We start from the raw sequence: 46,782 nt of genomic DNA on the forward strand, positions 1-46,782 counted from the left end.
GCCACCCCAACCGCTCGGACCTGTGCCCGGACCTGGAGGTCTCTCTCTCCCAACCAGACGAGTGCCTGCACCGCCGCGTTCCGCACCCGCCAGAATGGGTCCTCCAAGGTCCGGATGAGCAGATCCAGCGCTCCCGCTCCCGCGACCGAGGCCGCCGCCCGGACCGCGGCTCGGCGCACCCACCAGACCGGCTCCTCACGAATGGCACGGGCCGCCGCAGGCACCACCTCTCGGGCGCCGAGCCGCGCCAATGCGCGCCAGGCTCGATCCCTGACCGAGGACAGCGGATCCCTGAGCGCCTCGAGCAGTGCTGGCGTGAAGCGTCGATCCCGCGCCTCGCCCAGCCGGCGTGCCGCGGTGGCACGGACCTCCGCGTCCTCATCTCCCAGCAGGGCCTGACGCAGCGCGTACCGGCCCGTGAGCGCCGCCGTGTCCACCGACTCCGCGGCCTCGCGCCGCACCTCGGCGGCCTCGTCGAACAGCCGCACGGCGGCCGGATCCAAAGGCTTCATGAACCTCAAACTCTACGCGCCCTGGTAGAATCCCGCTCATGCCTGACATGCTGGCCATCATCAGCAAAGCGGTCTTCGAGAAGGAGGCAGCGGGCCGAAAGCCGGGCGATGTCCTCCCGCTCGACCGGTACCGCAGCGCGAGCAAGCACCTCGATCCGCTGAAGTCGGGCGGACGGCTCTTCCTCGTCACCGTGCGCCCTCCCAAGGAGGAGCTGTGGCTGGTGGCGGTGCTTGAAGGGCTCAAGTTCAAGGACGACGAGTGGCAGGCCAGCCCCAACCGCGTCCCCATCACGAACCTCACCGCGCTGATCCCGCGCATCCGCTTCGAGTCGGGCAAGGGCATCAGCGCGGCCAAGGGCGCCCTGGGCATGTCGCTCCAGACGCCCCGAGCCCTGTCCGCCGAGGACGTCACGCTGCTGCTCCAGGCGAGCGGGGCCCCGGCGGGCGCAGCCACGGAGGCGCCAGTCGCAGCGGGCCCCATCAACCTCACCGCTCATGATCCCGACTCGCAGCTGCCGTGCCTGTGCAAGCGCTGCCTGCCCACGGCCCCCGAGCACGCCAAGACCGGAGGCATGGCGTTCACCCGCTCGAAGGTCGAGACCGAGGGCAAGTTCCTCTATTACTGGCTGCCCGACGAGCTGCTGCCCGACGCCCCCACGGTCTCCAAGTCCGTGCTGGGCGTCCTGCTCAATCGCGTCTGAGGGCGCCAGGGCCCGCACTCCGGGCTACTGGGTCATCAGGAACATGCCGAGGCACATCTCATCGCTCGTGCCCTCGCCCCACTCCACGTCCTTCGCGTTCGGCAGGCTGTTGTCCCAGTGGCACTCGACGGCGATCCGGTCCCCAGGCTTGACCACCTTGGGCTGCTCGAAGGAGTAGCCGCCCTGCCAGTGGAAGTTCCAGTGCGGGATGCGCAGCATGCACTCGGTGGCGCCCGTCTTGCGCTCGATCTCCATCTTCCCCCACGAGCCCAGCGTGTGCATGTGCAGCGCGGCCCCGTAAACGGTGACCGGCACGTTGTTCGGGAACGCGCCCCGCGTCACGTACGAGAGCGCCGACGACAGATCAAAGGAGAAGCGGTGGTGGGCGTCCTGCGCTCCGGCGGGGATGGGCATGCCTCCCGGCTGCAGCCAGGCCGGGTTGGTCCAGGGCTGCATGATGGCGAGCTTGTCCACCGACGAGGCCAGGCTCAGGGCGATCGAGGTGCGATCCGGCGCCGCGTTCGCGCTGCTCAGGTTGTAGTGCACCTGAAGGACAACCTTGGAGCCTGGAGGAACCTGGATGCCCGTGCCCGGCGGCAGCACCGTGCCCTGGCTGCCGGGAGCCCAGGAGCCAATCCACGCCACTTGACTGGCGTTGCCGCCCGGCCCCCCGAAGCAGGTGTAGCCCAGCTCGGGATCCTTGGCGTCCAGCGCCTGATAGTTCGCCACTTCGTCGGGGGGAATGAGGAAGGCGATGATGTGGTGGACGATCGACGGCCGGCCCGGTTTGGCGACGAAGCCCGTGACGTAGCTCATGTCCGTCTGGGGCCAGTCGAGCATGAAGCAGCGGTACTCGTCCGGGGACTGCCTGGGCGAGTACGCCTCGGGCATGGCCAGCTCCAGGTCCACCCGGGGCAGCCCTCCCGAAGATGGAGGGACGTCCGCGGGCGCGTCCGAGGCATCCCCCTCCGAGCCACCCTCGTCCACCCAGCGGGTGAGCAGATCAATCTGCTCGGAGGAGAGGGAGCGATCCTGCGCGTACGGCGTGCACTCCGAGTCCGGCATCCACGGAGGCATGATGTGCGCCTGGACGGCGGCCTTGATGGCCGCGCGCATCACGAAGGTCTGCGCGTAGGTCTGGAGCGGAAACGGCGCGATGCCTCCCTCGACGTGGCAGCTCCCACACTTCTCCTGGACCAGCGGAGCGACATCCCGGTGGTAGGTGATGGGGAGCGGAGCAGGCGGTGGCTTGGCGGACTCACCGCAGGCGGCCAGGAGGGTTACGGCCAGGATGGGACTCAAGCCCCAAAGTCGTTTCATGGGATACCCCTGATGATGTGGTTCCGCTCCGCACGGCGCGAGCCTTGCGTCGGCCCGGTGAGCTGGGGCGCATTCTCCCACAAGCTCACGTTGTGGGTACTCTCTCGGATATGAGGAGGCCCATGAACCTCGAAGGAGCACGAGCGGTCATCACCGGCGCCGGCAGCGGTCTGGGCCGCGCGCTGTGCCTGGAGCTGGCTCGGTACAAGGCCCAGGTGCTGGTCTCGGATTGGGATCTGTCCTCGGCGGAGCAGACGGCTCGGCAGGTCGAGCAGGCTGGCGGCAAGGCCCTCGTGCAGGCGTGCGACGTCACGAAGCCCGAGCAGGTGGAGGCCCTGGCGGAGGCGGCCTTCTCGCGGCTCGGAGGGGTGGACCTGCTCGTCAACAACGCGGGAGTGGCCTGCGGCGGCGAGGTGGGCGAGCTCCCGCTGGAGGAGTGGAAGCGGGTGCTGGACGTGAACCTGTGGGGCGTCATCCACGGCTGCCACGTCTTCGTGCCTCGGCTGCGGAAGCAGGGCTCGGGGCACATCCTCAACATCGCCTCGGCCGCGGGGTTGATGAGCGTGGGCTACCTGGCGCCGTACAGCGTGTCCAAGGCTGGCGTGGTGTCGCTCTCGGAGACGCTCTACCTGGAGCTGAAGCCCGCGGGCATCGGCGTCACGGTGGCCTGCCCCACGTTCTTCCGGACCAACATCGCGACGGCGGCGTCGCTCTACAACGATCCGAAGCTGACCCAGGCCGCGAACAAGCTGGTGAACGAGGCCCGCGTCGAGGCGGACACCGTGGCCCGCAAGTGCCTGCGAGCGGTGGTCCATGGGGCTCGCTATGCGCTGCCCATCGCCGACGGCCGGTGGGCGTGGCGGCTCAAGCGCCTGTCTCCGGATGCCTTCCTGTATGGGACGTACCTGTTCCAGAAGCGGTTCATGAAGGAGAAGTGATGGCCGTCTATTCCGCCGCCGATGCCGCGCCGCTCCTGCAGCAGGAGTACCGTGACAGGCGCCTCATCCCCTTCCTGGGAGCGGGGTTCTCCAAGCCGCTCCACCTGCCGGACTGGCGCGAGCTGATCGGCTGGATGGCCGAGCGCCTCAAGATCGAGCCCGAGCTGTTCCTGCTCCACGGCCGCTATGAGCAGCTCGCCGAGTACTTCCAGCTTGCCGGCCACGACCACTTGCACCAGCTGGTGTACGAGATGACGCGGCGGTTCGACTCGGAGGAAGCCGCCCGCACGCGGCAGAGCTCCCGAATGCACCAGGCGCTGGCGAGCCTGGACTGGCGCACCATCTATACGACGAACTACGACTCGCACGTGGAGGGCGCGCTCCAGGATGCGAAGAAGCAGGTGGCAGTACTGGCCTCGTTCGACGACTTCCAGCTGCGGCGCGAGCCCGGCACGTGCGAGGTGATCAAGTTCCACGGCACGCTGGCCAGACCCGACACGATCATCCTCACAGAGAGCTCGTTCTTCCAACGGATCGCGCTGGAGTCGCCCGTGGATCAGCGCCTGCGCGCGGATCTGCTCAGCCACAGCTTCCTGTTCATCGGCTACAGCTTCAACGATCTGAACATCCGGTATATCTGGTACCGCATGCACCAGCTGCGGCACCAGGGGCAGGCCAGCGCCCAGCGAGCCCCGGCGCGGCGGTGCTACTTCGCCACCTTCGGAGTGGGCCCGCTCCAGCCCAAGCTGCTGGACCAGTGGAACATCGATGTGATCCAGCTCGATCCCAATCCCAAGAACAGAGAGGCCAGCGTGGCCGGCCTGCTCGAGAGCATCCGCTGAGCCCCGGAGCCCAAGATGATGTCCGACTGGTACTTCAACACCTCGAACGACTCGAAGATCCGCGAGGTCCTCCACGTCTTCGGCGGCTCCGGGCGGCTGGGGATCCTCCGCCATCCCATCGTTGAGCTGCTCGAGACGGATCTGGACAAGGTGGTGCGCGCCAAGGCGGCCGCGGCCTACGAGGCCCTCCGGGTTCCGGTGATCGTCGAGCACGGCGCGCTCTGCATCGACTTCATGAACGGCCTGCCGGGCGCGCTGGTGAAGCCCACGTGGATGGCGCTCGGGGAGCGGCTCTGCCACATCGTCCCGGCGGGGGAGCCTCGCACGTGCAAGGCCATGAGCGCGCTCTGCTACTGCGACGGGCGCACGCGCACGGTCATCCGCCGGGAGATCGAGGGAGAGATTGCGCTGTGCCAGAAAGGCTCGGGAGGCTTCCACTGGGATCCCGTCTTCATCCCCAGAGGACACACCCGGACGCTCGCCGAGATGCCGCTCGATGAGAAGCTGACCCTCTCAGCGTCTGGACAGGCGTATGCGGAGCTGCGCAAGCAATTGAAGCTGTAGCCCGCGGGTGGCTTCTTTCGACTTCAGAGGCTCAGGCTGCGTACGGACAGAAGCACGTGCTGGAGGACATAGGCTTTCAGCCGCTGCCGCTCCTCGTCCTCGAGCGTGAGCGTGTATTGGGGATGCACTCGGGCGGCCATCTCGAACAGGATCAGCTCGTCCACCATGCCGTCCTGGATGACGGCCACCAGCCGGTCCAGGGTGGGATCCGACGGCCCCTGCTCCCCCTTCTCCTTCTGCGCCGCGTGAACCATGACGGCTGAAGCCAGGCACTCGGTCTCCTCGATCGAGGAGAAGTGAGGCTCGGCCGTGCCCGTCATCTCCTGCCGGTGCGAAGGCTCTCCGATCCACAGCGCCTTGCAGTTGGCGAACGCCAGCCAGGCCGGGCCGTAGTCCGGATCGAACTCGACCACCACGCCCTTGTCGTCCTGGTGCGCGAAGCCTCGGGGGACCAACACATCGTCCGTGACGACCATCCCCAACCCCGGGTTCTGCTGGAAGAACTGCCGGAGGATCGGATTGCGCGGGTTCAGGACCAGCGACGTGGCAAAGGCCTCGCGCGCCTCCTTCAACCGCCCCAGCCGCGTCAGCGCGCTGCCCTGGAAGTAGTAGAGCCGATAGTCATTCGGGTTCAGCTCCGTGGCCTTCTGGTAGTCCGCCAACGCCGCCTGCGCGTCCCCCGCGAAGAGCTTCGCGTCTCCCAGGTATGCCCTCGCCAGGTAGCAGTCCGGACACACCGCGACCGCCTTCTCGTAGAGCTTCGCCGCCTCCGCATAGCGCTGGGCCTGGTAGTGCTCCTCGGCCTGGCTGATCAGCTCCTGCGCCTGCGCATTCTCCGGCCACTCCTCGATGATCCGGTGCCCGTCCTTGACCACCACACGAGGAACCTCGACGGGCTCGACTCGCAGGGGCCAGAGCTCCTCCGCCCAGCCTCCCGGGGGCGAGTCCTTCGGATCCACGTGGTACTGCACCTTCGAGTCCTCCAGGCGCTTCATCACCTCCGCCGGAGACAGAATGCCGGGGCGCGCGGTGGGAGCCTGCGGCTTCGCCTCCGAGGCTGCTTCCGTGGCGGGAGTGGGAGCAGGCTTCGGCGCCGAGGCACAGCTGATTCCGAGGAAGCAGCCGACGACGAGGAGGGATCGGAGCAAGAGGCGACGCCTTTCCATGGAGGAAGCGCCGAGCATAAGACAGATGCACGCCTCCCGAAGGCCTCTCCTGGCTGCGAAGAGAGGCCCCGGGAAGACACCTCCGCCCCCTTGTCTCCAGGGGGCGGAGCGCCTTTGAAGCTCCCTCTCCCAGACCCGTGGGAGAGGGTTGGCCGCTTAGAGATCCGGCGGCGGGCGCACGCCCAGGTGACAGGCGCGCAGGGCGAGCTGGGTCCGATTCTCCGCTCCCAGCTTCCGGTAGAGCTGCGTCACGTGGCTCTTCACCGTGCGCTCGGCGATCTGCAGGTGCGCGGCGATCTTCAGGTTGTCCGCGCCTCCCGCCACGTAGGCCAGCACCTCACGCTCGCGCTGCGTGAGCGTGTTCAGCACACTGGCCGGCTGCGCCACCACCGCGGGCTGCTCGAAGTCATTGCGCAGCAGCTGAACGGGGAACAATCGCTCCCCCTTCACCAGCCCTTGGATGGCGGACACCACCGAGCCCACTCCCAGCCCGACTCTGAAGAGGTAGCCCGAGGCGCCCTCATCAAAGCACTGGGAGACGATCTCCGGGGTACTGACCGAGGACACCATCAGCATGCGGACCTCGAGGCGGCGCTTCCGGGCCTCGCGCAGAAGGCTGAGCCCTTCTGTTACCGAGCACCCTTCCGCCGTCTCTCCGTCCGCTTCCACATCCAGGATGGCCACCTGCGGAGGATCCGTCCCCAGGCTGTCCAGCAGCGCGCGCACATCGCGCTCCACGGACATGACTTGGAGACCCTCACCCCGAAGGCCCTCGGCCAGCCCCTTGTAGGCAGACCAGGGTCCTTCGAGAACGGACACACGTACAGCGAGCTGATTCATTGCCATGCTAAGCCCCCCAGCCGCCATGGCGTACTGCTTGGTTTTTTGTACTGCTACTTCAAATCACTGGCCTTGCTCCAGCCAGCTTGCAAATAAAATTACCACTAATGGCACCCGCTTCGCGAATGACTCTGAAGCGGAGTGTCAAGTAGGCGCGCACTGGTCCAAAGTCCAGGGGGTTCAGACGTTGGGGCTTGGTCGCTGTTGATTGAGGAACACGCCTTCTCCCCCCCAGACACGGGTCCCGTCCAGCGTATGCTGTGAGCAGAATGACTTCGGCCTCGTCCCCCAGTCTGGATGTCGCCACGCCCGAGCGTGTGGCCCTCACCCTGCCGGTAGCGGGCATCGGTTACCGGTGCCTGGCCTGGCTCGTCGACGCGACGATCCTGTTCTTCTTCTGGGTCACCGCCTACTTCGTCTTCTCGCTGCTCGTGTCGGATGTGCTCGTCGTCTTCCGGGGGCTGTCCGGGTTTGCGCAGACGTTGCTGGCCGTGGGGATCTTCGCCACGCAGTGGATGTACTGGACGCTCGCCGAGGTCTTCTTCCATGGGCAGACGCCCGGCAAGCGCCTGCTGCGCATCCGCGTGGTGCGCGTGGATGGCTCGCCCATTGGCGTCTACGAGAGCGCCGTGCGCAACCTGCTGCGCGCCGTGGACTTCCTCCCCCTGCTCTATGCCGTGGGCAGCCTCAGCATGCTCTTCACCCAGCAGCACCGCCGGCTGGGAGATCTGCTCGCGGGCACGGTGCTGGTGCGCGAGGAGCGCTTCGATCTCAGCAAGTACACCGCGCCCGCCCAGCCCTCGCCGGAGGCGCTGCCCGCGGTGGCTCCCACCGGCTCCGGGCGCCTGGAGTCCGAGGAGGTGGAGCTGATCCTCGCGTTCCTCGAGCGCGCCCCGTGGCTGGAGCCTGACGCCCGGCGGCACCTGGGCGCTCGCATGGTGGAGCGCCTGGGCGGGCTGACCGAGCAGGAGCGCGCCGCGGTGCTCGCCTCCACCCAGGCCACCGAGGACTTCCTCCGCGCCCGGGCCCAGGCGGTGCGCTGACATGGCCGCTCCCCTCCCCGTCTTCGTCGGCCGGCGGCGCCCGGATTGGGAGGCCCTCCAGGGGCTGCTCTCCCGCCAGCGCGCGGGCACCCTGCACCTGGAGGAGTTGCGCACGCTCGACACGCTCTACCGCCGCGCCGCCGCGGACCTGGCGCACGCGCAGACGTTCTACCCGGGCACGGACGCGCACCGCTTCCTCAACCAGCTCTGTGGCCAGGCGTATGCCGCCATCTACCAGCCTCCTCGGGAGCGCTGGCTCGCCGTGCGCGAGTTCTTCCGCCGCGAGTTCCCCTCCACCTTGCGCGCCGAGGGGCGCTTCGTCGCCCTGAGCGCCTCGCTCTTCATCCTGGGCCTGCTGCTGGGCGCCCTGGTGGTACTGCTGGAGCCTCGCGGCGCGGAGCTGCTCGTGCCCCAGGGGGTGAGAGATCACGTGGCGCAGGGGAGGATGTGGACCGATGACATCCTCTCGGTGGCCCCGCCCAACGCGGTGGCCTCGGGCATCGCCACCAACAACCTCACCGTCATCATCTTCACCTTCGCCTCGGGCATCCTCTTCGGCCTGGGCACGGTGTTCACCCTCGTCAACAACGGGGTGCAGATCGGCGCCATCACCGCGCTGTGCATGCGCGAGGGCATGGGGCTGAAGATGATCGATTTCATCTCCGCCCACGGCCCCGTGGAGCTGTCCATCATCGTCATCTCCGGCGGCGCGGGGCTGATCGTCGGTCAGGCACTGATCGATCCGGGAGAGTTGCCTCGTGGGCAGGCGCTGGCGCTTCGGGGGCGGGCGGCCGTGAAGCTGGTGCTCGGCTGCGCGCCCTTCCTGGCCTGCATCGCCCTCGTCGAGGGCTTCATCTCCCCCGGCAGCCTCTTCCCCACCGCGCTCAAGGCCGCGCTGGGGCTGACGCTCGGGGGGCTGTTCTGGACCTACCTGCTGCGCGCCGGCAGGGAGACCTCGCTGTCCTCCACCAGCTTGCGCTGAGCCATGGCCTCCTCGCGCTTGCGCTGACGGTGGCGGAGGATCCGCTCGTAGGCGTCATTCAGCTCGCGCATCTTCTCCACCGAGCCGCCGCGGTCCGGGTGCCGCTCCAGCGCCAGCTCGCGGTAGCGCGTGCGCACCACCTCCGGCGTGTCCAGCGGAGACACCCCGAGCACGTGGTACGGGTCCTGCTCCTCCAGCGCCGCCAGCCACCGCTCCAGCCGGCCCTTCACCTGGTCGAAGCTCGCATCCAGCGCCGTCGTGTCCTTGACCGGGTGCGTGCGCACCTTGGCATCCGTGCGGAAGATGTCCGTATAGGTGCTCGACACCCACCGGTGGCACGAGCCGCAGCGGAAGTACTTCACCCGCCGCCCGCTGCCCTCGTGAAGGGTCATCCGGACGCCGCAGTGGGTGCACTCCACCTCGACGTTCTCCAGGGTCTGCCAGCTCACTGCCACCGAACTCATGGCTGCTTCTCGCTCCTGTAGGCGCAACACGCCTGTAGCACCGACACAGTCCCACGATCGGAGGTTCCGTCAAGAAATCTACCGTATGAGCGCGCATGGCCCGTCCCAACCCGGCGGTTTTCCGGTAGAACCCTGCCTCCCCTGCTCCGAGGCATGCCATGCGTCATCTGCTGCTCGCCGGCCTTCTGCTCATGGCCCCCGCCGCGCTCGCCCAGAGAGCGCCCACGGTCGCCACTCCGGATCCGGAGCCCGCTCCAGCTCCGGCTCTGGCCTCGGCTCCGGCTTCGACGGAGTCCGCCGCCCCGGGGAGCACGGACCAGGCGCTCCTGCGCGGCATCCTCTGGGCCACCGATCCCGCCCCCGAGGAGATTCGCATCATCGCCATCGAGGATCTGGCGCTGCTGGGAGATCCCCGCGCCCTGGGCCCGCTCTCCGCGCTGCTGGGAGATCCCAACCCGCGCGTCCAGTCCGCCGCCGTGCGCGCCGTGGCCCTCTTCCAGCACCCTCGCGCCGAGGAGATCCTCGTCAGCGTGGTCCGCAGCACTCGCCTGCCGGATGCCCTGAAAGTCCAGGCGCTGGATGGGCTGCTCTACCAGCGCACGCCCTCTGCTCGAGCGACGTTGGAGTCCGCCTCGCGCGATCCCCACTTGCCCCTCGCCATCCAGTCGGCCGCGCTCAACGTCGCGGCGCGCTGGGGCGCGGCGAAGTAGCCCCCGAGTCTCCTGGAGCTCCCTGTCATGCTCGAACGCACCATCGCTTTCCTGGGCGCCGGCAACATGGCCGAGGCCATCATCAAGGGCCTGCTGCGCGCTGGCACCGCGCGCCCCGAGGGTATCATCGCCACTGGCCGCCGCCCCGAGCGCCTGGAGGAGCTCAAGCGCGCCTACGGCATCCGTACCAGCCAGGACAACCTGGCCTCGGCGCGCGAGGCGGAGATCGTCGTGCTCTCCGTCAAGCCGCAGGCCATGGACAAGCTGGTGGTGCAGGTGGCTCCCGCGCTGGATCACCGCAAGCTCGTCATCTCCGTGGCCGCCGGTGTGCCCATCGCGGCACTCGAGCGGCGGCTGGGCGCCGGGGCTCGCATCATCCGCACCATGCCCAACACACCCTCCCTGGTGGGCGCCGGGGCCTGCGCCTTGTCCCGGGGCGAGCACGCCAGCGAGGAGGATCTCGCCGTGGCCAGCCGCATCTTCCAGGCGGTGGGCACCACCACCGTGGTGGAGGAGAACCTGCTGGACGCCGTCACCGGGCTGTCCGGCAGTGGGCCCGCGTATGTGTTTCTTGTGATCGAGGCGCTCTCGGACGCGGGCGTGAAGGTGGGCCTGCCGCGCTACACCGCGCTCAAGCTCGCCGCGCAGACGGTGCTCGGCAGTGCGCAGCTGTTGATTGAGACCAACGCCCACCCCGGCCAGCTCAAGGATCAGGTGACGAGCCCCGGCGGCACCGCCATCGCCGGCCTGCACACGCTGGAGGCCGGTGGCCTGCGCACCACCTTGATCAACGCCGTGGAGGCCGCCACCCGCCGCGCTCGCGAGCTGGGTGAGCAGTTCCTCGAGAAGTCCGAGCGCTGAGCCGACGGGTGGGGCTCAAGGGGATGCGCGCCCGCCGATCTCCGGGAAGCGCTGGTAGGCGCGCATGAACGCGTCGAGGTGCGAAGGGTTGTCGAGATCGAGCGGCGCCTCCGTGAGCCGGACCACCCACCCACCCGTCGCAGTGCGCCGCGATCGAGTGAGCAGGTCCGCATCCCGAGCCGGATCCGGAAAGCCAAGGATCCGTGCGGACGCGGCGGACCAGTAGTTCAGCCACCCGAGGTAATACGGAATCTCCGGCGAGCGGATATCGTCAAAGAGCTTGAGCGCAGGTAGCCCCCGGGGCGGAACCACCGGTTTGCGCACCGGATCGCACGTCTGGTCCGCGATGTCCCCCGCCGCAGCATCCGGCGTCACCTCGCCCCAGAACGCTTGTGCGCCCTGGGCGATGCCCACCAGCACCTCTTCCGCCGCCGAGAGGCCCCCCACCTCCAACGGCCAATCGGCATGGATGTCCAGGAGTGCTTGGCGGCCCGGGGAGAGGCGTGCCGAGTTTCCATAGCCGGTCAGGGTTATCAGGCAGTTCTCATCGGCGTTGCAGAGGAGTGGAAATCCCCCGTCCGATTTCCCCTGGGCAACCCACGCATCGCGCTGTGGCAGAGGGATGAATTGGCCCTCGTCGGAGATCGTCCACCCCAGGCGCAAGCCGGGGAGAGCGTGTTCCATGGCATGTACAGTTGCTACAGGACGGCCATCATCGTCCTTGAGTGCGGGCGCATAAACGGTCAGGAGGAGGGGCGTTCGCGTGACAGCCATTTCAGCACCAGTTCATGATGACGATGTTGAGAGAGCGGTCTTCTTTACGCAGCGCCTCCGCGTGCGCTGCGCTCCGCACGCCGACCGAGAAGCTGAATCCGCAGGCCACGGCAAGATCGCGCTCGCGCTTCAACTCCACCACCTGTTTTTCGATCACAATCTTTCGAAGGGCGGCGGTGTACGTGTCGAAGTTGTCGGTCTTGACCTCCCACAGCGTGCTCCTTTCGAGTTGCAGCGCGTCGAAGCGCTTCCCGTTGACGAGCACGTCGAAGCCGATGAAGTCATTCAGCGGAACCTTGTCAGCGCACACGTTGTGCAGGGCATCTCCTCCCAGGTGCGGCACGATCTCGGGGGTGCACTCGGGACGGCGCTCGGACGTCCTTGAGGGCGGCGGCTCCACGCCCGAGCCCGAGGGTGGCTTCGGGTATGAACCGGGCTGGCCTTCAGGCGACACGATGAACGGAGTGGGCGGGTTCACCCCCACGGGCACCGGTAGGGTGGCGGTCTTGGGGGTGACAAGAGGCTCCAGCGGAAAGGCCGCTTGATCTTTCGCGCCCACCCCTGATGTGGCGCAGCCGGGAAGCAGGAACAACAACGCACTGAAAATTCGGAATCTCATCGCTCCGGCCCTGTGAATTTCACCGCGGCGGTAACATGTGACACCCAGGCGAGCAGCCGGGCAAGCGCCGGCCCCCGGCGCGCTGATCCACGGGTGGGAAACTGGGCGGGCACTTCCTGGAGAACTCCCAGCGCTGGCCTATACTCGGGGCCATGAAGATCACCCCGCTCGACATCCGGCAGAAGCGGTTCGACACCGGCCTCCGCGGCTTCTCTCGCCGCGAGGTGGAAGCCTACCTGGAGCTGCTCGCCGGAGAGTTCGAGGAAGTGGTCAAGGAGAACATCGCGCTCAAGGAGGAGTTCAAGCGCGCGCAGCTGCGCATCGAGCAGTACCAGGAGCGCGAGCGCACCCTCCAGGAGACCATGGTCACCGCGCAGAAGATCAGCGAGGACCTCAAGGCCGCCGCCAAGAAGGAGGCCGAGATCATCATCGCCGACGCCGAGCACCAGGCGGAGAAGATCGTCCACGGCGCCCACCAGAAGCTCGTCCAGGTGGTCGAGGACATCAACGAGCTCAAGCGCCAGCGCACCCAGTTCGAGTCCCAGGTGCGCTCCGTGGTCGAGGCCCACCGCAAGCTGCTGGAGACGTTCGCTGGCCCCGCCTTCGCTGACCGCGACTACGCCCGCATCGAGGACAATGTGGCCTTCCTGTCCCAGAAGAAGGCCAACGGCGGCGAGTAGTCCGTGGCACCTCCCTGGCTCAAGGCCCTGCCCGATGGCGTGGAGCTGGCGGTGCTCGTACAACCTCGCGCCTCCCGCACCCGCGTGGTGGGCGAGCACGACGGCCTCTTGAAGATCCAGCTCGCCGCGCCTCCCGTAGATGGAGAGGCCAACGCCGCCTTGGTGGAGTTCCTCGGCAAGCTGCTCGGCGTCCCAAGAAGGCAGGTGGAGCTGCTCGCAGGTGACGCGTCGCGTCGCAAGCGATTGATCGTCCACGGAGTTGATGCCGTGACGGCCGAGGCTGTTATCTCTCAGGCATTGTGAACCTCCACATGCGCTTGCTGCTGTTCCTGTCCCTGCTGCTGGCCGCGCCCCTGGCTGTCGCCCAGGAGGGAGCCCCGAGCACGCATGGCATGGGAGAGCCGGCGCTGGTGCCCACCGCGCGCCCGGCCCTCGTCGAGGACGAGCTCGTCACCCCGCGCTTCCGCATCCTCTACACCCACGGCTCCAAGGGCTCGGCCCTGGCGCTCGCGGAGCGGATCGAGGCGGTGCGGGACTCGTTCCAGCAGGTGCTTGGACGGGACTGGCAGGGCCGTACGGAGATCCGCATCGGAAGGGATCGCCAGGAGTACGAGGCGCTGGCGCTGCCCGGAGGGGCTCCGCCCAAGTGGGCCGTGGCGCTCGCCTACCCCGCCCACAACATCATCCTGCTGGACGCGCGCAGCCTGCTGGCGCCCGAGGGCGACATCACCCTGCGGCATGAGCTGGCGCACGTGGCGCTGGGCCAGTTCGCCAAGGACTGGCCGCGCTGGTTCCAGGAGGGGCTGGCCCAGCACCTCGCGGGCGAGCGCATTGTCCTCACCCACTACGCCGCGCTCTTCCGGGCGGTGACGCAGCAGAAGGTGCTCCACTTCGAGGATCTCTCCGAGGGCTGGCCGACCATGCCCTCGGACGTGGAGGTGGCCTACGCCCAGAGCGCGGACTTCGTGGCGTACCTCGCCGGCCAGCACGGCCCGGGCGCCATGAACGAGCTGATCGAAGGCATGGCCCGGGGCGAGCCCTTCCCGACGGCGTTCGGCAAGGCCTTCCACTCCTCGCTCGGAGTGGAGGAGGACCATTGGCGCGGAGGCCTGTCCACGCGCTTTGGCTGGCTGCCGCTGACCACGAGCATGCAGTTGGTGTGGTTGATGGCGCCCGGGCTGTGCGTGGTCGCCTATGTCCGCCGCCGCCGGCAGCAGGCCGCCCGCCTGGCGGAGATGTCCGCGGAGGAAGCCGCGGAGGAGGCCGCGATCCGGGTGCTGGCCGCCGAGGCCGCGGCGCAGGAGGGCCTGCCTCCGCCCCTTCCCGCCGACAGCGTCCCCCAGTGGGTGGAGCCGCCTCCCCCTCCTCCCGAGGAGCCACGAGAGTTCCTGGACGAGGACTCCGAGCACGGGCCCCGCCCTCCCAAGCCGACGCTCCACTGAGGGCTCCCAGGTCCGCTCCCCACTAGTGGGGAGCGCCGGCGGCAACCCGTGTGCCCCCGTTTCGCCCAGAGTCCTACATTGGAAGTGCCTCCCTGAGTTCCCATGGGCCAGGCAGTAGGAAACGGCGTACCCCGGGTGTTCCTTCCAGGGCCTCAACCGGAGAAATTACGGGGCCCACCCCTCCCCCAGGGATGAGGCCTCCGTCCAAACGATTGATCTTCCTGGCGTCCGCTGCCCCGTGAGCGTTGGCCAGCGCTTTGCTTTGTCCCCTGGCGTGACGCGGAGGACACCCGAGATGATAGAGCGTGCGAAGCGGACCGCTGGAGTGGCACGGGTCTTCACCCAGCAGCCGGATCGGCTCGCCGCAGCGTGGCGGCGGGTGCGGTGCACGGGCAACTCGCAGGTCCACCCGCCCCAGAGCCTGCTGGATGGACTGGTGGAGCCCTTCATCCGCGAAGTGGGTTTGAGCCTGGCCGGCAATCAGACGAGCCCCTGGAGCCGCACCCGCGCGGTGCTGCGCCTGTCCCTCGAGCGGGGCGCGCGGGGCCTCTATGACGAGTTCGCAGTGCTGCGGCGCTGCCTGGTGGACGCCGTGGAGGTGCTGGGCGGCGGGGATGCGGAGCGCGCGGTGATCAACCGCTGCCTGGACGAGGCGGTGGATGCCTCGGTGGCGCTGCTGCAGCGCATGAGGGACGCGAGCTCCGAGGAGCCTCGGGTGCCTTTCGGAGGATTGGTGGTGGAGTGGTTCGATCGGCCCTCGGACAGCCGGGTTCAGCAGCCGGGCACCGAGACGGAACGCATCGCGCTTCACTGAAGAGAGTGCCGACCCGTCCGGCTTGATGCTTCCGACAGGGAGCGTCCGAGGGCCGGCGGTGGATGGGGGCGTGTCGCGGGGCTTGGGGGTCTTCGTGACGCGAAACGGGGGGCGTGTTCCCAGCATGGGGGCTAGGTGAGCACGCCATATGGCCGCTTGGGACGCGTGGATGGGGGTCCGCGCGCCTCGTCGGTCGGACGGGTCGGCCGTGTTTTCGGGGAGGGAGAGGGGTCGCGGGGGGGAGTGCCGTCGGGGGTCGGCGCTCCTTCCCGCGATTTTTTTGCGGGCCTCAGTGCGCGTCGGCCCAGGTCTTCCCCGCGCCCACGTCCACCTTGAGCGGCACCTTGAGCGTGGTCACCTGCGACATGCAGCGGCGCGCCAGCTCCTTCACCTGCTCCACCTCGGCGTCCGGCGCCTCGAAGAGCAGTTCGTCGTGCACCTGCAGCAGCATCAGGGTGCGCAGCTGCTCCTTCTTGAGGGCCTCGTCCACCGCGAGCATCGCCTTCTTGATCAGGTCCGCGGCGGTGCCTTGGATGGGCATGTTGATGGCGGCGCGCTCGGCGGCCTGGGCCACCTGACGGTTGCGCGAGAGCAGATCCGCCATCAGCCGCCGCCGGCCGAACAGGGTCTCCACGTAGCCCGTCCTCCGGGCCGTGTTGACCGTCTCCTCCAGGTAGCGGCGGATGCCGGCGTAGCGGGTGAAGTAGCGCTCGATGATGTCGCGCGCCTCCTCCACGTGGATGCCCAGGCGCGTGGACAGGCCGTGCGGTGACAAGCCGTAGGCGATGCCGAAGTTCACCGTCTTGGCCACCCGGCGCTGCTCCCGGTCCACCTTGTCCGGCGTGGTGCCGAAGATCTCCGCCGCGGTGCGGCTGTGGATGTCCTCGTCATGCTGGAAGGCGTCGATGAGGACGGGATCCTCGGCGATGTGGGCCAGCAGCCGCAGCTCGATCTGGCTGTAGTCCGCGGAGACGAGCTGGTGGCCCGGCTCGGCGACGAAGGCGCGGCGGATCTCCCGGCCCAGATCCGTGCGCACGGGGATGTTCTGCAGGTTGGGATCCGAGGAGGACAGGCGCCCGGTGGCGGTGGCCGCCTGGTGATAGGTGGTGTGGATGCGCCCATCCTTGGCCACCAGCCCCGGCAGCGTGTCCAGGTAGGTGCTCTTGAGCTTGGACAGCGAGCGGTACTCGAGGATGGCGCCGGGCAACGGGTGCTGCTCGGAGAGCTTCTCCAGCACCTCTTGATCGGTGGAGGGGCCCGTCTTGCCCTTCTTGATCACCGGCAGCTTGAGCTTCTCGTAGAGCACCTGCGCCAGCTGCGGGTTGGAGCCGACGTTGAACTCCCCGCCCGCCAGCTCGTGGATGTGCTTCACCCGGGACTCGCACTCGGCATCCACCTTGGTGGAGATCGTCTGGAACACGGAGGTGTCCAGCTTCACGCCGCGCCGCTCCATCTGCGCGAGGATGGGCAGCAGCGGCAGCTCCAGCTCGCGCGCCAGCTTCGCCATGCCGGCCTCTTCCAGCTCCGTCCAGAGCGTGGGGGCCAGCCGCCGCGCCGCATCCGCCCGGGCCGCGTACGCCTGGGACACCTCCTCGGGGACATGGTCCGCCAGCGCCCTGCCCTTCTTGCCCTCGGTGGAGGCGGGCAGCGCGGGCAGCTCCGTGTTCAGCCGCTCGCGAGCCAGATCCGTCAGCGCGTGCTCCCGGCGCGAGGGGTTGAGCAGGTAGCTGAGCAGCTCCACGTCGTCATGGGCGCCGCGCAGCGTCAGCCCCACGCTGGCGAGCACCAGGGCGAGCGCCTTGAGATCATGCCCCCCCTTCTTCACCGCCGCGTCCTCGATCAGCCCGCGAACCGCGGAGACAAAGGTGGCCTCGGGCACCTGGTGGGAGCCCAGCTGCGTGTGGCGCAGGGGCACGTAGGCGGAGCGGCCATCGAGCAGCGCCAGGCCAAGGCCCACCAGCGGCGCGGTGAAGGCAGGCCCCTCGTAGGCGGGCACCAGGAAGATCGAGCCCGCGGCGCGAGCGGCGTCCACGAAGGAATTCAGCTCCGCCTCGGTGGTGACGAGCACGGCGGGCGCGGAGGCGGCGGGAGCGGGGGCCTCGGCGGGCTTCGGCGCGGCGGCCGTCTCCGTGGGCAGATCAGTGACGAGCCGGTAGAACTCCAGCTCCGTGAAGAGCTTCCTGGCGCGATCCGTGTCGATCGGGCGGCGAGCCAGCTCCGGGATGGTGACCTTCAGATCCAGGTCCGTCTTGAACGTGACGAGCTGCCGGGCCATCAACAGGGTGTCCCGGTTGGCGGCCAGGGCCTCGCGGATCTTCGGCTTCTTCACCTCGTCCAGCCGGGCCAGCAGCGTGTCCACGTCGCCGAACTGCTGGATCAACTCGGTGGCCGTCTTGGGGCCGATGCCGGGCACCTTGGGGACGTTGTCCACCGCGTCGCCAATGAGCGCCAGGTAGTCGCGCATCTGCCGAGGCTCGATGCCCAGCTTCTCCTTCACCTCGGCGGGGCCGGTGTGCACGTCCTTCATCGGATCAAAGAGGCGCACGTCCTCGTCGACGATCTGGATGAAGTCCTTGTCGCCCGTCACCACCTGGACGCAGAAGCCCGCCTCCTTGGCCTGCTTCGCCAGGGTGCCGATGACGTCATCCGCCTCCCAGCCAGCCACCTCGAGCACGGGCAGGTTGAGCGCCTCCACCACCCGGCGGATGAGCTCGAATTGGGGCACCAGATCCTCGGGCGGGCCCTCGCGGTGGGCCTTGTAGTTGGGATCGATCTTCTGACGCTCGGTGCGGCTCTCCTTGTCGAAGGCCAGCGCCAGGTGCGTGGGCTGAAGATCCTTGATCGCCTTGAGCACCATGCGCGTGAAGCCGAGCACGGCGTTGGTGGGCACCCCCTTGCTCGTGGTGAGCGGGGGGATGGCGTGGTAGGCGCGGAAGATGAAGCTCGAGGCGTCGATCAGCGTGAGGACGGGCGCGGAGCGCGCTGGGCTCGGGACCATGCCCCGGCCTTAGCGCGGCTCCCCTGCCCTGTCCACGTTCCACGCGGGCGCCACGGCGAGCGCCTGGGGCCCCGCCCGGGGGCCTACTGGCACTTCAGCTCCTCTTTCTTCTTGGCGATCTTCTCCTCGAGCCCATCTCCCGGCACGGCCCACTCGGCCACCTGGACCAGCTCCGGGCAGGAGCGCGCGTTGGAGAACATCCGGGTGCCCTGCGTGGAGCAGATGTTGCTCAGGGCTTTGATCAGGTCCGTGTTGCCCCGGTAGAACCGGAAGCCAATCTTCCACAGCTTGCACGCCCTGCGCGGATCCTCGCGCTTGGCCCAGTCCTTACCGCGATCATAGGCCTTGGACGCCATGTCCTGCTGGATGTTGCGCCGGTAGAAGGACGGGGTGCGCTCCCACAGCTCTCCCATGAGGCGCTTGTCCACCTCGAGCGCCTCATCGAACGGCTCGGCGGCGCGCTCCACGTCGTCCGCCTGGAGCGCCGAGGAGCCCGTCTTGAAGAGCTGATCCACCGTGGACACGTCCTTGATCAGCAAGTCCACCTGCCCGTGCAGCGAGGCCTGCTCGAGGTTGGAGCGGACCTTCTGCAGCTTGGCCAGCGACTCGTTGCCGCGCCCGCCCCAGTAGTCGAACAGCGCCGCGTTCATGTACGGGTTGGGGTAGCGGTCCTTGAACATCTTCTTCACCTGATCATCGGGGCCGGAGCCGCCCTCGGGGCCAGTGCCGAAGTCCGTCACCGGGCACTTCCACGGCTCTGACTTCGGATCCATGCGCTGGCGCGCCTGGAGGAACTGGACGAAGAGCTTGTCCTTCGGGCGCCACTGCTTGCGGCCGATCCGGCCCTGCAGCGAGATGCTGAAGCCCAGCGGCGGCTCGATCTCCTCGCGCGTCACGCCCTGGCACCAGAAGCTCATGTAGCGATCACAGCGGGGCACCGCCGCTTCCCACTGGTTGTCTCCCAGGTAGCGCTTGCAGTCGTCCAGGGCGTGCTTCTTCACCTGCTGCATCGCCTCGTCCACCTTGATCTTCGCGCGGCGGAAGTACTGGCTCTCCTTGGGGATCTTCCGCAGCTGATCCAGCGCGTCCTCTTCCTTGAGGCGCTGGAGCATCTTCGTGCCCTGCGCGAAGTACTCGGCCGCCTCCTTCTCCACCTTGATGCGCTTGATCAGGGTGTTGGCCTCGCCGTTGATGGGATCGATGTTGAGCGCCTGCTCGCAGGCCTCGTCCGCCTTGTCCCACTGGGGCTCGTTGCCCATCTCCATGGAGGCGAAGGAGCGGCACTGGTTCAGCATCTCCTGGAGCTGCTGCTGGGTGTTGGCCTGAGCCACCGCCGGATCCGGGGGAACCGGCACGGGCTCGACGGGGGCGGCGACCTTGCTGACGATGCCCAGCGCCAGGAAGATCCCCACCGTGGCGCCGGCCACCACGAGCAGCTTCCGGCTCTTCTTGGCGGGCGGAGCATCGCTCGGGTTGCCCTTGCCTCGAGCGGCCCCCGTGCCCCGGCGCGACGGGACACCACCGGCCTCGTCGCCCGACTCGTACACCACCTCCACCATGCCGAACTGCAGGATGTCGCCCGAGAAGACTTCCACGGGCTCCTGGCCAATCCGCTCTCCGTTGATGAGCGTGCCGTTGGCGCTGCCCAGATCGCGCACGAACACCGCGCCTTCGGACTTACGCTCCACCTCGGCGTGCTTGCGGCTGATCGAGTCATCCTCGAGCAGCACGGCGGCCGGAGGCGCGCGGCCCACAACCAGCTTGCTCTTGAGGGGATAGGTCTTGTTGGCCCACGGCCCCGTCAGGCCTCGGAGCACCGGCGCGGCGGCAGCCGGAGCCGCGGCCGCGCCTCGAGCCGGACGCTCGCGCTTGGCCAGCGCCGCGCCGGGAGGACGGGCTGGCTTGACGCTGGGCAGCGCGCGGGTGGCCCGCGGAGCCCCTTCCTCGGAGCCCATGTCGGGCGCGGCGCCCCTGGCGGCGGAGCGGCGCGCGCCGGTGGCCCGGGAGCCGCCCTTGAGCTTCAGCGTGTAGTCGCCCAGCAGCACCTGGGACTGGGGCGTGAGCGGCGTGGGCTCGGCGATGCGCTCCTCGTCCACGTAGGTGCCGTTGGCGCTGCCGAGATCCTCCAGCAGCACCTGGCCGCCCTCCACGAGGATGCGGGCGTGCTGGCGAGACACGCCGCCCTCGGTGAGGATCAGATCATTGCCATCCTGGCGGCCAATCTTCAGCTCGCCAGTGAGCTCGTGCTCCGTCTCGCTGCCGTCGGGGTGACGGACGACCAAAGTGGGCATGGAAGCTCTATTCCTCCCGGAAGATGCTCATGTTCACGGGGATGCCCTTGCGCTGCAGGTCATCGTAGAACTTGGGCACGAAGCCAGAGGCCACGAAGCGACCGCGCACCTTGTTGTCGTCCGTGAAGCCGTCCTGCTTGTAATAGAAGATGTCCTGGAGGGTGACGATGTCCACCTCCATGCCAGACACCTCGGTGATGAAGCAGATCTTCCGCGTCCCGTCCGAGAAGCGCGTCTGCTGCACGATGAGGTGAACGGCGCTGGCGATCTGCTCGCGGATGGCCTTCACCGGCAGCTCCATGCCGGACATGAGCACCATCGTCTCCAGGCGGGCAATCGCGTCGCGCGGCGTGTTGGCGTGCAGCGTGGTGAGCGAGCCGTCGTGGCCGGTGTTCATGGCCTGGAGCATGTCCAGCGTCTCGCCCGAGCGGCACTCGCCGACGACGATCCGGTCCGGACGCATACGCAGGCAGTTCTTCACCAGATCGCGGATGGTGATGGCGCCCTTGCCTTCCAGGTTGGGCGGGCGGCTCTCCAGCTGCACCCAGTGCTCCTGGGGCAGCTGCAGCTCGGCGGCGTCCTCCACGGTGATGATGCGCTCCCCCTCGGGGATGAACGAGCTGATGATGTTCAGCGTCGTCGTCTTCCCGGAGCCCGTGCCGCCGGAGATGACGATGTTCTTCCGGGCGCGCACGCACATCTCCAGGAACTCGGCCATCTGCGCGGTGACGGTCTTGTACTTGATCAGATCCTGGATCTTGAGCGCGTCCTTCTTGAACTTGCGGATGGTGATGCACGGGCCCTTGAGCGCCAGCGGCGGGATGATGGCGTTCACGCGGCTGCCGTCCTTGAGGCGCGCGTCCACCAGCGGGCTGGACTCGTCGATGCGGCGGCCGATGGGCGCCACGATGCGCTCGATGACGCCCAGCACCGCCTGGTTCGAGGAGAACGTCTTCTCGGACAGGGTCAGCTGGCCACGCTGCTCGATGTAGATCTGGTTGGCGTGGTTCACCATGATCTCGCTGATCTCTTCCGACGCGAGGAACGCCTCGAGGGGCCCCAGGCCCAGCGCCTCGTTGATGACGTCGGTGAGCAGCTCCTCGCGGTCCACGTCCTCCGGGAGCTCCGAGTCCGCGTCCATCTGGTCGATGATGTCGCGGATGGCCTTCTCGGTGCGGCGCCACAGCTCCTCGTCGCCCAGGCGGTCCATGTCCATGCGGCGCAGGTCGAGGTACTCGATCAGCCGGTCATGGATCTCCTTCTGCAGGCGCGTGTAGCGCTCGATGCGGGGATCGATCTTGCGCTTGTTGCGCTGGAGGGCGGCGGCCAGCGAGGCCGGCATGTTCTTCTTGGAGTTCTCCGGGGCGCCGGGCGGCTGCGCGCGCACGGGCATGGGCGCGGGCGGCTCCTCTTCGTAGGGCTCCTCCTCGTAGGGCTCCTCCTCGCCCTCGTAGCCCTCCTCGGGAGGCGGCTCCTCCTCGGCTCCACCGGCGCCGCCAGCCTCGAGCGGCTCCACGTTGATGATGTAGTCGCCGATATAGATCTTGTCGGTGGGCTTCAGCACCTGGGGCGCGGCGATCTTCTTGCCGTTCACGAACGTGCCGTTCGTGGACTTCATGTCCAGGATGATGAGCTTGCCGTCCTTGGCGACGATCTTGGAGTGGTACTTGGAGACGTTGCCCTTGCCCAGGACGATGTCATTCCCAGCAAGGCGGCCGATGGTGATCTCGTTCTTCTCGAACTCGATCTCCTCCGTGCCGCCGCCCTTCTCGGCAAGTGTGACTAGAAACATGGGGCCGGATGCTACCAAGCGCCCTCCCCACCTCAAAGAGGGTGGCTCGGGTTTCGCAAGGGCCGGAAATAGCGAGGCCGGCGCCCACCTCTCGAGGGAGATGAGGCCGGCCCCAAGCCGAGCAGGCAGCCGCGTGCGCGCTCAGTCGAAGATGTTGAAATTCACTTCGCTGCGTGCCTGCTTGTAGCGGCTCTTCACGTCCTCGATGATCGTGCGGATCTTGTCCGAGTCCGGGTTGACGATGCGCGGGGTGACGAAGATCACCAGCTCGCGCTTGGTGGAGTCGAACGCGCGGCTCTTGAAGAGCTCACCGACGATGGGGATGTGGCCCAGGCCGGGCAGCTTGGACACGGCCTTCTGCTCGTCGTGGCTGAACACGCCGGACAGGACGATCGTCTCGCCGTGGCGCACGGTGACGTTCGTCTTCACCTTGCGGGTGCGGAAGCCGGGGATGGTAGTGGAGCCACCGAAGGACACCGCCACCGAGGTGTCGATCTCCGAGGCCTCCGCCTCGATCTCCGTCTGGATGTTGCCGTTGCGGTCCGCGGTGGGGCGCAGGTTGAGGATGACGCCGTAGGGCTTGTACTCCACCGTGAACTGGTTGTTGGTGATGAGGGGGATCGGCACCTGGCCGCCGGCGAGGAACTCGGCCTTCTCACCGCTGGCGCACACCAGCTTGGGCTGGGCCAGCAACCGGCCGTAGCCGTCGTTGGCCTGGAAGCCGAAGGACATCTGCGAGGCGGCCTGCACCGTCACCTGGCCCGAGCCCGAGCCGAAGGTGCCCGGGTACAGCTCCTGCGCGAAGGTGGCGCCACCGGACACGGTGCCGGTGATGTCCGTGGGGTAGGTGATGCCGTACCGGTCCCGGCTGTTGCGGCGGATTTCCACGAACTGCACCTCGGAGAGGATCATCCGCTTGATGCCGACCACGAGCAGGTTCTCCACCTTCTCGCCGATGGCCTTGGTGATCAGCTCCGCCTTCTGCAGGTCCTGCTGGCTCTCCACCGAGCCCTCCAGGAAGATGGTGGAGCCCACCACGTTGGCCTGCACGTTGCGCAGGCCCGCCTTCTGGAAGGCCGCGTTCAGGTTCTGCGCCACCAGCTTCTTGGCGTTGGGCGCGATCTTCACGAAGCTCTTCACGTTCGGGTACAGCGAGACCACCTGATCAATGCGGTCCGCGTCCTGCGTGGTGTACGCCTGGCCGTCCAGGTAGATGCGATCTCCCACCATGCGCACGGACACGCCTTCGATCTCGCCCAGCAGCTTCTTGATCTCGGCGATGATCTCGTTCGGATCCTGCCGGCGCACGGCGATCAGGTAGCTGACGCGCTGGCCGGAGGTCTTCCAGATGAGGAGCGTTGTCTTGCCCTCGTTCTGGCCGATGATGAGGACCTGGTTGTTCCCGATGGTCTTCACCTCGGCGATGCTCGGATCACCCAAGGCAATTCGGGTGATGCCCGGGATGGTGACCACCTTCTGGGTGCCCACGCCCAGGGCAATGGTGCTGCCTTCCTGAGCCAGGGCAGAGCCGCCCACGAGGAGGGCCAGGAAGACGCCTAGCGTGGCGGCGTGGTGCGTGATGCGTGTGAACATCGTGCGAGTCCCCTCTGCGCGTCGAATCCGAGCTAACTGGAGTTGGATTGCTGCCACCACATGGCCCAGAAAGTCCCCAGGGCGATGGCCACCCCATAGGGAATGTGCCGCTGCGTCATGGGCGCGGTGTCCGCGCGCAGCAGTCGGGCCCTTACCGCCCAGCGCCGCCCCGCGGCCGCCAGCGTGTCCCACACCTCGCCCTTCCAGATGATCGTCACCACCGCCTGGAAGAAGCCCGCCAGGGAGATGAAGGCCCCAGCCGCCATCACCGCGGGAAAGCCGAGCACCGCCCCCACCCCGCCCATCAACTTCACGTCGCCCCAGCCCATCTTCCCCCGCAGCGCCCCGGGCAACAGCAGCGCCGCCAGCCCCACCCCCGACACCAGACCACTGATCAGCCCCGTGTCCAGATCTCCCACGCCCTCGGACCACAGGCGCACCCCGAGCGCGATCACCACCAGTGGATAGGTGACGATATCGAGGATCCGCTGGCGAAGGACATCCGTCACCACCGAGATCACCAGGGCTGCTCCCAGGATTGTCCACAGCGAGATCTGAACAGGGGTCATCCGAAGCCCGGCCCACTCGCGGCCAGGCCCTCGGAATAAATCAGCGAACCCCACATTCAGTCAATTGGCGAACATCCCGAGGGCCAGGAAGGCCCCGGAGCGTTCAGCGCACAACGAGGCGGATCTTCTCGCTGCAGATGAAGTACTCGTCTCCATCCTCGATCTTCCGCCGCTTGATGCGCTGCTTGTTGAACCAGGTCCCGTTGGAGGAGCCCAGGTCCTCGACGAAGTAGTCCCCGCCCTCGCGGACGATCACGGCGTGCTCGCGGGAGACCTTGCCGGAGTTGATCACCAGATCGCAGTGCTTGCCGCGGCCGATGACGAACCGGTCGTTGATGATCTTCTGCTGATCGCCGCCCTCGGTGATGAGGTAGAGCGCGTTGCCCTCGTCGGCCGAGGGCTCGTCCTCCATGGGCTCCTCGTCCTCGGGGGGCGGCTCCTCGTCCTCCATGTGCTGCAGGCCGGAGTCCTCGGGCACCTCGGGCGGCGGAGCGTCCTCATCCTCGACGGAGTCGTCATCCACGGGCTGGGGCGGCTCGTTCTTGCCTTTGATCAGGCGCTCGAGCTCGGCGGCCGTCTCCAGCACGCGCTCGGCCACCTCGCGGCGCACCGGATCATTGTCCAGGGCGTTGGCGGAGGGGCGATCATCCACCGGGCGCGGCGGCTGGCGCGAGGGCTGCTCGTCGCGCATGGGCGCGGACTTGACGGGCGCGGGCGCCGCCGCGAGCACGGGCGGGCTGGACTTGCCCACCGAGGGCGCGGCGCCCGAGGGACGCTGGGGCACCGCGGAGGGCACCACGTTGAGCGGCGCGGGAGCCTCGCCGCGGGTGGGCTTGCCCACCTCAAGGAACCCGTTGAGCCGCGCGAACATGAAGAGCGCCTGGTTGATCAGCGCGTCGCGGTCCGAGCCCATCTGCTGGGCCATCTCTTCAAACGTCTCCCACAGGTGGTCGGCGATACCAACCTTGCGAGCGGGGCGGGAGTTCTGGTCAATCATCGTGGCGACTCGGAAAGTCTGAGGAGGTACAGAACGATAACAGAGGCCCCCCGTCCCGCCCAGTTACTCGAAAGGTACCAGGCCCCTGAGATTGGCGACGTTATCCTCCAGGCCAGCAAGGGAGACCTGAAGGATGCCATTCGCCGAGGGATACGCAATATAGGCGAAATCCACCGGAGCCGTAGGATCTCCTACCTGGACATGCACCACGGGGCCAGGCAGCCGGAAGGTCGTCAGGCCGCCGGTCGTGGTGGAGGTGTCCACCCCGGCCGCGAAGGGCCGCACCCCCGACTGGGCCGTGACGACGAGCTGGTCCCCCCACGTCAGGGTGCTCGCCAATTCGTCCTGCATGTGCTCCAGGTGGAGGTAGGCGCTGGCCTTGTCGTAGGCCGGGTCATGGCGCTGCGGGTTCGTGGGATCGGAGCTATTGAAGCCATTGGGGTGGAAGAAGTAGCCCCCGGGGAGGGTGAACGTCACATCCTCATTCAGCATCACCCGGCCCAGATAGCCCTTGGTATCGCTATTCACTACCAGTGGATAATCCCCGTTGGCCCGGACCGTGAAGCGAGTGGGGTCCGGGCAACTATCCGTCGGCAGGCCCTGGGTGGTGAGCTGGCCCACCGGATTGGTGCTGGGCGACAGGGTGACCTTGGAGATCGTGACATAGATGGGAGTGAGCCCATCTTCCTTCAGGCAGGGCCCGGCGTCGTTGGCCAGCGAGATGATGTCTTGCTCGCGCACCATGCCGGACTTCACGGCCTCGTCCTCCACAGAGAAGGTGCACTGGCCCGGAGTCGTCGTGCAATCCACCGTCTTGTCCGCTCCCTCGGAGCTACGGATGGGCCGGTTCGCGAGCCCCGGCAGCGCGCCCTTGTAGAGCACGCGGTAGGTGTCATCCCGGGTCGCCCCCTCCTTCGTATCGAGGTGGATGTACGCCGCGAAGTTGGGGGTCCCGTCGCCATTGAGTCGCGAGACGCTCTTCGCATTTCCGTTGATGTCGAGGATGGAGTTGCCCGACTGCCCCGATGCACCGAGTGTCTTATCGGTATCCGTGGGCGTGTCGAGATCGAACGAGCGAAGCCCCGCCGCGTCGAAGATGTTGATCCGCCCATCCGAGGCCGGAACGATGCCAATGAGCGGGCGGCGCATGACGGTGCTCGCGCCATTGCAGCGCATCAGGATGTGGGCATCCGCCGCGATGGACAGTCCGGTGGGCAACGCCTGCCCTACTCGGATGGGGAGCATGGGCGTGAGCGTCGCGTCCTGGGCCAGCGCGCCGGTGTCCGCCTCCACCGCGACGATGCCCGCGCACGCCTCCTGATCCTGCTGGGTACACACGCTCTCATCCAGCGCGCCGTACACGTACGTCCCCGCGTTGAGCGAGTGATCCGAATTCTGATTCAGCTTCGGCGGATCGAGCTCATCGAGCTGGGTGCAGGCGCCCTCGTCCAGCAGCAGATTGGACACCTTGGGGTTGGTGGCCAGCAGGCGCACGGCCCCTCCGAACTGGTACTCCATGAGCTCAGTGCCCGTGTGCGCGTCCAGCTTGAACGTCCGGTTGCCCTGAGCCGCGGCCAGAGACGTCCTCCGCGTGGCGACCACGATGGGCTCCTGGTTGGCGTCGGCAGTCGGCATCACGAGCAGCGCCGTCACCGTCTGGTCCGTCAGCGGCGCCGCCAGCAGGATCTCCTTGCCCTGGTACTGCGTGTCTCCCGAGGCCAGGAGCGCATCCGGTCCCGGCAACTCCACGCGGAAGAGATGGGCCCCTGACTCCTCCTGGGTGGCGTAGTAGAGGACGCTGTTGCCGCCGTTGTCGGCACCCCGGCCCGCGAAGGCCGTGACGAAGCCGAGCCCCTTCAGGCGCTTGACCTCCTTGAAGTAGTCCGGATCGGCCGCGACGACGGAGAGCTCATCCGTGCCCGTGCTCCGCGCGTACACATAGGGGCCCGTCACCTCGCCGCCGGCGGCGTCGTAGTGAATGTCCCGCGCCAGGTAGATGGGCCGATCCAGCACTGGAATGGAGAGCGGCTCGATCGGGTTGGGGGCGCGGACCCAGTCACGCGGACTGCCGGTGAGGTAGAGCGCGCGCAGCTCGTTGCGGTCCGCCGATGTGACGAAGACGTAGTCGCCCACGGACGTGACGTCGTAGGTCCCCGACAGGCCCGCGGCCGTCTGCGTCGTCTGCGACGCGGAGCACGCGCTGAGAACGCCCGCGCCGAGCGCGAGGCAGAGCATGAAACGCTTCAAGGCTGGGTCTCCTGCCGGCACGTGGAGGTGCCCTGCTTCGGGTCGAGCCCCTGGGGCTCACCGAGATAGGCCACCAGGCGCGCATCTTGCGGCTGGCGGATGTTGGGAATGTCGATCACGGCGACGCGCCCGTCACCGAAATTGGTCACGAACACGCGGGCGGCGCTGGTGCCGCGCTGATCCACGGCCAGGCCATAGGGCTGAGTGCCCACGTCGCCCACCTGCCGGACGACCTGGCCTAGCTTCGTGTCGTAGAGCACCAGCACGCCGAGCGTCCGGGTCGTCCCGGCGCATGTCACCGCCACCAGCTCGTCACCCGGGTCCCCGCGGCGCAGGATCTGGAGCCCGCTGGCGCCCTCCGGCAGCGGAACCGCGCTCACCACCAGGAACGAGGGCCGAGCCGAGCTGGCATTGTCCACGTCCACGACGAGCAGCGTGTCCGGAGAGCGCGCCAGGATGTAGAGGCGATCCTTGTCGAGGTGCTCTTCGGGCTTGCCGAGCGGAATGCGAATGATGTCCCGCGCCTCCAGCGTCTGGTAGACGGAGCTCAGGCTCGTCTCGAGGATGCGGGTGGTGTCGGTGCGATCGACTAGGCGCAGCAGGAAGCTGGCCGACACCAGGGTCTGGCCCGCCACGAAGTTGCGGCCGGTGACGTAGACGTAGCGGTCTCCGATGGCCGTGGCGTGAGCGCCTCCGATGGGCAGCCCCGGCGGGGTCAGGGAAACGAAGTCGTCCTTGCTGAGGCTCAGCGAGTCCCCCCCGGCATCCGGGAGGTGGACCAGGTACGTCTGGAAGCTCTTCGAGCTACGGGCTGGAGAGTCCGCGGCCTCGGTGTGCGTCACCCACAGCTCGGGCTGATCGCCGGAGTCATCCACCGTCACCCCAATGGGTGCCGGCGCGCGTGGCTGGTCATCCACCGCTCCGGCGATCTTGCTGGTGAGCGACAGGGCGGTGGGCACGCAGTTGCGATCGCCCTGGCTCGCGCCGACGCAGTTCAGGATGGTCTTGCCCTCATTGGTCCTGTCCTGAATGTCGATGGCGTGCAGGTAGTTCCCCTCGGCGCGGGTGGGCACGAAGAGCCGCGGCGTGCCCCCGGTACGTGGGGTCCACAGGGTCATCTCCCCCGCGAAGCTGTCGATCTGCACGTAGGAGTTATTGGAATCCACCTGGAGGTCGGTGATCTCCGCCGGCCCACTGGCAGGGACCGAAGCGCCGATCTCCGGCAGCCCGAGGCTGTCCAGATCGAGCGCGATCAGCGAGCCCGTGTCGTAGCACTTGTCGAAATTGGCGCTGGCCACGTAGAGCGCGCCATTCGGGGAACCGTCCACCTGCCGGTGGACGATCCCGCTGGGGTAGACGAAACGGCCGACGGGCGGGGGCTGCGGCGCGGTTTCCGAGCCACACCCCACCCAGACCAAGGCGGAGATAAGAATAAGGGGGCGCATCAGAGGGGGGCGGAGTGTAGGAACCACACCTGCCCCTAGCAACTACAAAGGGGCGCTCCTATTCCGCAACCGTCAGCCCGCCCGCTCTCCTCAGGCCGCCGCCTCGGCCTGGATCTTGGAGAAGTCGGCGACTTGGTTGAACAGCGCACCAATCTCCACCAGGAAGCGGACGCGGTTCTCGCGCAGCTCCTTGTCGTCCGCCATGACCGTCACTTTGTCGAAGAAGGTGTCCACGGCGGGCTTCAGGCTGGTGATCTCCTTGAGCGCGCCGGAGAAGTCATCCGAGCGCAGGTAGTCGGCCACCTTGCCGCGGGCCTGGGTGAACGCGGTGTGCAGATTGCGCTCGGGCTCGTCGCGGAACTTGTCGGGGTTGGTCTGCCCCTTGGCCACGTCCTTGCCCTGCTTCTCCACGATGTTGACCACGCGCTTGAAGGCCACCGCCAGCGGAGTGAAGTCCGCGCGGCCCACCAGCCCGCTGAGCGCCTCCAGCCGCTTGCGCGCCGCCACCAGGTCATCGAAGCCCACCGACAGCACGGCCTCCACCACGTCCGTCCGGTAGCTCTCCGACCAGAGCGCCTTGAGCCGGCCTCGGAAGAACTCCAGCACCTGCTCGCGCGGAGCGGGCTCGCCGGCCTTGCGCTTGAGATCCCGGAGCTTCGGCTCCAGCAGCTTGAGCGCCTCGTCCACGGCCGCCGACAGCGAGAAGCGGTAGCCGCGCCCGAGCACCAGGTTGATGACGGCCAGGCACGCGCGCCGCAGGCCGAACGGGTCCGCCGCGCCCGTGGGCGCCTTGCCGATGGCGAAGATGCCGCACAGGGTGTCCAGGCGGTCCGCCAGGCCGATCAGCGCGCCCGCGTCCTGCGTGGGCAGCGAGTCATTCGCGTTGCGCGGCAGGTAGTGCTCGAAGATGGCCATGGCCACGGCCTCGGGCTCGCCAGCGGCGCGGGCGTACTCGCGGCCCATGACGCCCTGGAGCTCGGGGAACTCGCCCACCATGCCGGTGACGAGGTCCGCCTTGGCCAGCGTGGCGGCCTGCTCGATGGTGGAGCGCTGGTCGTTCTTGCCCGTCTGGTTCGCCAGGAACACGGCGAGCGCCCGGAACCGCTCCACCTTCTCCGCGTAGCTGCCGAGCTGCCCCTGCCACACCACGCGAGCCAGCTTCGGCACGCGCTCGATGAGGGGCGTCCTGCGGTCCTCGTCGAAGAAGAAGCGGCCGTCCGACAGGCGGGAGCGCAGCACGCGCTCGTAGCCGCGCAGGGACAGCTTCTCGTCGCGCACCGGCGTGTTGGACACGGCGATGAACTTGGGCAGCAGCTTCCCCTTGGCGTCGGTGAGGGAGAAGTAGCGCTGGTGGCTCTTCATCTCCTGCACGAGCACCTCGGCCGGCAGATCCAGGTGCCGCTCGTCGAAGGTGCCCACCACGGGGTTGGGCAGCTCCACCAGGTTGGTCACCTGATCCACCAGCGACTCGTCCTCGAGGATCTGCCCGCCGGTGCCCTTGGCGGCGGCGCGGAGCTTGTCCACCAGCAGGGCGCGCCGCTGGGAGATGTCCGCCACCACGTGCGCCTTCTCCAGCACGGCCTCGTAGTCGGCCGGGCGGGCCAGCTCGATGGGGCCGGGAGCCAGGAAGCGGTGGCCGTAGGTGGTGCGGCCGCTCTTCACGTCACCGAACACCACGGGCAGCACCTCCGAGCCCAGCAGCGCCACCATCCACTGCACCGGGCGGGCGAAGGCCATGTCCACATCACCCCAGCGCATGGACTTGCGGAAGTTGATGCCGTGTACGGCGGCGTGCAGGGCCTCCGGGAGGATCTCGGTGGCGGGGCGGCCCTTCTCCTGCACCTTGGCGGACAGGTACTCGCCCTTGGGCGTCTGCGTGCGGCCCAGCTCGCTCACGGGGATCTTCAGGGACTCGGCGAACTTCGTCGCCGCCACCGTGGGCTTGCCGTCCTTGTCGAAGGCGGCCTTGGCGCTGGGGCCCAGCTTCTCGCTGGTGATGTCCTCGCCCGAGTCCGCGATGTCCTTGACCCACACGGCCAGCCGCCGCGGGGTGCCATAGGTGCGCACCTCGCCATGCTTGAGGCGCGCGGCGGCCATGCGCTCGGTGAGCACGCGCTTCAGATCCTCCAGCGCGGGGAGGATGAAGGACGCCGGGAGCTCCTCGGAGCCCACCTCGAGCAGCAGATCACGCGCCACGAGCCACCTCCGCCTTCGCCGCCTTCTCCACCGGCTTGTTGAGCTTCACGTGGTTCCAGTAGTCGCTGGCGGGCTTGCCCTCGAGCACCGGGGGCTGCTCGCCCACCGTCCACGCCGTCTTGAGCAGCGGGTAGCCCAGCCGCTCGCGCATCTGCAGGTAGCCTTCGGCGCACAGGCGGGCGTTGTCGCGCACGCGCTTGATGAAGTTGGCGCGCTCGGTGACGGAGATGGCGCCGCGCGCATCCAGCAGATTGAAGGCGTGCGAGCACTTCAGCGCGTAGTCATACGCGGGCAGCGGGAGCTGGCGCTCGATGAGGCGCTTGCACTCCTTCTCGTACGCGTCGAACAGCGCGAAGAGCATCTGCGGATCCGACTCGTGGAGGGCGTACTTGCTCATCTCCACCTCGTTGGGGTGGAACACCTCGCGGTACTTCACGCCCTTGACCCACTCGATGTCGAAGACGTTCTCCACGTTCTGCAGGTACATGCACAGGCGCTCGAGCCCGTAGGTGAGCTCGGCGGAGACGGGGCGGCACTCGAAGCCGCCGCACTGCTGGAAGTAGGTGAACTGCGTCACCTCCATGCCGTCGCACCACACCTCCCAGCCCAGGCCCCAGGCGCCCAGCGTGGGAGACTCCCAGTCATCCTCCACGAAGCGGATGTCGTGGGCGTGCGGATCGATGCCCACCGCGCGGATGGACTCCAGGTAGAGCTCCTGCACGTTCTTGGGCGCGGGCTTGAGGATCACCTGGAACTGGTGGTGCTGGAACAGGCGGTTGGGGTTCTCGCCGAAGCGGCCGTCCGCGGGGCGGCGCGAGGGCTGCACGTAGGCCACGTTCCAGGGCTCGGGGCCCAGCGCGCGCAGGAAGGTGGTGGGGGCCATGGTGCCGGCGCCCACTTCGAGATCATACGGCTGGGCGATGATGCACCCTTGGCGGGCCCAGTGGTTCTGGAGCGTGAGGATCAGATCCTGGAAGTACATGGTTCGGAGCGTCCCTCGAGGCCCTCGCGACAGAGCGAGGGCGAAGACGCGCGGACCCTAGTGAGGGGGTCCAGGACCGTCAAGGACGACCGTCAATCCCCGTAAGGCGGCAAGTCCGAAACCGTAATCGTGTACTTGTTGTCCTTGGCGACCACGACTGGCGCGGAGAACAGCCGACTGTTCCCTTCTGGATCCACGATGCGCAGCCGGTAGGTGCCCGCCTGGAGGGGGACCTTCATGAGGGGCGTCGTCCCCAGGCTCGTGTTGCCATCGAACACGGCGGCGCGAGGCACGGTGTAGAGGGTGAGCAGACCGATCCCGGCCTTCTTCATCTTCCGAGGATCCTTCGTGTCCACCACCACGGCCTCACCGGTGGGGTTCTCCTCCACCGTGGTGTTGGGCGCATTCTGCAGTGCCGCCTCCAGCGTCTTGGGCTTGTCGGGCTGCGCCTCGGTCCCGGTGGGAGGAGCGGTCTCGCCCGTCTTGGGCTGACCCTTCGACTTGGAGGTGCCGCTCTTGGAAGCGCCAGCCTTGGCGACCGCGCTCCCCTTCCCCGAGCCCTTCTTGTCCGGCACCGGGGTGTCCTCCTCGGGGGAGGGCTCCGGCGTGCTCGGCTCGGTGGGCTCTGGGGTGGCCGCGGCCTGGGTCTCGGGAGGCTTGGCGGGCGCGGTGTTCGGCGGCTGCTCCAGCGGATTCGGCGGCCGAGCCTTCTGCGGAGGAGGCCAGGTGTTCGTATCGGGCGGAGGCGGAGGCGGACTGAGCTCCAGCTCGTTCTTCACCCACGCCACGGCGGAGTCATACCCAGGGCGAAGCATGGCCCGGACCGGCTGCAGGTAGAGCAGCCCGCCAATGGCTCCGAAGAAGGCCAGGAGGAAGAGCCGGCTGGCCCAGCGCCCCTTTCCGCCCTCCCCGTCCCGCGCCGCCGCGGTGTCCCGAGGCGTGCTGGATCGGGCTCCCGTATACGCGTTGGCCCGAGGCGCGCGAGAAGGACGCAGGGGCGCCCGGGACGGCTGCGTGGAGACAGTGTTGTCCGTGTCCTCGGCCTCGACCTCCGGCGGAGACGGCTCGGGAGCTTCCGTGCGCGCGGACACCCGAGGCCGGGAGCCACGGGGCGTGGACGGGGCGGGGGCAGCGGACTGCGCGGGATCGCTCGCGGGCTTGCGCGGACGAGCCCCCGCGCCCGCGCGTGAGGCGAACGCCCCAGCAGGAGCGGGAGCGGGCGCCGGGCGAGGCCTGGACGGCCGCTTCGCGGTAGCGACATGGTCGGTCGGCTCGTCCTGGAGCGCTCCGGCGGCCTCGCTGAGGCGGGCGTCGTCGCGGCTGGCGTACTCCAGGAGCGCGCGCGTCTTCTGACGCTTGTCCGTGAAGAACGCCTCCATCAGCCCGGACATCCGCTCCTCGTCGAAGAGCTCCGGGCCCATGGCGGCCTCGATGGCCTTGGCCATCTCTCGGCCCGTGGCGAAGCGCTTCGCCTTGTCGCGAGTGAGCGCCTTCATCACCACGGCCTCGAGGGCCTCGGGCACCGCCGGGTTGATCGAGCGAGGCGGAGGAATCACTCCCTCGGCGATCTGCATCATCATCGCGGCGTCGCCGGGAGCGTTGAACAGGCGCTGGCCGCACAGCATCTCGTGCAGCAGCACACCGGCGGAGAACAGATCGCTGCGCCCATCGAGCTCGTGGCCACGAACCTGCTCGGGGGACATGTAGCCGCCCGTCCCCTTCACCATGCCCACCGCCGTGCGGCCCAGACGGCCCTTGGCCTTGGCGATGCCGAAGTCGATCACCTTCACCCCGCCGTCGTAGGTGACCATGACGTTGCGCGGGGACATGTCGCGGTGGACCACCGCCACCGAGCGGCCCGTGGGATCCACGAAGTGGTGGGCGTAGTGCAGGCCCAGGCAGACGTCGCGGATCACCCGAGCGCCAAAGCCGGGAGGCAGCGGCGCATCGCTCTTGTCCGCGGCCTTGTTGAGCTGCTCGAGGTTCTGCCCGGCGAGGAACTCCATGGCCAGGTACAGCTCGCCATCCTCCTCGCCCAGATCGAACACCTGGCCGATGTTCGCGTGGGAGAAGGCGGCGGTGATGCGCGCCTCGTCCAGGAACATCTTCACGAACTCGTCCGTCTTCACGTCCGGCAGGATCTGCTTGAGCGCGACGAACTTGCGGAAGCCGCCCGGCCCCGAGGTGAACGCCAGGAAAAGCTCCGCCATGCCTCCCACGGACAGCCGTGTGAGGATCTCGTACTTGCTGATGCGACGCCCACGGTCGGGATCGTCCGCGGGGGCTCCCTGAATCGCCATGCGAGGCCCCCATGCTAGCCGCCTCGCCCCATCCCGTCACGGGGGAGACGTGTTCCCGGGGGCTGTCAGGGGCTTACTGCGGCTCGGGCGTGGTCGGGGGAGACAGCTCCAGGGGTTTGATGGAGGGGTCGACCTCCGCCGGCCCCACGGAGGGCTCCTCGGGCTCGGCCGCCTCCTCGGCGGGTTGCTTCGGGGTGCGCCCCTCCGGTTTCGCCTGGATCGCGGGAGCCTTCTCGGGCTTGGGCGGCTGCGCCGGGGCGGTGGCCTCTTGCTCCGGAGAATCCTCCGGGGCCTGCGAAGGCTCCTCCGCGGCTTCCTCCGTGGGCTTCGCCACGGGCTCCGCCGACATCTTGGGCACATGGATGGAGGCCGCGGACGGACCGGGCTTCTTGGGCCGCTCGGCCTCCGTGGCGTGGGAAGGCTTCTCCTCCGCCGCCTGCGGCTCACCGCCCTCCGCGGGAGGAGGCGGCTCATAGGCCTCCTGCGAGGGCTTCGCGGTCGAAGGCTCAGGCGTAGCCGCGGCCGGGCCGGGCCCAGCCTGAGGCTCGGAGGTCCACGGCTTGGACGAGAAGAGCGCCTCGACCCTGCCCTTCACCGACTCGGGCAGGAGCAGCACGATGACGCCCACGGCCAGGATGGCCGCGACAATCCAGAGGCCGCGCCGCGAGCGGCCGTCAAGCCCCTGCAACGCCCGCGAGACACGCGAGACGCGGGAGACCTCCGACACCTCGGAGATCTCGCTGTCCTCATCGCGCGAATTTGGCGGCGGGGATGCCCGGGGCTCGGAGGGGCCCAGCGTGAACACCCCCATCTTCGGAGGACGCCGGCTCTCACGGGCTTCAGGCTCGGCCGTGGCGGAGCGCCCCGGCGCGGGCATGCCAGGGGCCGGGCCTATCTGGGTGGGAGAATCTTGGTCGACGGAAGCCACCTGCTTGGCCCGAGCCGATGCGGACGATAACGCCCGGGGCGGAGCCGGAAACGGCCGGGGACTGGGAGGATTCGTGGCCTGCTGCTCCCCTGTCGAGGACTGCTTGCGGACGGGAGCTCGCGCACCGGGAGTCGACGGGCGCGGGGCGGCGGGACGAGGCGCCTGCTCCGGGGCGGGCAGATCCTTCCTGATCGCGGTGGGGCCCAGGTCAATGTCGTCCGGATCGACGGGGAACCCATTGAGGGTCTTCTCGTCTTCCTTGAGCGCCTCGACGACCTGGCTCACGCGCTCGTCGTCATGGCTGGCGTAGTCCAGGAGCGCGAGCGTCTTCAGGCGCTTCTCGGCGAAGAGCGCCTGCATCAGCTCGGCGACGGACTCCTCGTCGAAGAGCTCCGTGCCCATGGCGGCCTCGATGGCCTTGGCCATCTCTCGGCCGGTGGCGAAGCGCTTGGCGGGATCCTTGGCGAGCGCCTTCATCACCACCGCATCGAGCGCCTCCGGCACGTCCGGGTCGCTCACCCGAGGCGGGACGATGTCGGCATTGGCGATCTGCCGCATCATCTTGTCTTCGTCGTTGGTGTCGAACAGGCGCTGGCCACACAGCATCTCGTGCAGCAGCACGCCGGCGGTGAACAGGTCGCTGCGCCCGTCGAGATCCTGGCCGCGCACCTGCTCGGGAGACATGTACCCGCTGGTGCCCTTGACCATGCCCACATGGGTGCGAGCGATGCGGCCCCTGGCCTTGGCGATGCCGAAGTCGATCACCTTCACCACGCCGTCGTAGGTGATCATCACGTTGCGCGGGGCCATGTCGCGGTGGACGACGGCCACCTTGCGGCCCGAGGGCGCGGTGAAGTTGTGGGCGTAGTGCAGGCCCAGGCACACGTCGCGCGCCACGCGAGCCGCGAAGCCCACGGGCAGCGGCCGCACATAGCTGGCCGCGATCATCACCTGCTCGAGGTTCTGCCCGGGCAGGAACTCCATGGCCAGGTACAGCTCCTCGTCCTCCAACCCGAGATCGAACACCTGGCCGATGTTCGGATGGGAGAAGGCGGCGGTGATGCGCGCCTCGTCCAGGAACATCTTCACGAACTCGTCCGTCTTTACATCCGGCAGGATCTGCTTGAGCGCGACGAACTTGCGGAAGCCGCCCGGCCCCGAGGTGAACGCCAGGAAAAGCTCCGCCATGCCTCCCACGGACAGGCGCGTGAGGATCTCGTACTTTCCGATTTTCCGGCCGCGGTAGGGATCGACCCCGGGAGATGCTGCCTGTTTGGGCATGAACGGCCGCCCATGCTAGCGGCGCCCCGGGCTCGGGTCACGTCCCCTGGGGTTGTGACGCAGCTCGTCAAACCCCTGAATCTGAGATCTTAGGGCTGGGAGCAAATGAGCACGTAACTTTTTGCCCACATTCTCCGTAAATACCTATGTGAGCTCCATTCAGCGCTGGAATCGAGGTCAGCAGGTCCAACGAGCCGGTGAGCTTCCGGAGAGCCTCTCCGCCGTCCAAGGACAGCGGGAGCGCTCCCCCATCGAGCCCCTGTCCCGGCTGCCGAACCGGTTCCAGGACGCGTTCGACAGGGCAGGCAAGCGGTTCCAGGACGGGTTCGACACCGCGAACAAGCGGAGCCCCGAGGCGCTCGGCACGCTGGAACGGCTGCTGACCAGCAAGGAGTTCCAGGAGCGCCTGAAGGAGACGCTGGCTGGCACCTCGCACCGCGCCCAGCAGGTGAAGCAGGTCGAGTCCACCTACCAGGCGTTCTGGAAGGACTCGCAGGACTTCTCGGTGAGCAAGGGTCCCTCGCTGACCGTCCCCGAGCCGCCGCGCTACGTGGCGCCCGCGGAGAGCGCGTGGAAGGGCGGCAGGCTCACGGTCCCCGAGTTCAAGGCCCCGGTCGAGGGCGTGCAGCAGACGGCTCGCGTGGAACGGGCCTCCCAGGCCGTGCGAGCGCTTCAGGATGCCCGGCGGGCGGCGGCAGTGGCGGAGCAACCCTTCCGGCTGCTGGGGCTGGCCACGCTGCGAGGCTGAGCTCCCAGGTTCAGCGGGGCCGAAGATCCGCGGGCATGTGCTCGGCGACCTCGGCCGCGTGGGGGAGTCCCGCCACCGCGCCCAGCCGCTCCACCACGCGCGAGCCCACCACGCACGCGAAGGTGGCCAGCTCCGTGAGCGACTCCCGGGTGGCCCCTTGCACCGCCCGCGCATCCGCATACCGGCGCGTCAGGCCGTAGAGGAAGGCGGACACGAAGCCATCCCCGGCGCCCGTGGTGTCCACCACGCGGGTGGACGGAGCCGGCACGTGCACCACCTCGCCGCGCCAGAGGAACGCTGCTCCCTTCTCTCCCAGCGTCACCACGGGCAGCACCACGCCCATGGCGCTCAGCGCCTCCAGCGCCCCGCGCGGGTCCGAGCTGCCGACGACCACGGGCATCTCCTCCTCGGAGAGCTTCACCACGGTGCACAGCGGCAACAACCGCTCGAGGATGCTCTTGGGCTCACGCGGATCGGCCCAGGCGTGGAGGCGCAGGTTCGGATCACAGCTGATGATCCGCCCGGCCTCGCGCACGCGCTCGATGGAGCGCTGCAACGCAACGCGGGCCTCGGGCAGGTGCAGCGAGTTGGAGCCCCAGTGCAGCACCCGCGTCCGCCCGAGGAACTCCAGGTCCACATCCCGCTCGCCCAGCAGGAACTCCGCCGAGCGCGTGCGGAAATAGGTGAAGCTGCGCTCGCCGCGAGCATCCAGCGAGATAAAGACCAGCCCCGTCCGGGCCTCGTTCGTCTGCCGCACGTGGCTCACATCGACGCCCTCGGCGGCGAGGCGCTCGCGCAGCAAGTGGCCGAACTCGTCCGAGCCCAGCACGGACACCAGCCCCGAGCGTCCCCCCAGCCGGGCCAGCCCCACCGACACGTTGGCGAGCGAGCCGCCAATGGCCGGCGCCCACGAGGACACCTCTCGCACGCGCCGCCCGAACTCGGAGGGGAGGAAGTCCACCAGCGTCTCGCCCATGCACACCACGTCCAGCGGTGGCGCCGCGTCCGTCATGGCACTCCCCTCCCGGCTCAAGTCAGTCCAGTCCCACCTGGGCCATGAAGTCCACGCTCTTGAGGCGCCGGCCCAGGTGGTGCGCGATGAAGACATTGAGGAGGCCGCGCGCTCGCGCCCTCAGCTCCGGAGGCAACGGCGTACGCTGGCCCTCCTGCAGCGCGCGAAGCCCCGCCAACAGCGCCGGAGGGATCGCCACCGCCTCCCGAGCCCGCCCGCTGCACGGCTCGCACACCGCGCCGCCGTGGGACTGATCGAAGCGCGGCCGCTCGCCTGGCTCGCCGCCACACAGCGCGCACGCATCGAAGCGCGGCATGAGCCCGGCGTGGGCCAGGGCGGACAGCTCGAAGGCGAGCAGCGAGGTAGGGCCCGCCTCCTTGGCATCCAACCGGCCGAGGTACTCCTCCAGCAGGGCGAACAGCTCCGGGTAGGGCTCGTGATCGCGGGTCAGCTCGCGGCACAGCTCCACGGCGTACAGCGCCCGGGCAATCAGCGCCAGATCCTGCCGGGCCGTGTAGTAGCCAGCCTCGATGTCGACCGAGTCCAGGCGCACGGTGCTGCCGCGCGTCTCGACGATCTGGACGCGCAGGCGCATGAAGGGCTCCAGGGCGCCCGCGAAGCGCCGCTTGCTCTTGCGCGCCCCCGCGGCGAACGCGGTGAGCTTGCCATGCTCGCGGGTGAGGAGCGTCACCAACCGATCCGCCTCACCGTAGTCCATGGTGGACAGCACGAGCGCCTCGTCGACGAACCGCTCCATGGTCTCCCTCAACCCCCGAAGGGGCGTGGAAGCTTCCCGGCCGCCACGAGAAAAACATAGGCGCCAAGCGCCACCACGAGCACCATCACCCCCAGGCCGATCCACGCCCGTTTCCGCCGCTCCTGCTCGAGCGCCGCCGGGCTGGGCGCCGGGGTGGCCTTGTCGACCTCCTCGTAGCGCAGCACGGCCTCCTCGGGCGCCATGCCGATGACGTGCGCGTAGGCCCGGATGTAGTTCAGCACGAAGATGCGCGCCGGCAGCCGCTCGAACTGGCCCTCCTCGAGCGCCGCCACGAGGCTCAGAGGGATCTTCGTCTCCCGGCAGATGTCCTCGCGCGACATGCCGCGCAGCTCGCGCTGCTGAGAGAGGTACTTGCCGAAGTCGACGTGGTCCACGGCGGCGCCCCAGGCCTACAGGTGCTCGCGCAGGCGGTGGCACTCTTCCTTCAGGGCCGACTCGGAAGCCTTGGTCTCGCAGGTCTCCAGGCGCTCCTTCGCGGTGTCCCCCTGGCCCTGCTTGGCCAGGCACACCCCCTCGCGCAGGTACGCATCCGCCACGTCCGGGCACTTCTCCCGGTAGTGGCCAAAGGCCTTGCAGGCCTCGTCGGTGTTGCCCGTCTGCTCGTAGATGAGGCCCAGGTTCTTGAAGCCCAGGCAGAAGTTCGGGTTGAGCGTCACCGCGGCCTTGATGTTCTCCAGCCCCTTCTCCGTGTCGCCCTTCTTGTAATAGGCCCACCCCAGGTTGCCCTGGGCGATGAACGGCGTGGGGTACAGCATGTCGTTGAGCACCTGCTCGTACAGCTTGATGGCCTCATCGTACTGCCCCTGATCCAGGTACACGTTGGCCAGGTTCGTCCGGGCCTCGGAGAAGTTCGGGCGGACCTCGAGCGCCTTCTGGTAGTGCTCGATGGCGTCCGAGTGCCGCCGGAACGACAGGTGCAGCAGGATTCCCAGCGCGTTCTGCGCGTCCGCGTTGTCCGGATCCAGCTCCACGGCGCGCTGGAACTCGCTCAGCGCCTCCTGGATCTTGCCGGCCTGCTGCGCCTGCACGCCCAGGTTGTAGTGAATATCCGCGCTCTGCTGCTCCTTCTCCGTGGGCACGTGCTTGCAACCGGAGAGGACGAACACGAACGCGAGGCAGCAGGCAAGGAAGACGCGGAGCATATGGCGGGGACTCGGGGCTGGGAGAATCAGAATGCGGCGAGGAAGCGGCCCAGCGTAGCCGCGGCGTTCTTCTTCTCCTCGACCTTCTTGGCGACGGCCGGCACCTGCTTGGGATCCCGGTAGAAGACGGGCAGCGTGCGCAACAGCTCCTCCTGCATCGTCTGCGGCTGCGAGCGCCAGTTCGAGTTGTCCATCATGAAGCCCATGGTCTCCACGAAGGCCAGCGCCTCGGCCTCCTCGCCCAGGTACTCCTCGAAGCTCGTGTTGCGCTTGCCGGAGACGTAGATGGCGCAGTCGGCGGCCTCGGACAGGTACAGGTAGATGAACGTGGCGAAGCCCGTCGAGCCGCGCAGGCCGAGGATGAACGCCTGCGCCGGCCCCGCCGGCTTGCCTGGGATGAACAGGTGCGGCGAGTTGAGCGACGTGTGGAGCGCGATCACCTGTTCGCGGTTCGCGGGCAACCCGCGATATCTCTCGTCGATATTGAACAAGGAACCAGCCGCCTCCTCGGGCGCTATCGTGTGGTGAGGGTGAACTCCGCGGAATCGTCCTTCGAGTCCGCGGCCGTGCGCTGGAAGCGGATGATCGGGTTGTCAATCATCACCCGCCCTCCACCCTCGTTGCCCTCGCCAATGATGACCTTGAAGTAGTGCTGAGGCGAATAACTCTTCCGGTCACCCAGCACCACCTTGTGTGCGCTCAACAGAATGGTGTTCTTCCCGGGCTGCAGCTGCTGGGTGAGCTCCGTGATGACCTGCTCCTCGTTATTCCGGAGTTTCCGAATAAACTTGGAGTTGATGTAGAGCTCGATGTCGTACTCGGCCATGCCAGGGACGGACTGCTCCGTCACCAGCCAGTAGCGCCGGGTGAGGCTCGGAGGGGCATCGGAAGCAGGAGCCGCGGGCGGAGGCGGCTGGGTGGGAGCTGCCGCGGAAGCGGGAGCCGTGGGAGCGGGAGCCGTGGGCGGAGCCACCGGAGCTACCGGAGCCGGTGCCACCGGAGCAGGAGCGGCAGGCGGTGGGGTCACCACGCGGACGGCATAGCCGGGCGCCTCGATGAAGACATCACCCTTCTCGTCGATGCGGACGGTGGCCTTCTCGAACTTCTGGTTGGTGACCCCATCGATGCGCACCCCGTTGAGGTACACCGATGAAGCCAGGGCCGAGGCGGGAACCATCAGGCCTACGAGCGCGACGAGGGCAGCGGAAAGAATCGAGCGGTACATTCGCGTCACTCCTGGAAATCCTCAAAGGTCCCAGGAACTTGCAGCCCCCTTAGCGCACCCTGGGGGACCGGACAAGGCGCGCCTACACGAATGTGAACGCGTACCGAGACAACTCATTCACATTCCCCTCAAGGATTCGGCGGCGCCTCGGTACCTTCCCTTTGGGCCAGGGCCCAATCTCCGCCCAGCCCCTGTCCCTCGCGGAACCGCTTGAAATCACGCCTCACCAGCCGGGGGTAGCGGCGGAACGTCTCCAGTTCCCCCTCCTTGATGGCCTTGCGGATGCGGGTGGGGCCCGCGTTGTAGGCCATGAGGGCGAAGTCGAGATCTCCCCCGAAGCGCTCCTGGAGGTTGCGCAGGTAGCGGATGCCCAGGCGCGCACAGAGGGCGGGATCCGCGGCCACCTCTTCGCGAGACAGCCTCAGGCCCTCCTTCTCTGCCAGGAAGTGGAGCGTGCTGGGCTTGATCTGCATCAGCCCCCGAGCCCCCTTCATGGAGAGGGCCTCCTCGTCGAAGTCCGACTCCACGTCGATGATGGCCAGGATCAGCAGCGGATCGTACCCCGCCTTGGGCGCCTCGTCGGCGATGGCCTGGCCGAGCTGGCGGCGCAGCGTGAGGCCCAGATCCGGGGCTCGCTTGGCCAGCACCGCGTCGATCAAGGCCGCATCATGCGAGGCCGGCTCGGCCACGGCCACCACCGAAACCACCGGGGGAGGAGCCGGCTCGCTCACGACGGGGACGATGCGCGCGGACAGCACCAGCGCCATGCCCGCCAGCAGCGGAAGCTTCGCGCAGCCCGCACTGAGAGTGTGGAGCCGCGCCATCCACTTCCCGCCGCCCGGAGCCACCACGGGCGAGGGCATCACTTCTGCTGCCCCAGCGCTTCGATGCGCTCGGCCAACCGCGCCAGCCGCGCCTCGAACTCCTGAAGTTCCTCCCGCCGGGGGACCTTGAGCCGGGAGACCGCCCCACGGACGGCCTCCTCCACGGAGTGCTCCAGCCCTTTGCGATGTCCGGCGAGCCGCTCGGTGAACTCGCGCGCCTGGCGCTTCACTTCTTCCTGGCTCCAGCCGGCGGCGGCGGCGACGCGTTGGAGGGTGCGGTTCACCTCCTCCTCGGCGGTGGAGACGGCCAGCAGGGCCTGACTCCACACCCGCTCGAACGCCTCTGCGACAGCATGCTTCTCTCGGGGGGCCTCTGGCTTGTCCATGCGGTCTCTCCGGGAGGGAGTCCCAGGCCTGAAAAGCCTGGGAGCGAAGAAAAGGTGGCTGGAAAGTAAGCACACCAGGGTTACGAAGGGAACGGCAGGTTACACCCTACCCTTCCCTTCGTTGACTTACCGATGGATCAGCGCGTCACGAGGCGGAGACGCGGGAAGCGGCGCGCGAGGCGGCCTTCTTCACCGAGGGAGGAACGATCTGGTCCAGCTTCTTCGAGAGCTTGGACAGCTCGCGGTTGAGCTCCTTCACCTGGGCCTGGCTGGCCACGCCCACCGCCTCCACGGCGCGCGTCTGAATGCCATCCAGGCGCTTGCGCAGCTCGGAGCGGACCTGCGTCGCCTTGCGGCCCAGCTCCTTCACCGCGGGGTTCTCCAGCAGCGTGTCCGGGTTGATCTGCCCGAGCAGCTTCTCCACCTCGCGCGCCGGGCCGCGGCCGCGGGCCTTGAGGTTGCGGAGCACCTTCTCGGCCTCGTGCTCGAGCCCCTCAAAGCGCTTCTGCGCGCCCTCGAGCTGCTGCTTCACGAACGTCTCCAGGTTCCGGGTCTTGCCGTTGGTCGCCATGGTTTGCTCTCCTGTGAGTGAAGTGAGTGTCGCGTGACGTGATGCGTCAACGTAACGCGACGCATCATTGACTGTCAAGTCAACCCGGCTGGAGAGCAGGCGAAAAAGCAACCGCCGCCCCAGCGAGTGCCAGGGCGGCGGCGGGAACTTCAGGAGCTCAGGCTCCGCGGGCCGTTAGGCGGCGCCCGTGGTCTGGGTCCCCTCGGAGCGAGAGGCCGGAGTCTGCATGGGGGCCGAGTCGGCGTGAGTGGCGGCCAGGGCGGCCTCCATCTCGTTGACCTCGTCGGTGGGGCTCTCCACCTCGATGTCGAGGTGCTTGTAGTTGGGCAGGCCCGTGCCGGCGGGGATGAGCCGGCCCATGATGACGTTCTCCTTGAGGCCGCGCAGGTAGTCCACCTTGCCGTTGATGGCGGCCTCGGTGAGCACCTTGGTGGTCTCCTGGAAGGAGGACGCCGAGATGAACGACTCGGTGGAGAGCGAGGCCTTGGTGATGCCGAGCAGCAGCGGCTCGCCCACGGCCGGGCGCTTGCCCTCGGCCATGACCTTCTCGTTCTCCTCCTCGAACACCCACTTCTCGACCTGCTCGTCCACCAGGAAGTTGGTGTCGCCCACCTCGGTGACGCGCACCCGGCGCAGCATCTGCCGGACGATCGTCTCGATGTGCTTGTCGTTGATCTTCACGCCCTGCAGCCGGTAGACCTCCTGCACCTCGTCCACCAGGTAGCGCGCCAGCTCCTTCTCGCCCAGCACCTTGAGGATGTCGTGCGGGTTGGCCGAGCCGTCCATCAGCGCCTCGCCGGCCTTCACGCGGTCCCCGGAGTGGACGCTGATGTTCTTGCCCTTGGAGATCAGGTACTCCTTGGCCAGGTCCGTGCGCTGCTCGTTGTTCACCTCGGGGGTGATGATGAGCTTGCGCTTGCCCTTGGTGTCCTTGCCGAACGACACCACGCCGTCGATCTCGGCGATGGCCGCCGCGTCCTTGGGCTTGCGCGCCTCGAAGAGCTCGGCCACGCGGGGCAGACCGCCCGTGATGTCCTTGGTCTTCGTCGTCTCGCGCGGCACCTTGGCAATCACCTCGCCCGGGTGGATCTCGTCACCATCGTTGACGGTGATGATCGAGCCCTGCGGCAGGAAGTAGCTCGCCGGGTTCCTGGAGCTGGGCAGATCCTTCACGTTGCCCTGCGCGTCACGGATGGTGATGCGCGGGCGGGCCTCGGGATCCTTGGACTCGATGACGGTGCGGCGGCTGAGGCCCGTGACTTCGTCCAGGGCCTCGCTCATCGTCACGCCTTCGATGATGTCCTCGTAGCGCACCACACCGCCCACCTCGGTGAGCAGCGGGATGGCGAACGGATCCCACTCGGCCAGGAGGGTGCCCGGCTCGATGCGCTGCTTCTCCTTCACGAGGATGCGGGCGCCGTAGATGACCTGGTAGCGCTCGCGCTCGCGGCCGCTGTCGTCGACGACGACGATCTCGCCGTTGCGGTTCATGGCCACCAGGGTGCCGTCGTTCTTCTGCACCGTGGTCAGGCCGGCGAACTTCACCGTACCGGCGTACCGGTTCTCGAGGCTGGACTGCTCCGCGCGCCGCGTCGCCGCACCACCGATGTGGAAGGTGCGCATCGTGAGCTGGGTACCCGGCTCGCCGATGGACTGCGCCGCGATGACGCCCACGGCCTCGCCGATGGACACCTTGCGGCCACGGGCCAGATCACGGCCGTAGCACTCCACGCAGATGCCGCGCTTGGCCTGGCAGGTGAGCACCGAGCGGATCTTCACGCGATCCAGACCGCTGTTCTCGATCCGGCGGACGCGATCCTCGTCGATCTCCTCGTTGGCGCGGACCAGGGCCTCGCCAGTGACGGGATCGAGGATGTCGTCCAGGGCCACGCGGCCCAGGATGCGCTCGCCGAGCGGCTCGATGATCTCGCCGCCCTCCACCAGGGCGCCGATGTAGAGGCCGTCCATGGTGCCGCAGTCGTACTCGTTGATGATGGCGTCCTGCGCCACGTCCACGAGACGGCGGGTGAGGTAGCCGGAGTTGGCCGTCTTGAGCGCCGTGTCCGCCAGGCCCTTACGAGCGCCGTGCGTCGAGATGAAGTACTGGAGCACGGAGAGGCCTTCACGGAAGTTGGCCGTGATGGGCGTCTCGATGATCTCGCCGGAGGGCTTGGCCATCAGGCCGCGCATACCGGCCAGCTGACGGATCTGCTGAGCGGAGCCGCGGGCGCCGGAGTCGGCCATGATGTAGATGGGGTTGAACGACGGCTGCTTGCGCGTCTCGCGCTTGCCGTCCTTGCCCTCACCCACCGCCTCCTCCTGCGAGATCTGCTGCATCATCTCGCCGGCGACCTTCTCGGTGATCTCGGCCCAGATATCGATGACCTTGTTGTAGCGCTCACCGTCGGTGATGAGGCCCTCGAGGTACTGGTTCTCGATCTCGGCCACTTCCTTGCGCGCGAAGTCCAGGAACTCCTGCTTCTTGGCAGGGATGACCATGTCCTTGAGCGCGATGGAGATGCCGGCCTTGGTGGCGTTGGTGTAGCCGAGGCTGCGGATGCGGTCGGCCAGGAGCACCGTCTCCTTCTCACCGGTGAGGCGGTAGCACTGGTCGATCAGCGAGCCGAGCGACTTCTTGTCGAGCACCTTGTTGATGGCGTCGAAGCCCACCTTGCGCGGGACGATGTCCCACAGCAGGACGCGGCCCACCGTGGTCTCCTTGCGCTTGCCGTCGATGCGGCAGACCACCTTGGCCTGCAGGTGCACCTCGCCGTGATCGTACGCGGCGCGCACCTCCTCGGGCGACGAGAACACGCGGCCCTCGCCGTTGGCGAACTCGCGGGCGCGCGTCATGTAGTAGATGCCGAGCACCATGTCCTGCGTGGGGACGATGATGGGCTTGCCGTGCGCGGGGCTGAGGATGTTGTTGGTGGACATCATCAGCACGCGGGCCTCCATCTGAGCCTCGATGGAGAGCGGCACGTGGACGGCCATCTGGTCGCCGTCGAAGTCCGCGTTGAAGGCGGCGCACACCAGCGGGTGGAGCTGGATGGCCTTGCCCTCGATGAGCACGGGCTCGAAGGCCTGCATGCCGAGGCGGTGCAGCGTGGGCGCGCGGTTGAGGAGCACCGGATGGTCCTCGATGACCTCCTCCAGGGCGTCCCACACCTCGTCCACCTCGGCCTCCACCAGCTCCTTGGCGGCC

The 46,782-nt window shown here is 68.0% G+C and carries 42 protein-coding genes (1 of these 42 cut by a window edge); 13 read left to right on the forward strand and 29 right to left on the reverse strand.

Annotated elements, in window-relative coordinates; genetic code table 11:
• Window positions 1–512: the 5' portion of an aldo/keto reductase gene (locus ACJ8AT_RS08260; RefSeq protein ID WP_407737089.1), read on the reverse strand. Its footprint begins 2,359 nt before the window's first position; only the first 512 of its 2,871 coding nucleotides appear in the window; the start codon lies at window positions 510–512; its stop codon lies off the left edge, out of view.
• Between the two features lie 38 nt (window positions 513–550).
• Here ACJ8AT_RS08260 and ACJ8AT_RS08265 point away from each other — a divergent pair, with 38 nt between their 5' ends.
• A complete protein-coding gene (locus ACJ8AT_RS08265; RefSeq protein ID WP_407737090.1) occupies window positions 551–1,213 on the forward strand; it encodes a hypothetical protein in 663 nt (220 codons plus the stop codon).
• Window positions 1,214–1,237: 24 nt separating this feature from the next.
• Here the strand turns inward: ACJ8AT_RS08265 and ACJ8AT_RS08270 are convergent, their stop codons facing one another.
• Complete coding sequence (locus ACJ8AT_RS08270; RefSeq protein WP_407737091.1) at window positions 1,238–2,533, reverse strand: hypothetical protein; 1,296 nt, start codon at window positions 2,531–2,533, stop codon at window positions 1,238–1,240.
• 122 nt (window positions 2,534–2,655) lie between these two features.
• Here ACJ8AT_RS08270 and ACJ8AT_RS08275 point away from each other — a divergent pair, with 122 nt between their 5' ends.
• The 3 genes from ACJ8AT_RS08275 to ACJ8AT_RS08285 are packed head-to-tail and all read left to right on the forward strand — an operon-like array spanning window position 2,656 to window position 4,877.
• Complete coding sequence (locus ACJ8AT_RS08275; protein WP_407737092.1) at window positions 2,656–3,471, forward strand: SDR family NAD(P)-dependent oxidoreductase; 816 nt, start codon at window positions 2,656–2,658, stop codon at window positions 3,469–3,471.
• The gene (locus ACJ8AT_RS08280) at window positions 3,471–4,313 is read left to right on the forward strand and encodes an SIR2 family protein (protein WP_407737093.1); all 843 of its coding nucleotides are present in this window, start codon (window positions 3,471–3,473) and stop codon (window positions 4,311–4,313) included. The genes ACJ8AT_RS08275 and ACJ8AT_RS08280 overlap by 1 nt, the downstream gene beginning before the upstream one ends.
• Window positions 4,314–4,328: 15 nt before the next feature.
• The gene (locus ACJ8AT_RS08285) at window positions 4,329–4,877 is read left to right on the forward strand and encodes a non-canonical purine NTP pyrophosphatase (protein ID WP_407737094.1); all 549 of its coding nucleotides are present in this window, start codon (window positions 4,329–4,331) and stop codon (window positions 4,875–4,877) included.
• Window positions 4,878–4,900: 23 nt separating this feature from the next.
• On the opposite strand, the gene ACJ8AT_RS08290 is transcribed toward ACJ8AT_RS08285, so the two are convergent.
• Together ACJ8AT_RS08290 and fruA are read right to left on the reverse strand one after the other, a co-directional pair.
• Entirely contained in the window at window positions 4,901–6,025 is a 1,125-nt protein-coding gene (locus ACJ8AT_RS08290) for a tetratricopeptide repeat protein (RefSeq protein WP_407737095.1), read from the reverse strand.
• Between the two features lie 174 nt (window positions 6,026–6,199).
• A complete protein-coding gene (gene fruA / locus ACJ8AT_RS08295) occupies window positions 6,200–6,889 on the reverse strand; it encodes a response regulator transcription factor FruA (protein ID WP_407737096.1) in 690 nt (229 codons plus the stop codon).
• A 263-nt stretch (window positions 6,890–7,152) separates the two neighbouring features.
• Between fruA and ACJ8AT_RS08300 the strand changes: the two genes are divergently transcribed.
• Both ACJ8AT_RS08300 and ACJ8AT_RS08305 read left to right on the forward strand, forming a co-directional pair.
• Complete coding sequence (locus tag ACJ8AT_RS08300) at window positions 7,153–7,926, forward strand: RDD family protein (RefSeq protein WP_407737097.1); 774 nt, start codon at window positions 7,153–7,155, stop codon at window positions 7,924–7,926.
• Window position 7,927: 1 nt separating this feature from the next.
• Entirely contained in the window at window positions 7,928–8,908 is a 981-nt protein-coding gene (locus ACJ8AT_RS08305; RefSeq protein WP_407737098.1) for a stage II sporulation protein M, read from the forward strand.
• Here the strand turns inward: ACJ8AT_RS08305 and ACJ8AT_RS08310 are convergent.
• On the reverse strand, window positions 8,854–9,372 hold the full coding sequence (locus ACJ8AT_RS08310) for a J domain-containing protein (RefSeq protein WP_407737099.1): 519 nt from the start codon (window positions 9,370–9,372) through the stop codon (window positions 8,854–8,856). The genes ACJ8AT_RS08305 and ACJ8AT_RS08310 overlap by 55 nt on opposite strands.
• 158 nt (window positions 9,373–9,530) lie before the next feature.
• Between ACJ8AT_RS08310 and ACJ8AT_RS08315 the strand changes: the two genes are divergently transcribed.
• Both ACJ8AT_RS08315 and proC read left to right on the forward strand, forming a co-directional pair.
• A complete protein-coding gene (locus ACJ8AT_RS08315; protein WP_407737100.1) occupies window positions 9,531–10,082 on the forward strand; it encodes a HEAT repeat domain-containing protein in 552 nt (183 codons plus the stop codon).
• A gap of 27 nt (window positions 10,083–10,109) precedes the next feature.
• Window positions 10,110–10,943 carry a pyrroline-5-carboxylate reductase gene (proC, locus tag ACJ8AT_RS08320; protein WP_407737101.1) on the forward strand — a complete coding sequence of 278 codons (834 nt, stop codon included), beginning with the start codon at window positions 10,110–10,112 and terminating at the stop codon, window positions 10,941–10,943.
• Window positions 10,944–10,958: 15 nt separating this feature from the next.
• Here proC and ACJ8AT_RS08325 read toward each other — a convergent pair whose 3' ends face one another.
• Window positions 10,959–11,717: a DUF5953 family protein gene (locus ACJ8AT_RS08325; protein WP_407737102.1), complete on the reverse strand. Its 759-nt coding sequence runs from the start codon at window positions 11,715–11,717 to the stop codon at window positions 10,959–10,961.
• 1 nt (window position 11,718) lies between these two features.
• Entirely contained in the window at window positions 11,719–12,336 is a 618-nt protein-coding gene (locus tag ACJ8AT_RS08330; protein WP_407737103.1) for a DUF6310 domain-containing protein, read from the reverse strand.
• 152 nt (window positions 12,337–12,488) lie between these two features.
• On the opposite strand from ACJ8AT_RS08330, the gene ACJ8AT_RS08335 reads away from it, so the two are divergent.
• From ACJ8AT_RS08335 to ACJ8AT_RS08350, 4 genes are all read left to right on the forward strand, one after another.
• A complete protein-coding gene (locus ACJ8AT_RS08335) occupies window positions 12,489–13,016 on the forward strand; it encodes a DivIVA domain-containing protein (protein ID WP_407737104.1) in 528 nt (175 codons plus the stop codon).
• A gap of 3 nt (window positions 13,017–13,019) precedes the next feature.
• Complete coding sequence (locus tag ACJ8AT_RS08340; protein ID WP_407737105.1) at window positions 13,020–13,319, forward strand: DUF167 domain-containing protein; 300 nt, start codon at window positions 13,020–13,022, stop codon at window positions 13,317–13,319.
• Between the two features lie 8 nt (window positions 13,320–13,327).
• Window positions 13,328–14,458: a peptidase MA family metallohydrolase gene (locus ACJ8AT_RS08345; RefSeq protein WP_407737106.1), complete on the forward strand. Its 1,131-nt coding sequence runs from the start codon at window positions 13,328–13,330 to the stop codon at window positions 14,456–14,458.
• 295 nt (window positions 14,459–14,753) lie between these two features.
• Complete coding sequence (locus ACJ8AT_RS08350; RefSeq protein ID WP_407737107.1) at window positions 14,754–15,272, forward strand: hypothetical protein; 519 nt, start codon at window positions 14,754–14,756, stop codon at window positions 15,270–15,272.
• 289 nt (window positions 15,273–15,561) lie between these two features.
• On the opposite strand, the gene polA is transcribed toward ACJ8AT_RS08350, so the two are convergent.
• From polA to ACJ8AT_RS08410, 12 genes are all read right to left on the reverse strand, one after another.
• Window positions 15,562–18,270 carry a DNA polymerase I gene (gene polA / locus ACJ8AT_RS08355; RefSeq protein ID WP_407737108.1) on the reverse strand — a complete coding sequence of 903 codons (2,709 nt, stop codon included), beginning with the start codon at window positions 18,268–18,270 and terminating at the stop codon, window positions 15,562–15,564.
• Window positions 18,271–18,353: 83 nt separating this feature from the next.
• Entirely contained in the window at window positions 18,354–20,561 is a 2,208-nt protein-coding gene (locus ACJ8AT_RS08360) for an FHA domain-containing protein (RefSeq protein ID WP_407737109.1), read from the reverse strand.
• Between the two features lie 7 nt (window positions 20,562–20,568).
• Complete coding sequence (locus tag ACJ8AT_RS08365; RefSeq protein WP_407737110.1) at window positions 20,569–22,353, reverse strand: ATPase, T2SS/T4P/T4SS family; 1,785 nt, start codon at window positions 22,351–22,353, stop codon at window positions 20,569–20,571.
• Between the two features lie 141 nt (window positions 22,354–22,494).
• Window positions 22,495–23,946 carry a type II and III secretion system protein family protein gene (locus ACJ8AT_RS08370; RefSeq protein ID WP_407737111.1) on the reverse strand — a complete coding sequence of 484 codons (1,452 nt, stop codon included), beginning with the start codon at window positions 23,944–23,946 and terminating at the stop codon, window positions 22,495–22,497.
• A gap of 32 nt (window positions 23,947–23,978) precedes the next feature.
• Entirely contained in the window at window positions 23,979–24,515 is a 537-nt protein-coding gene (locus ACJ8AT_RS08375) for a prepilin peptidase (RefSeq protein WP_407737112.1), read from the reverse strand.
• A gap of 103 nt (window positions 24,516–24,618) precedes the next feature.
• Window positions 24,619–25,512 (reverse strand): FHA domain-containing protein, encoded by an 894-nt coding sequence (locus ACJ8AT_RS08380; protein WP_407737113.1) that lies wholly within the window; start codon window positions 25,510–25,512, stop codon window positions 24,619–24,621.
• Between the two features lie 63 nt (window positions 25,513–25,575).
• A complete protein-coding gene (locus tag ACJ8AT_RS08385; protein ID WP_407737114.1) occupies window positions 25,576–27,759 on the reverse strand; it encodes a hypothetical protein in 2,184 nt (727 codons plus the stop codon).
• A complete protein-coding gene (locus ACJ8AT_RS08390; protein ID WP_407737115.1) occupies window positions 27,756–29,204 on the reverse strand; it encodes a YncE family protein in 1,449 nt (482 codons plus the stop codon). Before ACJ8AT_RS08390 ends, ACJ8AT_RS08385 begins: the two co-directional genes overlap by 4 nt.
• 90 nt (window positions 29,205–29,294) lie before the next feature.
• Complete coding sequence (glyS, locus tag ACJ8AT_RS08395; RefSeq protein ID WP_407737116.1) at window positions 29,295–31,400, reverse strand: glycine--tRNA ligase subunit beta; 2,106 nt, start codon at window positions 31,398–31,400, stop codon at window positions 29,295–29,297.
• Window positions 31,390–32,382 (reverse strand): glycine--tRNA ligase subunit alpha, encoded by a 993-nt coding sequence (glyQ, locus tag ACJ8AT_RS08400; protein WP_407737117.1) that lies wholly within the window; start codon window positions 32,380–32,382, stop codon window positions 31,390–31,392. Before glyQ ends, glyS begins: the two co-directional genes overlap by 11 nt.
• Window positions 32,383–32,474: 92 nt before the next feature.
• Window positions 32,475–34,682 carry a protein kinase domain-containing protein gene (locus ACJ8AT_RS08405; RefSeq protein ID WP_407737118.1) on the reverse strand — a complete coding sequence of 736 codons (2,208 nt, stop codon included), beginning with the start codon at window positions 34,680–34,682 and terminating at the stop codon, window positions 32,475–32,477.
• Between the two features lie 73 nt (window positions 34,683–34,755).
• Entirely contained in the window at window positions 34,756–36,798 is a 2,043-nt protein-coding gene (locus ACJ8AT_RS08410) for a protein kinase domain-containing protein (protein ID WP_407737119.1), read from the reverse strand.
• Between the two features lie 241 nt (window positions 36,799–37,039).
• On the opposite strand from ACJ8AT_RS08410, the gene ACJ8AT_RS08415 reads away from it, so the two are divergent.
• The gene (locus ACJ8AT_RS08415) at window positions 37,040–37,639 is read left to right on the forward strand and encodes a hypothetical protein (RefSeq protein WP_407737120.1); all 600 of its coding nucleotides are present in this window, start codon (window positions 37,040–37,042) and stop codon (window positions 37,637–37,639) included.
• A gap of 10 nt (window positions 37,640–37,649) precedes the next feature.
• Here the strand turns inward: ACJ8AT_RS08415 and ACJ8AT_RS08420 are convergent, their stop codons facing one another.
• The 10 genes from ACJ8AT_RS08420 to rpoC all read right to left on the reverse strand — a co-directional run.
• Entirely contained in the window at window positions 37,650–38,651 is a 1,002-nt protein-coding gene (locus tag ACJ8AT_RS08420; RefSeq protein ID WP_407737121.1) for a carbohydrate kinase family protein, read from the reverse strand.
• A gap of 22 nt (window positions 38,652–38,673) precedes the next feature.
• Entirely contained in the window at window positions 38,674–39,408 is a 735-nt protein-coding gene (gene recO / locus ACJ8AT_RS08425) for a DNA repair protein RecO (RefSeq protein ID WP_407737122.1), read from the reverse strand.
• 8 nt (window positions 39,409–39,416) lie between these two features.
• Entirely contained in the window at window positions 39,417–39,803 is a 387-nt protein-coding gene (locus ACJ8AT_RS08430; RefSeq protein WP_407737123.1) for a helix-turn-helix domain-containing protein, read from the reverse strand.
• Window positions 39,804–39,818: 15 nt separating this feature from the next.
• Window positions 39,819–40,571 carry a social motility TPR repeat lipoprotein Tgl gene (gene tgl / locus ACJ8AT_RS08435; protein ID WP_407737124.1) on the reverse strand — a complete coding sequence of 251 codons (753 nt, stop codon included), beginning with the start codon at window positions 40,569–40,571 and terminating at the stop codon, window positions 39,819–39,821.
• 26 nt (window positions 40,572–40,597) lie between these two features.
• Window positions 40,598–41,062: a social motility and stimulation tgl protein gene (locus tag ACJ8AT_RS08440; protein WP_407737125.1), complete on the reverse strand. Its 465-nt coding sequence runs from the start codon at window positions 41,060–41,062 to the stop codon at window positions 40,598–40,600.
• A gap of 23 nt (window positions 41,063–41,085) precedes the next feature.
• Window positions 41,086–41,796, reverse strand: coding sequence for a hypothetical protein (locus ACJ8AT_RS08445; protein ID WP_407737126.1), 711 nt, complete (start codon window positions 41,794–41,796; stop codon window positions 41,086–41,088).
• Between the two features lie 128 nt (window positions 41,797–41,924).
• Window positions 41,925–42,659, reverse strand: a complete 735-nt coding sequence (locus ACJ8AT_RS08450; RefSeq protein WP_407737127.1) for a lytic transglycosylase domain-containing protein — start codon at window positions 42,657–42,659, stop codon at window positions 41,925–41,927.
• Window positions 42,659–43,006: a phasin family protein gene (locus tag ACJ8AT_RS08455; protein WP_407737128.1), complete on the reverse strand. Its 348-nt coding sequence runs from the start codon at window positions 43,004–43,006 to the stop codon at window positions 42,659–42,661. The genes ACJ8AT_RS08450 and ACJ8AT_RS08455 overlap by 1 nt, the downstream gene beginning before the upstream one ends.
• Window positions 43,007–43,151: 145 nt before the next feature.
• Complete coding sequence (locus tag ACJ8AT_RS08460; protein ID WP_407737129.1) at window positions 43,152–43,577, reverse strand: hypothetical protein; 426 nt, start codon at window positions 43,575–43,577, stop codon at window positions 43,152–43,154.
• 174 nt (window positions 43,578–43,751) lie between these two features.
• Window positions 43,752–46,782: DNA-directed RNA polymerase subunit beta' (gene rpoC / locus ACJ8AT_RS08465; RefSeq protein WP_407737130.1), on the reverse strand; the 3,031-nt coding region annotated here is incomplete at its 5' end.

The sequence above is a fragment of the Hyalangium sp. genome (genome assembly GCF_045802625.1).
Classification (GTDB): Bacteria; Myxococcota; Myxococcia; order Myxococcales; family Myxococcaceae; genus Hyalangium.

Excerpts from the sequence above, each read along its gene's own strand:
- ACJ8AT_RS08450 (WP_407737127.1), bottom strand. The coding sequence starts at position 42,659 with ATGCCCTCGCCCGTGGTGGCTCCGGGCGGCGGGAAGTGGATGGCGCGG.
- ACJ8AT_RS08305 (WP_407737098.1), top strand. The coding sequence starts at position 7,928 with ATGGCCGCTCCCCTCCCCGTCTTCGTCGGCCGGCGGCGCCCGGATTGG.
- tgl (WP_407737124.1), bottom strand. The coding sequence starts at position 40,571 with ATGCTCCGCGTCTTCCTTGCCTGCTGCCTCGCGTTCGTGTTCGTCCTC.
- ACJ8AT_RS08275 (WP_407737092.1), top strand. The coding sequence starts at position 2,656 with ATGAACCTCGAAGGAGCACGAGCGGTCATCACCGGCGCCGGCAGCGGT.
- ACJ8AT_RS08360 (WP_407737109.1), bottom strand. The coding sequence starts at position 20,561 with ATGCCCACTTTGGTCGTCCGTCACCCCGACGGCAGCGAGACGGAGCAC.
- ACJ8AT_RS08325 (WP_407737102.1), bottom strand. The coding sequence starts at position 11,717 with ATGGCTGTCACGCGAACGCCCCTCCTCCTGACCGTTTATGCGCCCGCA.
- recO (WP_407737122.1), bottom strand. The coding sequence starts at position 39,408 with ATGGAGCGGTTCGTCGACGAGGCGCTCGTGCTGTCCACCATGGACTAC.
- polA (WP_407737108.1), bottom strand. The coding sequence starts at position 18,270 with ATGGTCCCGAGCCCAGCGCGCTCCGCGCCCGTCCTCACGCTGATCGAC.
- ACJ8AT_RS08380 (WP_407737113.1), bottom strand. The coding sequence starts at position 25,512 with ATGATTGACCAGAACTCCCGCCCCGCTCGCAAGGTTGGTATCGCCGAC.
- ACJ8AT_RS08370 (WP_407737111.1), bottom strand. The coding sequence starts at position 23,946 with ATGTTCACACGCATCACGCACCACGCCGCCACGCTAGGCGTCTTCCTG.
- ACJ8AT_RS08345 (WP_407737106.1), top strand. The coding sequence starts at position 13,328 with ATGCGCTTGCTGCTGTTCCTGTCCCTGCTGCTGGCCGCGCCCCTGGCT.
- ACJ8AT_RS08330 (WP_407737103.1), bottom strand. The coding sequence starts at position 12,336 with ATGAGATTCCGAATTTTCAGTGCGTTGTTGTTCCTGCTTCCCGGCTGC.
- ACJ8AT_RS08270 (WP_407737091.1), bottom strand. The coding sequence starts at position 2,533 with ATGAAACGACTTTGGGGCTTGAGTCCCATCCTGGCCGTAACCCTCCTG.
- ACJ8AT_RS08390 (WP_407737115.1), bottom strand. The coding sequence starts at position 29,204 with ATGCGCCCCCTTATTCTTATCTCCGCCTTGGTCTGGGTGGGGTGTGGC.
- ACJ8AT_RS08300 (WP_407737097.1), top strand. The coding sequence starts at position 7,153 with ATGACTTCGGCCTCGTCCCCCAGTCTGGATGTCGCCACGCCCGAGCGT.
- ACJ8AT_RS08265 (WP_407737090.1), top strand. The coding sequence starts at position 551 with ATGCCTGACATGCTGGCCATCATCAGCAAAGCGGTCTTCGAGAAGGAG.
- ACJ8AT_RS08365 (WP_407737110.1), bottom strand. The coding sequence starts at position 22,353 with ATGTTTCTAGTCACACTTGCCGAGAAGGGCGGCGGCACGGAGGAGATC.
- ACJ8AT_RS08280 (WP_407737093.1), top strand. The coding sequence starts at position 3,471 with ATGGCCGTCTATTCCGCCGCCGATGCCGCGCCGCTCCTGCAGCAGGAG.
- ACJ8AT_RS08350 (WP_407737107.1), top strand. The coding sequence starts at position 14,754 with ATGATAGAGCGTGCGAAGCGGACCGCTGGAGTGGCACGGGTCTTCACC.
- ACJ8AT_RS08420 (WP_407737121.1), bottom strand. The coding sequence starts at position 38,651 with ATGACGGACGCGGCGCCACCGCTGGACGTGGTGTGCATGGGCGAGACG.
- fruA (WP_407737096.1), bottom strand. The coding sequence starts at position 6,889 with ATGGCAATGAATCAGCTCGCTGTACGTGTGTCCGTTCTCGAAGGACCC.
- ACJ8AT_RS08445 (WP_407737126.1), bottom strand. The coding sequence starts at position 41,796 with ATGTACCGCTCGATTCTTTCCGCTGCCCTCGTCGCGCTCGTAGGCCTG.
- ACJ8AT_RS08405 (WP_407737118.1), bottom strand. The coding sequence starts at position 34,682 with ATGGCGATTCAGGGAGCCCCCGCGGACGATCCCGACCGTGGGCGTCGC.
- ACJ8AT_RS08315 (WP_407737100.1), top strand. The coding sequence starts at position 9,531 with ATGCGTCATCTGCTGCTCGCCGGCCTTCTGCTCATGGCCCCCGCCGCG.
- ACJ8AT_RS08375 (WP_407737112.1), bottom strand. The coding sequence starts at position 24,515 with ATGACCCCTGTTCAGATCTCGCTGTGGACAATCCTGGGAGCAGCCCTG.
- ACJ8AT_RS08285 (WP_407737094.1), top strand. The coding sequence starts at position 4,329 with ATGATGTCCGACTGGTACTTCAACACCTCGAACGACTCGAAGATCCGC.
- ACJ8AT_RS08335 (WP_407737104.1), top strand. The coding sequence starts at position 12,489 with ATGAAGATCACCCCGCTCGACATCCGGCAGAAGCGGTTCGACACCGGC.
- ACJ8AT_RS08460 (WP_407737129.1), bottom strand. The coding sequence starts at position 43,577 with ATGGCGACCAACGGCAAGACCCGGAACCTGGAGACGTTCGTGAAGCAG.
- ACJ8AT_RS08455 (WP_407737128.1), bottom strand. The coding sequence starts at position 43,006 with ATGGACAAGCCAGAGGCCCCCCGAGAGAAGCATGCTGTCGCAGAGGCG.
- proC (WP_407737101.1), top strand. The coding sequence starts at position 10,110 with ATGCTCGAACGCACCATCGCTTTCCTGGGCGCCGGCAACATGGCCGAG.
- ACJ8AT_RS08310 (WP_407737099.1), bottom strand. The coding sequence starts at position 9,372 with ATGAGTTCGGTGGCAGTGAGCTGGCAGACCCTGGAGAACGTCGAGGTG.
- glyQ (WP_407737117.1), bottom strand. The coding sequence starts at position 32,382 with ATGTACTTCCAGGATCTGATCCTCACGCTCCAGAACCACTGGGCCCGC.
- ACJ8AT_RS08410 (WP_407737119.1), bottom strand. The coding sequence starts at position 36,798 with ATGGCGGAGCTTTTCCTGGCGTTCACCTCGGGGCCGGGCGGCTTCCGC.